Genomic DNA, 57,671 nt, shown 5'->3' on the forward strand with positions numbered 1-57,671 from the left:
ACTTGAAATTTCTACTAAGACCAAATCATCATTATCAAATTTCTCGTCATTTCGCCAAATAATCAAAGATCCCAAACGAATCCCTGAAACATGAATTGGTGCAATAGTTGTCAAACCATCTGGAAAATCCGACTGTGTCTCAACCGGAAAGATGGATAATTCATGCTCGACTGGCAAATTAGCCTCTGTATCGTAAATTAAATTAGCAGAACGAATATAATCATCTGGGAACATTTTAGTTTGGTAGAAGGCCTCTACACGGTCATTGTTTGTTTTGTACCGCATAAAGTAACCCAACAAACGTCCCTTGCTATTAACAATACAAGCATTACAGTCCATAATTTCTGCCAACTGTCTTGTAATGTCATTGTATGGCAACTCTTCTTGAAGCTGCTCTTCAGAGCGCTTCAAAATAGATGTAATTTTTCTTGTTTTTTCTAATAAATGTGCCATAAGCCACCTCGTATTTAGTCCGATTGATTATATCATAAATTGACAGAAATTTCAATAATTATCTGAAAATTGCCTATTGAATAATAATTCTTTACAATTTATCCAGCGAACGATTTTAGTTCCTTCAAAACCAACATATTTTTGAAAACAGCGCGAGGTCCTGATTTAAATTTATTGGGATTTCAACGCTTCTTTTTGTAAAAAAAGGAAGTTAGGAGCTTATCTCATCCTAACTTCCGGCCTATTATCTTATTCACTATATCTATAGCTTCTTCAAAAAATCTAATTTTTGCTTTCTTTTTTATGCTTCCAAATCAGCAGAGCAAAACCAGATACCAAAGCGAGAATTCCACTCATTACCGCCCAGACAGAAAGCCTGCTTCCTGTATTCGGCAATTTTGCAGAGCCTACAGAGTCCTGCATAGAATGATTCTCACTAGGATCAGATGACATTGCTGATGCCCTGCTAGCATCCGCTTTGCGAGTAGCATCCGCTTTGCGAGTAGCAACTCCTTTAACGATCGGCTCCTCTTTCGTTTTCACTAGCGGATCTGAACCAGATTCTTGCGTCTGCATTTCCTCACTTGGATTAGACTGGACTGGACCATTCAAGCGCTTCTCTGTCTGATCCAAAATATTTCGATAGTGATCATCGCGTTTTTGTTTCTCTTGAGCTTGGAGTTGAGCAGCTAAACTGTTATAAACTTTCTCTGCTTGGGCCTGAGCAGCTTTCAGCTCTGATAGAGTCTGCTGTTTAGCTTCTAGATCGCTAGTCTTATCAGCTAAATCCTTCTCAGCTGCTGCCAGATTGGCTTGAGCTTGTTCCAGATTCGTTTGAGCATCCTGCAGGTTAGCTAAATTCTTTTGGGCTTGATCCAAAGCGGTCTGAGCTTGAGCAACTGCCGCTTGGGTGGCATCACGCTTTGTTCTAGCCTCTTCCAAAGCCTGATTGGCCTGAGCCAATGCTTTTTCTTCTTGAGCTAGTCTATCTCTGGCTACAGCTTGGGCGGCCTGAGCAGCCGACAAGGTCTCTTGATATTTTGAGAGGGCAGCTGCCTTATCTGCCTGATCCGAATTCGCAAGATTCAGTGCCTCTTGAGCCTTAGATAATTTTTCTTGATTCTTTTCTAATTCCTGCTTAGCAGTAGCTAGGGCGGCTTGGGCAGTTGCAAGTTCTAGAGGCGCTTGCTTGGCTTCATCTAATTGTTTTTGCGCCGTTTGCACCGCAGTTATAGCTTGGTCATAAGCAGTTTGAGCAGCACTTTTTTCTGCTTGTGCTTGATCATGAGCGCTTTTAGCTTGATCATAGGCTGCCTGAGCTTGGGCTAAAGCTTGCGGATCACTAGAAGTAGAATTTCCACTAGCTGTTAAAGGTGTAGCATCAAAGTTATTTTTTGTCGCATATTTAACTTGATCTTCAGAAACCATGGTGAAATGGGCTACCGTGATATCGCTCTCCATAGAGAAATCAACACCTAAATAATTTTTCTGGCTTCCTGTATTAAGTCCAGAAATTGACTTGGCATGGACCCATTCATAGCCATTATACATAAATTCAACAAGAGAGAAGTAGATGTCGCGCTTCATATCTGCCACGCTCATCTGAGCTGTATTAGCCCGCCAGATATAGGCATTTTCATAGTATTGAAGCCCTTGTTGCTCTTGCTCTGAAGTGGTCGTGACCAATCCATATTCACGAGCCACCCGATTTATCCCCCAAGTATCATGGTGATAGCGATTCATCAAATCCCAGTTCCAATTGTCATTTCTGTATGCTTGGGAAACCTTGTCAGCAAACTCTAAAGATGATGGCGTTAGTAAGGTTTCACCTGTACCCATTTGAGCACGCAATTGGTTAATTAATTCTGAAGCAAACTGCGATAACTCTCTGCGAACCTCATAAGGAATATTATTGGTATCATACATTTTAGTGCTATCATTCGGATCTGCTATGTAGTTATTGTAAGATTTGGCCTTATCGTTAACTGCTGTCAACGTTGCTTCAATCTGACTGATTTGAGATTGCGGTGTATTTGGATCAGCCAACTGTTTCAATGCAGCAATATACTCCGGCGTCATGTAAAGCCTGTTTTTGTTGTTAGAAACAGAAGGTTTCAGACTGTCATTTTCAGTAGCCTGGGCTGCTTCCAAACTCGCCTGAGCTTGACTGAGCTTAGCTTGAGCTTCAGCTTCCTGAGAACTTGCTTTATCCAAGGCTTGTTTAGACTTTTCAGCATCAGAGTCTGCCTGAGCTTTATTTGAAACAGCCTGATCAATTTTTTCTTGACGCTGACTATCTGATTGCTCAGCCTTGTTCACTTCCTCCTGTGCTTTATTGACTGCAGCCTGACTATTGGCTACATCTGCTTTTGCTTGTTCAAGATTTGCAGAAACTTCTGCACTCGATCCCTCTTGACTCTTTTGAGTTCGTTCCAAATCAGCTTGAGCTTGACTAACCTTTTCGTCTGCTTTTTTCAGAGCTTCTTTAGCCTCTTGAGTTTTTTGAGCTTGAGAGTTTGCCTGATTCTGACTTTTATCCAGTTCAGTTTGACTTGCTTGAGCTACTTTTTCTGCTTCCTTCACGGCTTCCGTTTGATTAGCTACAGCCTCTCTAGCCGCTTCTTTAGTTGCAGAAGATGCTTGAGTCCCTTCTTCAGCAGTTTTAACTGCCTCTTTTGCCAGCTCAGCATTCGCTTTGGCAGTTTCTACGGATTTTTCCGCTTCCTTGACCGCTGCTTCCTCTTCTTTGACCTGCTCATTCTTTTGATCTAAGCTGTCTTTAGCAGCATCAACTTCAGCCTTATTAACTGCTGAAACAGCTTGGGTATTTGTCCCTTGATCAATCGTATCTTCTGGCGCCGGCTTGCCTCCTGTCACTTGATCTGCTTTGGCCTCTTTGGCAAAGAGCAAAGACAAAGCAAGGGCACCAACAGAAAATGCACTCAGCATTTTTTTAAACATAAAAACTCTCCTTTGTGTTTAAATCTTTTCATCATTAGTAAAATAATGATGGAATTATTCTACCATCTTTAGATTTGACAGAAAAGTAGGTACCCAGTTCATTTGGACTTCAAACAAGAGAATCGAAAATTTTGTCATTAAAATGTTACATAAAAAATATACGAAAACTTGATAAAAACAAACATAATTTCCACTCCCATTTTTTTAGATCTGCTTTTATGTCATTTATTTCATTTTTTTAACAATTTTAAAATTAGAACTATTTAACTTAAAAAGTTAATTTAGAAACCATCTGATACAGTAATTTAGCCTTATTCCATTTAAACAACAAAAAAAGAAGAACATTTCGTTCTTCTTTTCACTTTTATTAACTTAATTAGCGCCGGTATTGTTGCAAGAAACGAGTCATTTTTTCTTGCACTTGGGCCAATTCATCCACACGTGGCAAATATACAATTCGGAAATGATCAGGATCCTTCCAATTGAAGCCACGGCCATGAACTAGCAGAATTTTTTCTTGTTTTAAGAAATTTAAAACAAACTGCTCATCATCATCGATCTCATACATTTCGCGATCAATCTTAGGAAAAATGTATAGACCTGCCTTAGGCTTGACTGCAGAAAGACCCGGGATGTCATTGATAGCTTTATAAATGAAGTTACGCTGTTCGTAGATACGACCGCCTGGCAACAATAACTCATCTACAGACTGATGCCCTCCCAATGAAGTTTGAACCACCTGTTGGGAAAGAACATTGGAACAGAGACGCATATTGGATAACATATTCAATCCTTCAATATAGCCTTGAACATGCTTCTTAGGACCTGACAACGCCATCCAGCCAACCCGGAAGCCAGCAATGCGGTGAGATTTTGACAAACCATTCATGCTGACACAGAACAAATCGGGTGCTAGACTTGCAATAGCCGTATGCTTCTCACCATCCATAACCAAACGGTCATAGATCTCGTCTGCGAAGATAATCAAATCATTCTGACGGGCAACTTCAACAATGTCTTCTAACACTTCCTTCGGATACAGGGCTCCTGTTGGGTTATTGGGATTAATCACAACGATAGCTTTGGTGTTTGAAGTAATTTTTGATTTAATGTCATCAATATCTGGATACCAATCTGCTTCTTCATCACAAAGATAATGAACTGCATTTCCTCCAGCTAGGCTTACTGCCGCTGTCCACAATGGATAATCCGGCATAGGAACCAGAACTTCATCTCCATTGTCCAGCAAGCCCTGCATAGACATTACAATCAGCTCACTGACACCATTTCCTAGGTAAATGTCTTCAATTCCAACGTTAGGAATATTTTTGAGCTGGCAATATTGCATAATAGCCTTCCGAGCTGAGAACAATCCCTTAGAATCAGAATAGCCTTCACTACTACGAGCATTGATAATCAAGTCATGAATGACTTCATCTGGAGCAGTAAAGCCAAACTCAGCTGGATTCCCAGTATTTAAACGCAAAATCCGTTCACCATTCGCTCTCATGCGCATAGCTTCTTCAAGGACTGGTCCACGAATATCATATGCTACATGCTCTAGTTTGACAGATTTATTGTATTCTTTCATTTTGAACTCCTCGTTTCAATCAATCGTCTTATTATAACTCAATTTTTCTCAAAAATCCAAAAAATATCACAAAAATAATGAAAGAAAAATTGATTAGGAACTTCCTGTAAAGGGAGCTCTTCACCCTTCATTAAGCTATTTGAGCCTTGATTTCTTTTCATTTTTTAACGAGAATTTCTCCCCTTCTTACCGAAAATTGCTTTACTTCTTTCATGAAAAGGTTTACAATATAAATATAAGAGAATTTTCAGCAAGGATTAGAACTCTTAAAACAATCTTCATATTTTATGAAATAGAATTCAAGTCGAAAGCTAGGCTTTCTTTATCTATCTCTTTCGACAGGTTCCTAAACTGCTGAAACTTTCTTAGCATCTTTATGGAGGTAGGCTTATGTTACAAAAATATGAAAATATTCTAGTCGCAATTGACGGTTCCCGTGAAGCAGAATTGGCATTTGAAAAAGGGGTTAATGTTGCCCTTAGAAACAAATCTCGCTTAACCATTGCTCATGTTATTGATACTCGCGCTCTTCAAAGTGTATCAACATTTGATGCTGAAGTATATGAAGAACTGCAGGAAGATGCAAAGAAATTAGTCACTGGCTATGAAAAGAAAGCTCGTGAGGCTGGTGTTGGTGATGTTGTTACTGTAGTTGAACTGGGAAATCCTAAAACTTTACTAGCAACAGAAATTCCAGATGAACAAAAGGTTGACTTAATCATGGTTGGAGCAACAGGTCTCAATGCTTTTGAGCGTTTATTGGTCGGTTCTTCATCTGAGTATATCCTACGCCATGCTAAAGTTGACTTGCTCGTTGTCCGTGATAGCGAAAAAACCTTATAGACATTTTGTTTTAGATATAAAAAAACTGAGATAATCTCAGTTTTTTTCTTTGGAGCCACAATTTTTCTCGTAGGCTTTTATCTGTCTTTCTAATTCTTCTTTAATGGCTGGTTCTGGCGCATATTTTTCTTCCCAATCATCCGGCTTTAAAATTTTATGAGTTACCGGATCAAAATGGGCTTTTCCGTCAGGGAAAATTTTACCCATATTGGCTTGATGGACAATTGTGAAAAGGCGTTCTGGATCTACCCCCATTAAAACAAAGCTTCCATAAGTAAAGTAAAGTGTGTCAATCAAGGCATCTACTTGACCAACTAAAGAAATTTCTGCCGGACTCTTTCCCTTAACCTTGGTGGCAGCCTTATCTAAGGCTTCATGCATATGAACAACAGCTTCTTCAAACTCTTCTTCTGACCTACTTGAAGCACGCAAAAATTCCACTAGTTCCTCTAGTTTAAAGGCCGCCCGGTGTCTAGCTCCTTCAGGCGTCCATGCGATCGGTTCTTCCTGAGTCTTCTTATCCATGACTCCATGAAATTCTTTAACCTTATTAAAATGATGGTCACTACTAGTAAAGACTTTCTCACTTGCTAAAATACCAAAATGCTCCAAGGCTTTATGAATCCCGTCTTGACTATTGCTGGTCGTTGTATGCTTGGCAACTTCTTTAACCTTACTAGTTCCATTTCCCATTGCAATTGACATGCCTACTCCCGACAACATTTCAAGATCATTGTCTGAATCGCCGAAAGCCATCACTTGGTTAATATCAAAGCCATATTCTTTTCCTACACGCGCAATACCCTGCAACTTTGAGGTATCCCCATTGATGATGTCTGCCGCATAGGGACTAGAACGAGTAAACTTCAAATCTGGGAAATATTCCTCCATAGCCTGAGTTTCTTCAGGTGTAGCCAACATCACCACTTGATAAATGGGCTCTCGCGAAATATCCAACAAATCTTTTTTCTGTTGTGGAAGAGCTTTACTAACAACCCTATTAAAACCATGACTAATATAACGAGTAAAACCTTTAGGCACAAAGCGACTGCTCCACTGAGAAAATTTGCTCATGCCAAAGCGCATAATATGACTGCCAACTATATCTGTTTCTGTTCCAAGAGCAATTTCCTTTTTATGCTTTTTGGCATAATCAATGATTTCTCGAAGACTTGACTTATCAATAGGGGTCGCAGAAATAATCTTTTCCTTTGAAAATATATACTGGCCATTATAGGTAACTGCAAAATCCAAATCCAAATCTTTCATGAAAGATTGGACGAAAAAGGGACCTCTTCCTGTGGCCAAACCGACAAAAATACCTTGTTCTTTCAGACTCTGAATAGCCTGCTCTGTTGATTTGAGGACAGTTCGGCTGTCATTGACCAGAGTACCATCAATATCGAAAAAAACAGCTTTTACTTCCATACTTCTTATTCTTTCCTTTTATGATAAAATAAATTATAACACAATTTGGAAAGAAGCTCATCTATGAACAAAAAAATATTGGTATTGCATACTGGTGGCACCATTTCTATGCAGGCTGATGGAACTGGTAAAGTCGTAACAAACGACGAAAATCCTATGAATCATGTTACCGTCCCCTTGGAAGGCATCCAAGTTACAGCTCTCGATTTTTTCAATATCCCTAGCCCCCATATGACACCAGAACATATGCTTCAACTCTATAAAAAAATCAAAACCTCTTCTAAGGATTTTGATGGAGTCGTCATTACCCACGGGACCGATACCCTTGAAGAAACAGCATATTTCCTAGACACTATGGAAATCCCTGACATTCCAGTCGTCCTCACAGGTGCCATGCGTAGTTCAAATGAGCTCGGTAGCGATGGAGTCTATAATTACCTTTCAGCTTTACGTGTAGCTGCTGACCAGAAGGCTCACGGCAAGGGCGTCTTAGTCGTTATGAATGACGAAGTTCACGCAGCCAAATACGTCACTAAGACTCATACCACAAATGTCAGCACCTTCCAAACTCCAACCCACGGCCCCCTTGGACTTATTATGAAACAAGAGGTTCTATATTTTAAAACAGCTGAGCCACGTGTTCGTTTTGACTTAGACAAGATCACCGGCTTTGTCCCTATTATCCCTGCCTACGCTGGCATGAAGACTGAATTACTAGATAGGCTTGATTATAGTCAGCTAGATGGTTTGGTTATTGAGGCTTTTGGAGCAGGTAACCTGCCTCAGGAAGTCGCTGAAAAATTAACCTGTTTCATTAAGCAAGGAATCCCTGTTGCCTTGGTTTCTCGCTGCTTTAACGGTATTGCTGAACCTGTCTATGCCTATCCTGGTGGTGGGGTACAACTTCACGAATCTGGTGTCTATTTCATCAAAGAACTAAATGCGCCTAAGGCCCGTCTTAAACTCCTTATTGCTCTCAATGCAGGACTTTCAGGCCAAGAACTAAAAGAGTATCTAGAAGGATAAATAAAAACCAGCCGAGATTAAATCTCGACTGGTTTAATATTTTTCATCAGAATTATGAAAGGAGGGGTAATGAAAAATAGATGTTCTACCTACTTACTACCGTATGTAGAAAAAATCTTTTCTGAATCTTTGAAAACTTTTTTATAATCTACGTGAATATTTACTGTCATGATCAATACCTCTTTTCTTTTGATTGACTTTATTATAGGCAGTAAAACTTAAGTCATTCTTATAAAAAGCTTTCAAAAAGCTTAATCCAAATAATCTTGCTTATCCAAATGAAGAGCCACTAGATGCCAGTTAGGATCCCTCCGCCAGTCTTTATTCTGCACAATTTGGCTAGCTACCTTTCTAGCTTCTTCCAAGATAGGGTAGTCCTCTACGATATCGGCCACTTGAAATTCTGGAATACCAGACTGACGGGTTCCAAAAATCTCTCCTGAACCACGCATTTTTAAATCTTCCTCAGCAAGTACAAAGCCATCTGTTGTCTCCGTCATGATTTTCATACGTTTCTTTCCAGATTCAGTCTTAGGATTCGCGACAAGAATCGCATAGGATTGCTTATCACCACGCCCCACTCTTCCTCGCAATTGATGCAGCTGACTGAGCCCAAAACGATCAGCATCCATGATAACCATAATCGTTGCATTGGGCACATTAACACCCACTTCAATGACCGTTGTAGACACTAAAATATCTACCTCTTTATTCTTGAAGGCCTGCATAATAGCCTCTTTTTCGTCACTCTTCATCTTACCATGAAGGAGAGAAACTCGGGCATCTACTCCAAAGTAGGCTTGCAGTTCTTCTTCTAAGTCAATAGCATTTTTTAGATCCAGAGCTTCTGATTCCTCAATCAAAGGAGAAATAAAGTAAACCTGAGCTCCCTTTACTAATTCTTTTTTTATCCAATCGAGTACGACCTCAAGTTGCTCATGCTTAACCCAACGGGTAATAATGGGCTTTCGTCCCGCCGGCATTTGATCAATAATGGACACATCCATATCCCCAAAAGCCGTAATGGCCAAAGTTCTGGGAATGGGAGTAGCAGTCATCATGAGAACATCAGGATTGTCTCCTTTTTCCCGCAAAATTCTACGTTGAGCAACCCCAAAGCGATGCTGTTCATCTACAATAACCAGACCTAGATGATGGTATTGAACACCATCTTGGATCAAAGCATGGGTCCCAATTACCATATCTACCTGACCGAGCTCTATAGCCAACAAAGTCTCTTTACGCTCAGCTGCTTTCATACTACCGGTTAATAAGGCTAGTTTTAAATCAGGAAAGAGATGACTGAGGCTTTCAAAGTGCTGCTCTGCCAAGATTTCTGTTGGAACCATTAAAGCCGACTGATAACCAGCCGTATGGACAGCATACATGGCCAATCCCGCAACTACTGTCTTTCCACTTCCAACATCTCCCTGTAAGAGTCGGTTCATGTGGGCAGGCGACTTCAAATCAGACAAAATTTCAGCCAAAGCTCTCTCCTGAGCTCCTGTCAGAGGAAAAGGTAGCTGACTTTTTTTCTCTTGTAGCTGCTCTTCCTGCCAATCCAGTACCAAACCGTTGCTGACATCCTTCGTTTCCATTTTAAGCACCTGAAGTTGCATTTGGAAATAGAACAATTCTTCGAATTTTACGCGACGTAGCGCCTGTTTGTATTCTGCTAAATCTTTCGGAAAATGCATGGCCCTCACTGCTTCTGCTCGAGACAGTAACTGGTAGCGTTCCAACAAGACCTGGGGTAAATTTTCTTCAATCAGTAAGTCCAAGCCTTGGTCAAAAGCTGTTTTAATTAATTTAATCAGACTTGTCTGGCTAATCCCTTGAGCCACCCGATAAACTGGCTGCAAGTCGTCTTTGACCTGAGCCAAGAGCTTCATCCCAGTCAAGCTAGCTTTAGCCTTATCCCACTTTCCAAAAACAGCAATATTTGCCCCCACTTCAACCTTATCCGCCAAATAAGGCTGGTTAAAGAAATTGACTGCTAGAATGACTTCTCCTTGCTTGATTGAAAAACGGAGACGATTGCGCTTAAAACCGTAATACTGAACATTTGCTGGTGTCGCAACTATACCAAAAATGACGGCCTTTTCTCCATCTTCTAGATCAAGCACCTGCTTGCTTTGAAAGTCTTCATAGCGAAAAGGAAAATACAGTAGTAAATCCTGTAAGGTCTCAATACCAAGCTTGGCAAACTTTTCTGCTGATTTCGGTCCTACTCCCGGCAGAACCGATAAGGGTTGGTGTAAATTCATAATTCCTCTTTCAGTTCTAGCATCAAATAGCTTTCTATAGCCAAATTCTTTCATCAAGGAGACTTAAACTAATTAATTCTTGTAAATTCTTGGTACCCGATCACTAATCAAACAAACCACTTCATAGTTAATCGTTCCTCGTTTCTCAGCAACATCAGTCGCTGAGATGCTTTCTGTTCCGCTCTTACCAATGAAAACAACTGGTGTGCCCAGAGGATATTTCTTCGGCAAGCGAACTGTAATCTGGTCCATGGATACTCGACCAACTATTGGACAACGTTGACCATCAATGAGAACGTCAAAACCTTGCATATCCCTAGTCCAGCCATCTGCATAACCCAGTGGAATTGTTCCAATGAATTGTCCTTCATCTGCTGTGTAGGTTGCTCCGTAACCAACATCAGCCCCTGCTTCTACTTCTTTGACATGAACCAATTCTGAAACCAAAGAAAGAGCTGGTTTTATATCATAAGGCAGTTCAAGGGCACTTCCACTAGGATTGAGACCATAGATAATATCTCCCAAACGAACAGCATTCATAACAGTGTCCGCATGCCAAAGAGAAGTAGCTGAGTTACTAGCATGAATAATCGGTGGAAGAGCATCTAATTCCGCTAAGATACCCTTAAAACAAGCTAACTGCTCTTCAAACTTACTAGCATCTGCCTCATCAGCTGTCGCAAAGTGAGTAAAAATCCCTTCTACTTGAACACCAGCTGACTGGAGACGATTGATAGCTATCTGAAGTGACTGGCTATCCCTAAAGCCAATCCGGCCCATACCAGAATCCACTTTCAGGTGAACAACTAAACCTTGCAAAGACAAGCCTGAAGCCTCCAACAAATCTAGCCATTCTAAGCTAGCCACTGTCAATGTAATCTTGTGTTCAATCGCCAGAGGGACTACCTCTATGGCTGAGACACCTAAAATTAAGATTTTTTTATCCAGGCCGCCTTCTCTTAATTCCAAAGCTTCGTCAATATTTGAGACACAAAATCCGTCTACAATATCATCAATATAACTTGAAACAACTACTGCACCATGGCCGTAGGCATTAGCTTTAACGACAGCCCATTTTTCAACATCTTGAGGCAAATGAGCTTTTAATTGCTGAATATTAAAGTGAATTGCTGACAGATCAACAAGTGCTTGACTTGGCCTATGTATACTAGTTTTCATCTTTTTCCTCCAAAATAACGCTAGCCATTACTAGGGTACCTGCATGGCTAATAGACACCCAAACCTTCCCAGAAAAAGGGGCTTTTGTAAAGACTGGAGCACCTCTTTCATCATTCAAGACTTCTAAATCTTGAAAACTAAGCTTGCCAATTCCTGTTCCCCATGCTTTAGAGAAAGCCTCTTTAGCTGACCAGCGACCGGCCAAATATTCTATCTTTCGCTTGCCAGAAAGTTCTTCAAAACGAAGCCATTCCTTGTCTGTCAAGACTTTTTTTGCAAAGCGAGCATGTTTTTCGTAGGCCCGCTGAATAGAAGATAACTCCTCTATATCAATTCCATGTCCTATAATCATCTTTGTTCTCAGAATGAGACAAAACTCAGTTGGATTTCCAACTGAGCTTGCTGCATTCCGACCAATTGGCAAGATCTTCTTTTGCCAAGCGGTCCCTTTCATTTCAATAATAGAGTTATTTTTCTAAATGGCTATAAATTTCTCGAATCAACTGTTCAGTCTTGTCCCATCCCAAGCAAGGATCTGTAATGGATTTTCCAAAGACCTCTGGCTGATCTTGTCGACCATCTTCCAAATATGATTCAATCATAAAGCCACGAACACTCTGCTTGATTTTTTCATTCCAGTCTCGATTTAAGAGAGTTTCGCGAACAATCCGCACTTGCTCTAAATATTGCTTGCCTGAATTGTCATGGTTCGTATCAACCATGATGAAAGGATTGGACAAACCTAACTTTTCATAAGCGGCAATCGCTTCAAGAAGATGTTCATAATGATAATTCGGCTCATTCTTACCATTGGCATGAATTGCGCCACGAAGAATGGCATGGGCCAGAGGATTACCTGATGTCTCCACTTCCTGAGAACGATATAGGAAGGTCTGTTTATTTTGTGCAGCGTAGATGGCATTAAACATCACAGCTAAATTACCTGAAGTCGGATTTTTCATTCCCGCAGGAGTAGACAAACCTGAAGCAACAAAACGGTGTTGTTGATCTTCAACCGAACGTGCACCTACAGCCATATAGGAAACCAAATCGTCGACTAGAGATACATTTTCAGGATAGAGCATTTCATCAGCTGTAGTCAGACCAGTCTCAGTGATAACACGATAGTGCAGATGGCGAACTGCCTTGATACCAGCCATTAAATCTGGTGCTCCTGCTGCATCAGGCTGATGAATCAAGCCTTTATAACCGTCACCATTTGTACGGGGTTTGGCTGTATAGACCCGCATAACAATGAAAACATGTTTTTTTACTTCTTCCTGAAGGGCAGCCAGACGTTTAGCATATTCTATGACTGCTTCTTCATTATCAGAGGAGCAAGGACCTATGACCAATAAAATCCGCTTGTCTTCTCCTTTGAGAATAGCAGCCAACTCCTGGTCGCGAACTTGCTTCGTTGCCAAAGCTTTTTCATCAAGCTGAGACAAGGTACGAACTTGCTCTACGTCAACAATAGGACCTCTTGTTGTAAATGTCATTCCAACTCCCCCTCAATCTTTTTTAACGACGGCCGTGGCAATTTTTAAACTTCTTACCTGAGCCACATGGGCATAGTTCATTCCGGCCAACCTTTGCCAAATCAACATCTGCTGGCAGATCGGATTCTTGCGCTGAGATGTTACGCGTTGCTGTTGTTACAATGTTATGCTCCGTACGAGGACGCTCTTGCTCGTGAATTTGTGCTTTCATCATGAGACGAGTCACATCAAACTCGATTGAACCAATCATATCGTTAAACATTCTGAAACTTTCAGATTGGTATTCAACAACAGGATTATTTTGAGCATAACCTCGGAGACCTACAGCATTACGAAGCTGATCCAATGCATCAATGTGATCTGTCCACTTGTTATCTACAACACGTAGAATCAATACTTTTTGGAATTCTCGAACAGCTTCTTCATCACGAAGTTTAGCAATTTGACTATTGTAGACTTCTAAAGCACGTTCATATAAGTTAGCCTTGATTTCCTCATCAGATAAACCTTGAAGATCGCTCAAAGAAATTGACTCTTCCGGAACCAAGTTATACTTAGCAAAGTACAAAATTGAATCCAATTTCTCTTCTTGAGGAGCTCTGCTATTTCCATCAACAAAACGATCAATAGTTCGTTTGATCATAGCGTGAATCTCTGGAGCCAAATCCCGATTAGCTGTGATAACATCATGACGTTCAGCGTAGATGATTTCACGCTGTTCACGCATCACATCGTCATACTGAAGGACTTGCTTACGAGTATCATAGTTATTTCCTTCAACCCGTTTTTGAGCCGCTTCAACTTGGCGCGTAAACATCTTAGACTTAATGACAGACTCTTCTTCGCTCAGTTTGAAACGATCCAAGACAGCCTTGATTCTCTCAGAACCGAAACGACGCATCAGCTCATCTTCAAGAGATAGATAGAATTGAGATTCACCTGGATCTCCCTGACGACCGGAACGTCCACGTAACTGATTATCAATACGACGGCTTTCATGGCGTTCTGTACCAATCACACAGAGACCGCCCAATTCACGAACACCTTCTCCCAGCTTAATATCGGTACCACGACCAGCCATATTGGTTGCAATTGTAACTGCACCGCGTTGGCCAGCATTCATAATGATTTGCGCTTCACGATAGTGGTTCTTAGCATTCAATACCTCATGAGGAATTCCTGCTGCAACTAGCTTTTTAGAAAGATAGTCACTGGTTTCAACTGCAACTGTACCGACCAGAACAGGCTGTCCTTTAAGATGGCGTTCTTTCACGTCTTCCACAACTGCCTTAAATTTAGATTCTAAACTAGGGTAAAGTAAATCCTCATGGTCAATACGAGCAATCGGGCGGTTAGTTGGAATTGGGATAACACGGATATTATAAGTTTCGCGGAATTCTTCTTCCTCAGTCTTAGCTGTACCAGTCATTCCAGACAGTTTTTTATACATACGGAAGAGGTTTTGGTAGGTAATAGAAGCAGATGTCTTAGTTTCATCTTGAACCGGAACACCTTCCTTAGCTTCAATAGCCTGGTGAAGTCCGTCAGAATAGCGACGTCCTTCCATGGTACGACCGGTGAACTGGTCAACGATTAGAATTTCTTGTTCTTCACTAACCACATAATCGATATCCAAAATCATGATATAGTTAGCACGCAAGGCATTATCAATGAAGTGAGTCAATGCCACATTTTCAATATCATAGAGGTTATCTAATTTGAAATAGCTTTCAGCTTTGTCAATTCCAGAGTCAGACAGGCCGATTGTTTTTGATGGCACGTCGATGATATAATCATCCTTGTTAAGACTCTTAACGAAGCTATCCGCCATGTGGTAAAGCTGATTAGTTTCAGATGAAACTGGTCCAGAAACAATCAGAGGGGTTCTAGCTTCATCGATCAGAATGGAATCCACCTCATCAACTAAGGCATAGTTAAGTGGACGCTGAACCATGTTTTCAGCACGAACCACCATGTTATCACGAAGGTAGTCAAAGCCAATTTCTGAGTTCGTTGAGTAGGTGATGTCACAAGCATAGGCTTCTCTCTTCTCAGCTGGAGATTTAGCTGCCAAGTTAATACCAACTGAAAGCCCTAACCAAGAGTACAGTTCACCCATTTCGGTCGCATCACGCTCTGTCAGGTATTCATTGACCGTTACAACGTGAACTCCTTCTCCTGCCAACGCATTCAAGTAAACAGGCATGGTCGCAGTAAGAGTTTTCCCTTCACCTGTACGCATCTCTGGTACGTCACCATGATGGAGAACAATCCCCCCCATAATCTGTACTGGATAAGGATAGAGACCAAGAACACGTTTCGCGCCCTCACGGACAACTGCGAAGGCTTCATAGAGCAAGTCATCTAAACTTTCACCATTCTGATAACGTTGTTTAAATTCATCTGTTTTAGCCTTTAGCTCCTCATCGGATAAGGCAGCCATCTGGTCACTATAAGCAATGACCTTATTTGCCATTTTCTCTAATTTTCTTAATTCACCTTTATCGTTTTCGATAATTGTTCTTAAAATATTTGCCATTTTTATCCTTACTTTATAATCTTTCTGATTTTAGAATGTTCTTTTCATTATAGCATTTTCTCCTATAACTTTCAAGAAACTTAAGCATTTTTATACCTAAATAAAGCCTTCTCTTTAATTCATTCCCACAATTTAACTCTACTTTTATTTCACGTACCAAAGTAAGCATTCAAGATAAATAATGATAAGTTTTTCCGGTCAGTTATAGCATTTTTTCCTTCCACACCCTCTATCGAAACAACTGTACTTTTTGTTAGAAAAAAGCCTCTTTCAACCAAGAGGCTTTTATATGATATAGAGGAGAGCAAGGTTTCAAACTGAAACCGATAATGTCTATCCCCCGCTACTAAATCAATTTTCAGATTGGTTGATAACCAATGTCTCAAATTTCATATCTGGCATGCATTCTTTTAAGTCAGACTGGATTCGCTTCAAGGCTTCCAAACGCATCTCAACGGAAGTATTAGCATTCCCTTGAATGATAAAAATTGCATCTTTGGTATCATCATCAAACTTGTAGAGGTCACTATCTCGAATATCTAACCAAGCTAAAATACCTTTGTCGTCGCGATAGACATAGTCTGTTTTAGCTACGTGTTTCTCCTTAGACAAAATTGGGAGAAAGGTATCTTCTTTTTGACTGACAGTGAACTCAATCTTTTCTCCAATTTTATTATAATCATGTCCGCCAATAGCTAACAGGGATTGCAAGGCTTCTACATTATAAATATCGATAATCGTATTGATAGAAGGAAGAGACCCGCGATGGAGGATATTTTTAATCAGAGCTGGAACAGTTGGAGGATTTTTCTTGACACTGCGACCTACACGTTGCAGGATATCTTCATAGCCTTGAATAATCGGTGATTGGAGAACCTGCTCCATGTCACAGTTTAGAGCCCACTCTTCTCTTTCTTTTTTCTTTTTTAGAAAGGTTGGCGATAATTCTGCATGCGGATTGACATTTTTAGCAATACCAATGACTACACTTTCAATACCTAAATCGCTTAGGCTTCGATCCAGGATAAATTTCATCATACATCCCTCCTTATTGCTATTATCTATTCCCCATCATTATACGACTTTCTTAAGCCTGTTTCAAGGCCAAAGAACACTCTCTCCTTGACTTGTATTTAAAAAAGAATTCGATTCTGACAAAAAAGACGGGAGCTTTTTTGCCCCAGTCTCTCTTTTTATTCTTCTTCGCCCTCTGCATCATCGTCAGAAAATTCATCATCTTCTTCATTGATGTCAACATCTTCGTCTAGATCATCCGGAGCAATCTCATTGATTTCAGCATCATAAGCGTCTGCTTCATTCTTCTCATCGTCTGGATTTTCATCGTCATAGTTGAGTGCAGGATCTGCTTCGTATGAATCCTCATCTTCTGGATCATCATCGCTGTAGTCGATGGCATCCTCATCACCATCCATAAAGGCATTAACGCGTTTTTTCTTCCGTGATTTCGGATTATCTTCTTCATCAGTCTCTTCAAGCGCTATAATTTCCTCGTCCACTTCATCAATTGCATACCAAGAACGAAGGCCCCATTTGTTGTCACCAAGCGGAATAAAGCTTCCGTCAACATTTAGCTCAGTATAGAACAATGGTAGAGCTTCTCGGATTTCGCTGTTTGATTTTTCTAAATAAGTTTGGATTTCATTGACAAGGTCATTAAAATACATCTCATGGTCACGACCACGCAATTCTAAAATCGCACGCGCTACCTCAATCATAGAAAGTTCACTTTTTTCTTGTCCAGCAAATACTTCTAATTCCAAAGTTGGTCTCCTTTTAAGCTGATAAAGGACATTCGCCCTCTTGTATTTTTTCGCTACTTTCTATTGTACGATATTTTTGAATTTTCGTCAAAAGAATTTTGCTCTTTTTCCCTTTTAGAAAAACGAAAAGTCACTAGTCAAACTAGGACTTTTCAAATCATTATTTCACTTTTGCAGTGCTTGTGATGACTTCAACAGCTTTCTTGATAGTGATATCATGTTTTAACATATCTTCTGAAAGAAGTTGACGAACACGATCTGCTTCCATGTTGTAGTCGTTTGCGAGTGAAGAAATTTCTGCTTCGATTTCTTCAGCGCTTGCTTCAAATCCTTCTGCTTTTGCAATAGCTTCAATCACTAAGTTTGTCTTAGTACGAGCTTCTGCATCAGCTTCGTGCTGTTTGTGAAGGTCTTCTTGAGTAGTACCAGTAATTTGGAAGTACATGTCAGGTGAAATTCCTTGGCGTTGCATGTTGCCGAGGAATTCGTTTACTGAACGATGAACTTCTTCATGAACCATTTCTTCTGGTAAGTCTACGATTTCTGCATTTTCAACCGCAAGATCGATTGCTGCTGACTCAACTGCATCTTTGTATGCAGCTTCTTTTCCTTCAGCTAATTCTTTACGGTATTTTTCTTTCAACTCATCAAGAGTTTCTACCTCTTCGTCGATGTCCTTTGCAAGTTCATCGTCAAGAGCTGGAACTTCTTTTTCTTTTACTTCATGGATTGTAGTTACAAACTTAGCTTCTTTACCTGCAAGATCTGCTGCTTGATAGTCTTCAGGGAAAGTTACAACCACATCAACTGTTTCGCCTGCTTTGTGACCAACCAATTGATCTTCAAATCCTGGAATAAATTGACCGCTACCAAGTCCAAGAGAGAAATTATCTCCTTTTCCGCCGTCAAATTCAACACCGTCAACTGAACCAACAAAATCAATGACCACTGTATCACCTTCAGCTGCTGGACCTTCTTTTAGGACCAACTCAGCCAAGTTGTTGCGTTCGCGTTCGATACGTGCATCAACGTCTTCGTCTGTTACTTCTTTTGAAACTTCTACAGATACTTCAAGGTCTTTGTAAGCACCTAATTTTACTTCTGGTTTTGTAACAACTTCAGCAGAAATAGTCCAATCTTGACCTTTTTCCATTGAAACGACATCGATTTTTGGTTGTGCTACAACCTCGATACCAGCTTCTTTCACAGCAGCTTCATAAGCATTTGGAAGTAAGTTGTTTAAAGCATCTTGGTAAAGCGCTTCTTCACCAAATTTTTGGTTGAAAACAGGACGTGGAAGATGACCTTTACGGAAACCTGGTACATTAATTGTTTTCTTTACTGAGTTAAACACACGGTCCAATTCTGGTTTGATTTGTTCTTGACTAATAGTGAAAGTCAAAACTCCACGATTTGTTTCTTTTTTTTCAAATGATACAGACATTCTGTCATTTCTCCTTAAAATTTATTGAATACACTCCATTATAGCATATTTAAAAAATTTTTCAAAATTATATAATATTTTTTTACTATTAGCCTTTTCTTATTTTATCTTCGCTATAAGCTGCTCTTGAACCGCCAATCAGCTTAGGACGGCTAGCTAAAGCTGTAACATGGGCAGCACCTACTGATTTAAGCTTTGGTCTGATAGGAATCTGAACATGCTTAACATGCATGCCAATAGCAGTATCTCCAATATCTAGACCAGCCTGAGCTACTATAAATTCCACCTCAACTGGATCCTTCATGTACTGGAAAGCTGCTAACTGACCACTGCCTCCTGCATGAAGAGTGGGGAGAACGTTAACAATTTCTAAATCTTTCTTTTTTGCCAAGCTTCTCTCAACCACTAAAGCCCGATTGAGATGCTCACATCCCTGAACTGCTAGAAAGATCCCCTTCTCTTCTAAGATATCCAGAACTGCTTTAACAATGACCTGACCTACTTCTAAACTGGAATTTCGGCCAATATGACCTCCGATAACCTCACTAGAGGATAGACCCAAAACAAAAATATCACCCTCATCCAAGGACGCTTTATCTAGAACATCTTGAAGAATCTGACGCGTTTCTTCTCCAATCTTATCTAAGTCCATGTCTCACCCCACTTATTTCACTGTAACCATCTTTTTCAAACTCTCTGGGAAGACTTTGTAAAGGACGTAACCGACTACCAAACCAAAAACATTCTGCATAAAATTACCCAACATCCCAGCTAGACCTGCTCCAACACCATTCATGATACTGTCAAAGAGGGCGTAGCCACCAACCATAGAAACTGCAGCCAAAACTAGACCAAGATAGCGACTCTTACCTTCCAGACCAGCAAAGAAGCCCTGCAGGCCGTGGCAAATCAAACTGAAGAACATCCACTGAGGATAGCCAGCAATCATATCAATCAAAAAGCCTGAAAGCCCTCCGACAATAGCTGCTTCCTTGTGTCCAAAGTAGAAGGCCGTAAAATAAATTCCTGCATCCAACAAGGTCAAAAATCCTGTAGGCGTAGGGATTTTCAAAAAATTCCCCAAAACGACAGACAGAGCTGTGATGAAAGCTAAAATAACTAATTTTTTAACTTGATTATTTCTCATATTGAACCACCCCATATTGATCTGAGCGCTGAATCGCTCCGTAAACAAAATCCTTAGAAAATTGAACCGCGGCAAAAGGATTCTTGCCTAAAAGCAACTGGCTAGCAATGCTGGAAGCAAATGTGCAGCCTGCTCCGGTATTGTTGCTAGCTAGCACTGGCGATTCTAATACCTCAAAATCTCGACCGTCATAATAAACATCCACCGCCCGCTCCTTACTCAAGCGATTGCCACCCTTTATCACCACATGCTTGGCTCCTAAATCATAAAGCTCCTTGGCTGCAGCCTGCATATCCTCCAGACTTTTGATTTCTTTTTGGGTCAATAGCTGAGCTTCTGCCAAATTAGGCGTGATGATGCTGACATAAGGGAAGAACCTGATGAGTTCTTCTCTCAATGCACTAACTTCCAGATCATGATTTTCTTTACAGACCAGAACAGGGTCTAGCACTACTGGTATATCTGCATGTTGCTTGACAAAATCCAATGCCTGCTCTGCTATTGCTAGATTGGGTAAAAGCCCTATTTTAATAGCAGAAAAAGGAACATCTTTGAGGCTGGATAGTTGCTGAGTAAAAACCTCCTCTTCAACCGGAAGGACCTCAAATCCTTGGTTGGTCATCGCAGTCAGGCAAGTCACAGCCACAAAACCATGCAAACCATTGACTGTATAGGTAGCTAAATCAGCATGTAGTCCGCCACCGCTAAATATATCATTACCCGATAGGGCTAAAATGAGTTTATTCTTCATAACGAATCTCCTTTAGATAAAACCGTTTGAACCTGCTATTGCCCTTCTGCCAGATGGCGATCTTCTCTTCTGAAATCTACTATTTTTTACGTAAATCCAGCGAAACAATAGCTTTATAAGGTGCTATGTGTTTATTTTAGCAGGAAAAAAATACCCCAGCAAGGACTAAAAACAGGAACTGTCTGGGGACAGATTTTTGAAAATAGAGTATAACAAACGGAGATGGCTGATGTTAGGAATCACTAATACGCAAGAAAATAACCCATCTGAATCAGACTGTCAGTGACGACACATCCAGAGCTAATTCAAATGGGTTATTGATTACATCTTGCTAAAGGTCATTATTTGCAGCTACTCATGTAGGCAATTAAACACTTTTTCTTAGGAACCCCAAATGGAGTTTTCATCCATAAAGCTATTGGTATTCTTGAGTAATTGTGTAAAGACAGCATACTTGAAGTCCTTGGTTGCCCGTTCATCGACACGAGACTTCTTCAGATCCTTGTCAACAGCTTCTGCAAAACCAGCTTTCAGTTCTTCATAAGTGTGATAGACTTTTCCGTTGACAGTCACTGGCTTAATACCTGAAGTTTGTGCTTTATCCACAACTTTTCTGAAGTAAGCTTTCTTGAAGGCTTCCATGGTTTCAAATTCGCCTCCAGAAATTTGCTTAATGATAAAGTTATCACTCAAGCCAGTCACCCCTTGCTCATTGGCTGTCTTACGGTGTTTATTGGAAGCATAGCTTACGAAACCTTTTTCATAGCCATAGTAACCCCAGATTCTGAAAGTATTATGCTTGAACATCAAGGCACCTGGCGCTCCAGTACTGTTTTGACCGCCACCATAGATACCTGTCATGAAGTCGATTGCAATGTAACTAGAGTCGTAGTCAGCAGGGTTATAAGTTCGATTGTCCACCGCACGATTAGACAGCAAGCCTTGGTCAACCAAGTCATCTACAGATGAAACTGACATGGCTGCTTTCTCCTCTGCTGTCAACTCTCTCACGACATCGTATTGAGTCCGAGCATCTACAACCTTCGGCTCAACCTTCTTGAACCATTTAGCTGCTGCTGCATTTCCTTTATTCACAACCGCTTGACCCTCAAGATAATCCAGCAGCATGAGGCTATCATTATAACCCTTCATGTAATGGTCAATATCTGCTCGGTTCTTGAAGAGACTTGGCGAGCTATTGAAAATGAGGCTGCCATCATTTGGACGGTCAAAGGCCATATTGAGACCTAGAGCACCCCAACCTGGCTGACCAGGAACAGGTGATTGGAGCATGCCTTGAGCATAGCCTTCTGGTCCGATACCTTGTCGTCTGCCATGTCCACCCAGGTAAATATAGCCGTCATTGACGTGGGTGAGTTCGTGCGTGAAGACAGATACACCGTATTCTGTCAAGAGGTCAAAGGCTTCGAAGTTCACACGAATTGAACCGGCAGCATGGGCGCCATAGCCATTTGACTTGTACCAGCCACCAGCTCTGCCCCCAACTAGGTTGAAGAACTCGCGGGATGGAGCATAAGGATTGCCCTTATTATCATTTCCGTTGACATCAATCCAGCCACGTCCTTCCACATCAAAACCATCCCATACAGCCGTTACATTTTGCTTGACCATTCTGGACTTGATATCATCTGAGAGCAGTTTGTACCAAGTGTCTATGTGATTTCGATGCTGGGTCGCTACTTCCTTGATGCGCGCATTAAATCGTTCATCAGACCATGACCGGCGCTTGTCTCTGTTGACAAAGGCCATCGTACTATAGTTTGACAGAATGGCTAAACGCGTATTCTTCAAGGTTAGCAGCGGAAGAATATAGTTGCTGAAATATTCAGAATTGAGGTTATCGAAGACGCGATACTTAGCAGACCTAATCTCCTCAACTTCTGACTGGCGTTCTTCAAACTGAATAAAGCCTCGGGTTGCATCCTTGAACCAAGAATCCATGTCCGCAAAGTCAGTCAGCAGGCGACGGTTGTAATCCAAGTAAGCAACCAAATCACTAGACTTGGACTCAGCCTTCAACTGACGTGCAAACATATTGACATTGTCTGCCCCTTTTAGTTGATTTTCTGTCGAACGTCCAATCTTAATCAAGCGATCCAACAATGGTACTTTTTCACCATAGAAGTCTGGTTTGAAGAGCACTAGCTCCTTGAGGTTGTAGTCGCCAAACTTGAGATCGTAATAACGGTTGAGGTAGGTCAGACCGAGCATGATAGCGGTCTTGTTCTCTTCGATTTTAGCTTTCAGAGCTTCGTTGGCTGCTGGATTGTCAGCATGGAATCTTGTCCATTCATTGGCCAGGAGCTTACTAATCATATCCTGCAAGTTGGCTTTCACTTCAGCCAGAGATTCATCCAAGAAGAGACGCTTCACTTTGTTGACCTTATCATTATCATTAGGCAGACCAACAGAACGATAGACTTCATCACTATACAGTTCGAAACTCTTCAAGCTCTCAGTCAACTGAGCCAGCAAGTCTTCTTTGACAGCCGTTGAGTGATTTGGAGTATAGACTGTACCAAGCTCTGCAATCTGATATTCCGGCAGAACTGTCTGTTCAAATCGTGCTTGATTTTGAAGATTGTAGATGGTCTTGCTTCCGTCTGCAAAATGGACTAAAATCTTGTCCGCATCTGTTCCGCCAGCAACAAACTGATTGCCTTTCAGGGCTTGAACTGCTAGAACTTTCTTAGTCAACAAGTCTCCTGCTTTACCAGCATCCACCAGCTTATTGGCTTCATGAATCAAGAACTCTTGATTGTAGAAAGGCATAAAACGTTCTAGGTTCTGATAAAGCTGTTCATTTTCTGCCTTGTAACCTGGCTTATCTTGATAAGTACTTGTTCTCAGGATAGCAGCATTTAGCTTCTCAGTTGTTACTTCATTGGCGCTGGTTTCTTCAAGAGCCGTAATCCGATAGCTCTTGACTTTTTGCTCGGCTTCAGCTTCTGTCAAGCGACGGAACTTGGCATCTTTTCCTGTCTTGGTTCCAGAGCTTTGCCCCTGAACACCAAAGAGGTTTTGGAGCTTTTGTCCCATCCAAGCATCGGTAATCTCATTATCTGAGCTAAAGAGCTCTTTACCGTTCACTACTGTGGCATAGCTGACGGTGTCATTGATAGTTCCATACGGCCAAATGGAAGCGGCGATACCAGCTGCATTTCTTGAGCCTGCATCCTCTAACTTACCTTTGGCAACGGACTGCATCAGCTTGCCCCAATTACCCCAGCCTGAGCCTGAATTGTCAGTGAAGTTTTGAGCAACCAACATACCTGCATTACGAGCACTGTGCACCCAAATATCCGCTTCAACGTAGGCGCGTTTCACCAAGGACATAGAGTTGCTGCCTGCAATACCACCTGTTACAGAGTTTCCGCCTTTAGACTTAATCTGGCCCTTAAAGGAGACATTTTCAACTCGAGATTGGCCTTCTATATTGTTAACCAGACCGGCTATATGGTCTCTTCCTTCCAAGTAGCCTTGGACATTGACGTTTTCGATTACTCCTTTATTCTTCAAACGAGCAGCAATTGTCGCAATAGTATCGCCCGCTTGCGAATCTGGATAAACCATATTGACTCGCTTAAAGTCAATATCCTTGACCGTTCCGCCAGTAATCGTATCAAATAGAGGATGCGCCAAGTCTAAAATTGCATGACGCTCGCCATTTTGACCACCAATCAGCTGACCTTTGAATTCTCCTGGCAAGTAAGACTTGCTGTTGGCAGGTTTGTCAATCAACTTGGCACTGATACTGCGACCCAAAATAAAGGTCCCAGAAGGATTTTCCTTGATACCGTCCAAGAGGTCTTGGAAGTCATAATAGACATTCCCTTCACGCTTCTTGGCCTTTTCCAGATAGAAATCAAAGCTGTTTTGAAGGCCAGTTGCGCTTCTTTGCAGCAAGTCTGGTAGCTGAGCCTTGATCTTGAAGACAGGCTGGTTATCAACGACCACTTCCTCGATAGAGGTAACCGGCAGGACCGTGTCCTTGAACTGGTCGGATGTAAAGTGCAAGTAATATTGATCCAGATTTGCTGGTTTTTCAGCCAAAGTAGGCATCAATTTTGTCTGGCCATTCTCAACCTTCATCAAGGCGACATTAGTGATGGACTTGAGTTCCACCTTCTTCAGGTCAAGCTGAACTGTCTCTCGAGCTAACTCTTTGCTTTCAGAGCCATTTCCTAAGTCATAAGACAGGGTCGTCTCGATATCATAAGGTGTATAGTAGTCCAAACCACTGAAGCTGGCAGTCAACTGACCGGTCGCCAAGTTTTGCTCTGCTATTAATTGACCATCCTTCTTCAGACGAACATGAGCACTAGTAAAGGCTTGATCCCTGTCCGTCAGCTGGTATTGAATTTGCGCTGATTTCTGCAATTCATCCTTCTTAACCGCTGAAACAGTCAGAGTTGGCGCTGTTTTAAGAGCCAATAAGTCGGCTAAAGCCTGCTTGAGTTGGTTGACACCTGCATCTACTTCATCTTGACTCGACGAAGTCTGATAAACCGACTCAGCCATATTCTTAATTGCTTGCAATTGCTGGTAGGATTGATTGGTGTAAACTGCAGGATCCACAGTCGCTGCTAAAGCTAGCTGCTTACTTAATTCTTCTTTATTAACGCGAGTCTTAGTGCCTCGAGTGACCACTGTATCAACTGCTTCATGCAAGATGCGCTCAGTTGTTTGTGGCTCCGATATCCGCTTGCCATCCAAGACTTCATAGCTGGTTACAATTTCTTTTTGGCCTGGAGTTCCTTCTACAGTTGTCTCTTCATCAAGATACTTGCTATCATCAGTTTTGTGAACGACCTTTGGTTCAATTGTTTCTAGCTTGACCTCTGTATGCAAACTAGGCAGCTCAGCTTGAACTGTTGATTCCCCGTTAACACCACCCGTGTATTCTGGAATCGCAGGCTCGACTGGGGCCGTATCTCCTGCTGTACCTATCGGCTCTGTATAAGCTGGTTGCTCCGGTTGAACTTCTGGTTCGCCATTCACAGAACCTGTGTATGCTGGAAGCGCAGGCTCTACTGGGGCTGTATCTCCCGCTGTTCCAACCGGTCTGGTATAGGCTGGTTTCTCTGGTTGAACTTCTGATTCGCCATTCACAGATCCTGTGTATGCTGGAAGAGCGGGCTCTACTGGGGCTGTATCTCCTGCTGTACCAACCGGTCCAGTATAAGCTGGTTTCTCCGGTTGAACTTCTGGTTCGCCATTTACTGACCCTGTGTATGCTAGAAGCGCAGGCTCTACTGGGGCTGTATCTCCTGCTGTTCCAACCGGTCCGGTATAGGCTGGTTTCTCTAGTTGAACTTCTGGTTCACCATTCACTGACCCTGTGTATGCTGGAAGTGCTGGCTCGAATGGGGCTGTATCTCCCGCTGTACCAACCGGCTCTGTATAGGTTGGTTTCTCTGGTTGAACTTCTGGTTCTCCCTTACTACTGCTGTTTTTTTCAGATTGATTCGGATTCGTTTTATTTTCTTCTTTTGATGTTTCCTTATTTGGATGTAATCCTTGAGAAGATGGGTTAGGAGTGGAATCAGAGATACTTCCAACCTGACTTGAAATATCTTGATCTGGTTTTTCCTCTTCCATAAGCTCTGTTTGCTTTTCTTGACCCCTAACATCCCGTCCAGATTTTGAATTTTCTGGTACTGCTAGTTGGTTTTTATGGTTAGATTCTTCAGTTAGAGAGGCCGACGCCGTCCCCTTCAAAGAATGCAAATCAGAAGCAGTAAAGTAACCGATATAGTCGTAACCTTCAATCGCTAAATCTGCTTCAGAAACACCTGAAGAAATCGAAACTTGACGGTTATAAGAAGCCAACTCTTTATTTTCTAGCGCAAAAACTTGAGGCGAAAGCAAAAGGCTCTGTCCGAACGCTCCAATCAAAAGCACTCCCACCAACTTGCCAGCCTTCTTACGAGAAAACACCAAGACAGCCAAAATAGCCGTCCCAGCTAGTATGCCAAGAAGCGGTTGCCCATTATTTCCTGTTTGAGGCAAAACTGTTGGTTTCCCTTGCTTACGATAAATCAGGTAATAATTCTCACCTGATTGCAAATCGGAAGGAAGCTCATGCTTAATCAGTTCCTTCTCCTGCTCAGTTAACTCTTGCTCTTCAACATAAGTGTAATGAGCCTGACCAGTCTTTCCAACTTCATCAGCAGCAACAGCTGGGCTAGTCAAAAAACTCCCAAAGATCAAGGCAGCAATTGCAACGGAGCCTACACCAACAGATAATTTTCTAATCGAAAATTTCTGAATTTTCTCCTGTACTTTTCTAAAATCCTTCACTTCATAACTCCCATTATTTGTTTGGATGTATAAATTTTCTCCCTAAGTCTTCATCGGCTAACTCCCTATTAGCCTTTAAAAGACAGCATTTATACACATAGTATTATCATAATTCTTTTAGATGTTTTTTACAATAGATTTTTCCTGAAAAAACTATTTATTTCTTCAAAAACTACTAAAAAATGGAGAATTTTTCAGCTTTTTTTGTAGAATCGCTAAAAATCGCTCCAAATAGTCATTTCACACCTATTCCATATGACATTTTAAAGAGACTTCCCAGATAGAAATAAAAATGTATCAGAGAAGAATCTTTTAGTCTCTTTTCTAGAAAGCTACTCCCAATCAAATAAAGCCAAGATACCATTATCTCAGCTTCATTCTTCATATCTAATTTCTTTCAAATAAAGGCCATTGGGACCGGCAGTTGGCCCTGCTAGATGACGGTCTTTCTCCGCTAAAATCCTCTGGATCTGCTCTATTGGCATACGCTTGTTGCCGATTTTGAGAAGTGTGCCAACCATATTTCGAATCTGCTTATAGAGAAAGCCATTGCCCGAAAAAGTAAAGACCAGAAAATTACGCTCTGCATCATAGCGGACCTTGGCCTCAGTAATGGTCCGAACCTTGTCTTCCACACTGGTCCCCGAAGCAGTAAAACCTGTAAAATCATGCGTCCCCTCTAACTGAGTAATCGCTTCTTCTAGCAGGCTCAGCTCCAGAGGATAAGGATAATGGGTGGCATAATAGCGCATCATAGGATTCTTGGGCCTACCGATGTCCACCAAAAATTCATAGGTCTTGCTGTGCTTATTGTAGCGAGCGTGAAAATCATCCGACACCCGCTCCACACTGATGAAATCAATATCTTCTGGCGTCTGTGTATCCAAGGCAAAACGCAATTTCTCTTCATCCCGCTCTTCTGGTAAATCAAAATGTAGAACTTGTCCCAGAGCATGAACACCACTGTCTGTTCGACCTGCACCATGAATGACCACAGGCTGGCCTTTGTTAATTCGAGTCAAGGTTTTTTCAATCTCTTCTTGGACACTTCTAGCATGAGGCTGCCTTTGGAAACCAGCAAAGTCATGTCCATCATAGGAAATAATCGCTTTATATCTAGTCATAAGACCTATTGTAGCAGGAAAAGCTAGTAGTAGCAAGAACATTTTCATTATGCCAGTATCAATAAAAAAATGATATACTAATTCTAAAAAAGGAGGGAAGAATGTTAGCAGATATCAGCTTTCAAGAAGAACATAGACGTTTCAGATACAAAGCCGCAGCACTTATCATAGAAGAAGGAGCCGTGGCTTTCATGACCAACCCTGACGAAAGCTACTTCTATCCACTCGGAGGTGCTGTTCAGTCGGGAGAATCCTCCCAGGAAGCCGTCAAAAGGGAAATCCAGGAAGAAACTGGTCAAGAATACGAGATTGATCGGTTAGTATTTATCCATGAAAACTTCTTCCAGCAGGAAACAGGACGATTGGCAGGACTAGACTGTCACGAAATTTGCTTTTATTACTTGATGAAACCAAAAGGACAGCAATTCCCTAGTCTTTCAGAAAATGAAACTGTCGAATGGATCCCTTTGGAAGAACTCCAAAACCACACGGCCTATCCTAATTTTCTACCTGAACTGCTCCCTCATATCCATCAAGGAATTCAACACATCATAACTGGAAAACCAGGCGAGTGAAGAAAAAGAACCTAAGCTAGCACCCCCCTTAGAGGGCCTATTCCCCATAATGTCATAAACAAAAAGACGAGGCCAAACTATTTTCTTTGACCTCGTCTTTATTCTTGCCCAAATAATTATTTAAGCCTAGGTTTACACTCGATTTTTAGAACGATAATAAATCATCCTTTCCTTTTCTTGCGTCCACCCAAACCGATCATAGCTAAAGCTGTTCCCAGAAGAGTTATAGGCCAAGCTGAAGTTGTTCCAGTTTGCGGAAGTTTATTGTCCTTAGCCACTGCTTGGGCAGATGGTTGAGATAATTTTTCAGCTATTGGCTGCTTAGTTTGAGTCGGTTTTAGGCCGTCTTCTTTTTTACTTACTTGGCTAAGCGCTGATGATCCCTTAACAGAAGGAGTAACCGACGGGGCTGGCTGAACCTGCCTTCCACCCATTTTTGGTGAATCTGCTTCTTTTGTTCCAATTTCCACAATTTCGGCTACAGCATCCTTAGAAACGAAACTCTCCACAAGCTTGCTACTACTGTCCTGGGCAGATATTTCAACTAAATTCGTTTTTTCACCTTTGATACCCACTTGCAAAATCTTGCGTTGCCCTTTTTCAAGGTTTGGATTTGCTACTTCTTTTGTCTCAAAGGCAATCTCTTCTGTTTGAATATCAAGATATGGTTTATATTCCACAAGAGCACGAACTTCTTCCTCATCAGCACTGCCATTGTAGGTGATTGGCTTGAGATTTTCGCGGGCAGTTTTTAGCTTGGCCGCTAGTTTATCTACCTCTTCTTGCTTCATTCGGCTTAATTCCCAATCAATCTCATCTTGAGCTACTTTTAGAGCTGCAACAGATTCTGGTGTATAGATGGTCAAATCGGTTGGGATTTTAGCAATTTCTTCTTGAATAGGGCCATAATTAGCCTTGAAATAGTCTTTATTATGATCAGCAAAAGCAGTCATTAATCGGAAGATCTCTTCTTCTTTGTATTCAGCTTGCGGTCTATCAGCCCAGATGGCAATCATGCTACCGACTGTTGGAAGATCTACTTCTGGGTACTTGGTAGAAGCTAGTTGATTAAATGATGTCTTTTCAGTATTATCAAGTGCTTTCTGTAAGAAACCACCGCCATCTTCTGGCTTTTGCCCCAAAATGTAGTACCAATCCCCATTGGTATTGAGGAATTTGTAGCCCTTACTTGCTAAATACTGTGGTGATGCCAGGTTATAGCCCCACCAGCCTTTAGACCAATAGGAGATTAAGACATCCTTATCAAACTCAACATCGTCTTTGTCTTCGTAGTAGAAGCCATCGTTGAAGGCCATTGGTTGCAAACCTCTCTCTTTTGCCATAGCAGCTAGAGAATTAGCATATTCTGCGAACTTACCATAGAGGTTGTAGTATTTGAGATAATACCAACCCTGAGCATTGGTAGCATCGTTGGCATATTCATCCGTTCCATAGTTGAAAATTTTAGCCTTACCTGCAAAGTAATCCATATACTTGCCAATCAAAGCTTTGGTAAAGGACTTGGCTTCTTCATTTTCCAAATCAAGGGTTGTTTTGGATAGTGTATCAAAGTAAGCCTGCGGATTTTGAATACCTAGTTTTTCCATAGCGACCAAAAGGGCATCCATATGGCCTGGGCTATTGAGTGCTGGAATAAGACCTATACCCCTTCCTTTGGCATAAGCAATCAGCTCATCCATCTCTTTTTGGCTGAGAGCATTTCCATTTGGATCATCGTAATAAGCCTTGGTACCAGCCAAGATCGCTTCTTTCACTTCATCACTTGTGTAGGTTTTACCGTTGGCTTCAACAGTCATATCATCCAACATAAAGCGCATACCGTCATTTCCAACTAGCAGATGCAAATCTGAATATCCCAATTCACTAGCCTTGTCAATGATTCTCTTCAGCTGATCCAATGAGAAATATTTCCGACCAGCGTCAATAGAAATCACCTTACTCTTAGCTAATTTTTCTCGTTCAGCTTGGGCATCCAGTACTTTTTGATAATCAGGGGTTGGCTGGAGATGTTCACGGGCTTCTTTTAAGCGAGCAACCGCAAGATCAATCTCTTCTTGCTTGCTCCGACTTAGATGCCTGTCTAATTCTTTCACAGCATTTTCAGCCTCCTTAAGACGAGCGATACTTTCCGGTGTATATTTAGAAGCCAAGTCACTTGGGACTGCTGCTAATTCTTTTTCTGCATCTTGATAATTGGCGGCAAAATACTCAGCATTTTGGTCGGCAAAGCGACGCATCAGCTTATAAAGACGAGATGGGGAAAAACGTGCTGAAGGCTCATCAGCCCATGCAGCCACCATACCACCAATAATTGGAATATCTGCTCCCTCAGACTTAGGAACGCTGGTAATCGGTGTAGAAGCAATTCCCTTCAATCCTTGGTCCAGATTATACCAACCTTGGCCGTCTGCATTCCGACCTAGAACATAATACCAAGCATCATTGGTATTTAGAATCTTATGCCCTTTTTCAGACAAAAGTTTAGAAGAAGCAACATCATAGCCTCCCCAGCCACCAGTCCAATAAGACACAATAATGTCCTTATCAAATTCACCAAAACTTTGATCAGAATTATAGTAAATACCATCATTAAAGGCCATCGGCTTCAGACCATTTCGCTTAACGATTTTAGCTAGATCATTGGCATAAGCGATGAATTTTTCATAGCCCTTTTCTGGGTAACCTTCTCCTGGATAATACTTATCCGCTTGTAAGACTTGCCACCCTTTAGCATTAGTCGCATCATTAGCATATTCATCTAAACCAATATTGAAAATATCCGTCTTACCAGCAAAATATGCAGCATATTTCTCAATCAAGGCTTTTGTGAAATCAACAGCAGGCTGATTATTTAGATCAACTGTTCGAGCAGATTCCTTGCCAAAGTAGTCAAAATTAGGTTTTTCAATTCCCAGCTCCTTCATGGCATTCAAGATCGCATCCATATGGCCCGGGCTATTGATTGTCGGAACAAGACCGATTCCTTGTTGTTTAGCATAGTCAATCAAGTCCGTCATTTCAGCTTGTGTTAAGTGATTGCCATTTGGATCATTATAATAATCGTTGGTCCCTTTTTCAATAGCTTTTTTAACATCTTCACTAGAATAGGTCTTACCGCCTACAGTTAACGACATATCATCCAATTGGAAACGCAGTCCATCATTTCCTAACAGTAAATGCATGTCTGTAAAACCATAACGCTTAGCCTTGTCTACAATTTCTTTCAATTGTTCTGGGCTAAAATATTTACGACCTGCATCAACTGAAATCATTTTCCTCATGGCAAGCTTTTCGTCAACACGGTCTGACTCTTGACCCTTTGGTGCATCAGTAGGTAGGCCTGCTTTCTCCTCAGAATCATTTCTTTTTTCTGCTTCTCCAGTAGCATCTTTTTCAGGGGTCTTATCTTGCTTAGGAATATCTGTATTAGATTCTGCTGGTGCAGAAGTTGATGGAGTTGCTTCACTATTGTTTACAGGATTTGCTCCGGACGTTTCCTCTGCTGTAGACTTATCTTGTGCGGGACTAGAGGTTGCCACTTCTTCTGTAGCTTTGGGTTCAGTAGAATCTGCTAGAGCGACAACATTTGACTGCGTAGTTGGAAGCTCTTCTGCCGAAACAACCTGTCCAGCCATAGTGATTCCAATTAGAACAGAAGCCGCTCCAACTGAAAATTTACGAATAGAAAAACGCTGTTCTCTATGAAAGACCATCATAAAATCTCCTTTTTGATAAATAGAAAAACCGATTATGTAAACGGTTTCTTTTTCTTCATTATAGGCTATTATCCCCTGTTCTGCAATGAGCCTTCAGCAAGATTCTATAATTTAATGATAAAGAGATTTAATTCAGATACCTATATTTTAAAGCAAGATTTCAAAAAATCTCAAATCCAAAAAAGAGAGAGTGAACTATAACTTCAGTCCACTCTCTGCCTTTCTTTTATTCCCCATCAAAAGCATCTTTAATATGGTCAAAGAAGCCTTTTTTCTTAGGATTTACACTGATATTTCCTGCAGCCGCAAAGTCCTTGAGCGCCGCTTTTTGCTTATCATTCAGTCCTGTTGGAGTCACAACGTTAACAGTCACATACTGATCCCCCATGCTTCCACCACGAAGACTCGGAGCTCCCTTGCCACGTAAGCGGAAGCGTTTGCCAGTCTGAGTGCCTTCTGGGATATTGAGCTCAACATCACCATGAACGGTTGGAACCTCCACACTGTCTCCAAGAGCAGCCTGAACAAAGTTTAGATTGAGCTTGTAGTAAATAGTAGATCCATCTCGCTCAAACTTATCACTTGGTTCGACATTGACGACTACATATAAGTCTCCATAAGGGCCACCATTGAAACCTGCTTCTCCTTGACCTGCTAAGCGAACTTGCTGGCCAGTTTCCACACCTGCTGGGATTTTAACATGGACACTGTGGGCTTGTTTTTCATGTCCTGTTCCATGACAGGTCGTACAAGGCTCCTTAATTTCTTTTCCGCGTCCATGACAGACATCACAGGTCACTTGACGACGCATCATGCCCAGAGGAGTTTGCGTATCTACATTGATGACACCTGAGCCATGACAGCGTCCACAAGTCACTGGACTTGTCCCTGGCTTAGCACCTGATCCGCTACATGTACGACAAGACGCCTCCCGGTTGTACTTAATTTCCTTTTCAGTACCAAAAATAGCCTCTTCAAACTTGAGATTAACGCGGTATTGGAGATCATCACCTTGACGAGGAGCATTTGGATTTCGCGAAGCACCGCCACCAAAGAAGCTTGAGAAGATATCTTCGAAACCACCAAAACCAGCTCCATCAAAGCCTCCAAAGCCACCTGCGCCACCGCCAAAACCGCCATTGGCTCCAGCAGCACCATACTGATCATAGGCCGCTCTTTTCTGCTCGTCACTTAAAGTCTCATAAGCTTCTTGGACCTCTTTGTACTTATCTTCTGCCCCAGGATCTTTATTAATATCCGGGTGATATTTTTTTGATAATTTCCGATAGGCTCTCTTGATTTCATCCTGTGAAGCATTCTTAGAGACACCTAGACGGTCATAATATTCCGTATTGTTCATATAAGATACCAAGACCGTAAAATTCGACTGAAAAATAGGAAATCAGGCGACGGAGCGATGCTCCTAGGCTGATTTCTCTTTTTTCCGAGAATTTAGGTCGGGTTCAGTTCCTTTCTTTTATATTGAGTCAGAATTTTTAGAACCCATGTTCCTTTCTATAAATTTTAAGAGATTTCTTAGAAGTTGTTTTTTATGCTCTGCTTCACTTCATCAAACTCTTTGTCCGATAGAGTAAAAACCAAATCCTCTTCTGAATATTCGTTCTGTTCTTTGAAATAGTTTTCGGCACTATCTACCAAACCTAAACTAAGAAGAACTATCCTTGCAAACTCTTGATGTGCAAAGCCAACAGCAGTAATGATATTTTTATCTTGCAGGACAGCTTTAGCTTTGAAATTTTCCCGCGGAAGAAATTCAAAATAGTCAAAGAAGTTTTGCCAAATACCGCCAGTAAATTTCGTGTCCTTCAATAAGCCTGCTTTCGCTAATAAAATTGGTGCTGATGAAATAGCTGCAATCAAAATTTCTTGCTGTTTTAAACTTCTTAGGAAAGAGATCAATTTTTCATCATGCAAAGCAGGGGCAATATTTATCATTCCTGGCAAAATGACACAAGAATAATCTTCTAACACCACTTCATCCAGTGTTCTAGTAGGCTGACAGGCTAATCCATCTTCCGATGTTATGATATTCCTATCTGATCCTACATAATCAATCTCAACACCAAAAGATAGAGCTAAAGTACTAGTTAGACTAACTACTTCATAAAGAGAAAAATTAGGATAAATGATACAAAGTACTTTTTTCATAAAGGTCACCCTCTATCTTACCGAAAAACAGAGGCTGGGTTGCAACCTCTGGATTTCTTCCTATACTTATGACATCAGACCGAGGTTAAGACAAAGACCTATCCACCTCATCTAATTTTCAAAACAACTTTTGACGCGGTAGCTGATTGGATTTTGGGTTCGTCTTTCAGACTCCCAAAAATCCTAATCATCCTCGCGGGGGTTCGACTACGAACTAAAAACTTTCAATTTTTAGTTCTGTCTTACCGCCTATTTCTCCGTAAACTCTCCGTCTACGACGTCATCGCCTGCGTTTCCTGTTGCTTGTGCGCCTTCTGCTCCTGCTTGAGCTTGTTGAGCTGCTGCAGCTTGTTCGTAGAGTTTAACAGCAAGTCCTTGAGCTTTTTCGTTCAAAGCTTCGAGTTTTGCTTTCATTTCGTCCAAGTTGTTGTCTTCTTGAGCTTTCTTAAGGTCATCAAGGGCAGTTTGAGCAGCGTCACGTTCTGCGTCGAAGCCTTTACCTTCAGTTTCCTTGATAGTCTTTTCAGTCGCAAAGATAGCTTGGTCAACTTCGTTACGAAGATCAACTTCTTCTTTACGTTTCTTATCTGCTTCAGCGTTAGCTTCTGCATCTTTCATCATGCGGTCGATTTCTTCGTCTGTCAAACCTGAGTTAGATTGGATGACAATTGTTTGTTCTTTTTGAGTTCCAAGATCTTTAGCCTTAACAGATACAATACCGTTCTTGTCGATATCGAATGTTACTTCGATTTGAGGAATTCCACGAGGTGCAGCTGGGATATCTGTCAATTGGAAACGTCCAAGAGTCTTGTTATCTGCTGCCATTGGGCGTTCACCTTGAAGAACGTGGATATCAACGGCCGGTTGGTTGTCTGCTGCTGTAGAGAAAACTTGTGATTTAGAAGTTGGAATAGTAGTGTTGCGGTCGATGAGTTTTGTGAATACGCCACCCATTGTTTCGATACCAAGTGACAATGGAGTCACGTCAAGAAGGACAACGTCTTTGACATCACCAGTGATCACACCACCTTGGATAGCCGCACCCATGGCAACTACTTCATCAGGGTTTACTGATTTATTTGGTTCTTTACCAGTTTCAGCCTTAACAGCTTCTACAACGGCTGGGATACGAGTTGATCCACCAACAAGGATGACTTCGTCGATTTCTGACAAGCTCAAGCCTGCATCAGAAAGAGCTTGACGAACTGGAGTTTTTGTACGTTCTACAAGATCACGAGTCAAATCATCAAATTTCGCACGAGTCAGAGTCATTTCCAAGTGAAGAGGACCTGCGGCTCCTGCTGTGATGAACGGCAAGCTGATTTGAGTTGAAGTCACACCTGAAAGGTCTTTCTTAGCTTTTTCAGCTGCATCTTTCAAACGTTGAAGAGCCATCTTGTCAGTTGACAAGTCGATGCCATTTTCCTTCTTAAATTCTGCAACCATGTGGTCGATAATCTTTTGGTCAAAGTCGTCACCACCGAGCTTGTTGTCTCCTGCAGTTGCCAATACATCGAAGACACCGTCACCCAATTCAAGGATAGATACGTCAAATGTACCTCCACCAAGGTCAAATACCAAGATTTTTTCTTCTTTGTCAGTCTTGTCCAAACCATAAGCAAGAGCTGCTGCAGTTGGTTCGTTGACGATACGTTCTACTTCAAGACCAGCGATTTTACCAGCGTCTTTAGTCGCTTGGCGTTGCGCATCGTTAAAGTAAGCTGGAACTGTGATGACTGCTTTAGTTACTTTTTCACCAAGATATTCTTCAGCGTAGCCTTTCAAGTATTGAAGAATCATAGCTGAGATTTCTTGTGGAGTGTATTCTTTGCCGTTGGCAGAAACTTTTTCAGAAGTCCCCATCTTAGATTTGATAGAGATAACAGTATCTGGGTTTGTTACTGCTTGACGTTTTGCAGCATCACCAACGATGATTTCACCGTTTTTAAATGATACTACAGATGGAGTCGTACGATTTCCTTCTGGGTTTGCGATGATTTTGCTTTCAGTTCCTTCAAGAACTGCAACTGCTGAGTTTGTTGTACCTAAGTCAATACCGATAATTTTAGACATGTGTTTTTCTCCTTAAATTTTACATTCTTTCTTTTTGATACTCTTCTTAGGTGGCGGCGCCGTCAGAGCTTGACTTCGTCAATCTCTTTGACTAAACTTTGAGCCTAAGGTCTCAAAGTTTGCGCAAATAACACCACGGCGAAGAGTATCGTCTTTTGTTCGCTTCGCTCACTATTGCAAAGCTGAACAATTTCTTCTTATCTTTCTTCATAGTTTATTGTCATTTCGGACGAGTTTTCAAAGTATATATGTTGCGACGCGAGAAGTCGAAATCGATATTATTTCGACGACGAGTTAGTAAGGAGGCTAGGCAAACGCCATAGCGATTGCCGTTTTCTGACGAGTTGCTTTAGCAACCGTCAGAATTGCCTAGTTATAGACCACTACCATTGCTGGTCGTAGGATGCGGTCATGGAGTTTGTAGCCTTTTTGGAAGACTTGGGCGATGGTATCTGCTGGGTGTTCGTCGTCAGCTGGAACAGTTTGAATAGCCATGTGATAGTTATGGTCAAATTCTCCATCGGCCGGAATTTCTTCGATGCCTTCTTCTTTGAGAGCATGAATCAAGCTTTCCTGTACCATTTCCAGTCCCCTTTTGACATCATCTGTCAATCCTTCAACAGCAAGAGCACGCTCAAGGTTGTCCAAAGAAGGTAAGATCGCTTTTGCTAGATCTTGACTACGATAGCGTTGCAAGAGCTGACGTTCTTCATTGGCACGGCGTTGAATGTTCTGCATTTCTGCATGGGCACGGAGATATTTATTTTCAAAATCATCTGCCCGCTCATTTGCTAGTTCTAATTCTGATTTTTCGGGGCTTGCAGATTTAGCTTGCTCAGCTGTTTCCACTGCTTCCTCTTTCACTTCTACATCTTCTGGATGTTTTTCTTGTTTATGTTTTGCCACAAGGCACCTCCTTTTTAGGAATGATTATACTGTAATTAGTGGACTTCATAGTGATTACTACTGAGGTAGCGATAGAAGTCCGTCAGTTTCATAGTCAAGACACGATTAATCACATTAACCTGGCTGACCACTCGCTGATAGTCGAGATTGACTGGTCCAATGACTGCTAAAATTCCAAATCCTCTGTAAGGAATCAGAAATTTGCTAGAAATAATGGTCAAATCAGACAAGCAACTTTCTCGGCTATCTGCCACGCGCACGCTTTGCATCTGATCCTCGGCTAGACTGTCTCTAATCTCAAAGGCCACCTTCTGTGAATCATCAAAGAATTGATAGGCCTTCAAATCTGAAAAATTCAACAAGCCAACCTTGCCGGACACAATAACATTCTCTTTGAAAATATCACCGAAGATATGCTCAAACAGATGAATAACATTATCTGTCGTAGTGAAATAGCGCTGGATAATCTGGGGAATTTCCGTCCGAATCTTGTAGTGAATATCCAAGACTGTCTGTCCCAAAAATCGCTCCTGAACCAAAGCTTTAAGCCTATCCAAGTCTTCTCTTAGGAAGTTGCGCGGAATCATAAACTGACTGGTGATAGTATTGGACTCATCTAGAGTGAAGACTGCTAGAGCCGTATGCTGACTGAGTACTACGATATCAAATGCTGTCAAACGTTGCCGACTGGGTTCGACATCCAAGGCAACAACTGTGCAACCACTCAGCTTAGTTAGAAGGTCCGCTGCCTGTTGAAGAATGTCCTCCAAGTTGAAAAACTCATGGTCAAAGGCTTTGATAACCTCATAAAGTTCATTCTCAGCTAGACGATCAAAAGATAGCGAATGCTTGACGAAGTACTGAAAACCAGCCACGCTAGGTTTACGACCACTAGATGTATGAGCCTTCTCCAATAGTCCCTGTTTTTCTAGAGCTGCCATATCGTTTCGGATAGTGGCGCTACTAGAATTGATGGAATCCTGTAAAGCTTTGGACCCTACTGGCTCGTGAGTCTTGGTAAAGATATCAATAATCAAATTTAAAATCTCATTTTGACGCTCCGTTACCACGACACCACCTCCATTCAAGATTTCCTTCTTTGTTAGCACTCGATCACCTTGAGTGCTAACTCATGATTCTATTATACACTCTTCCCGAACAAAGTCAAGATAAAAATTCAAAAAATTAGCACTCTTTTTTCAAGAGTGCTAAAAATCAGTCTAAAGACCTAGGTTAATCATCCAAGGCTTTCATGTTACTCATTAAGTAGAAAGAAAGTCCTGCAAAAAGAAGCAACCAAAGTAGCAGAGCCATAAATTCTCCGCTCCATAAATGGAAATGAGACCAATCTTTCATATAAATAGTAAAGAGGCCCATAAAGCTATAACGCAGAACCTTAAATAAATCCTCATTCATATTCGAAAACATAGGAATAAAAGCTACCAAAAGCATAGCTGGAACACTAAGGGATTGTGCCATGACCTGATTTTTACAAAACAGACCAACCATTAAGAAGAAGAAAATTAAGACTAGCAAGGTTAACAAGAGAACCAAACCATAACTGAATACCTGATTAGAAAGCTTAGCTCCTGCCAAAATCGGGGTAATGATGATATAAAAGATCCCAATAATCGCTGGCCAGATTAAGGCAGAGAGAATGTATTGACCAGCTGTCACACCAGCCAAGCGCAAACTTTGCAAATTATGTTTTTCCCTTTCCTCAGCTAAGATGATAATAATGGGTGTCCCAACAGACATGGCTAAAGAGAAGGGCAAAGAAATATTCATTAACAAGATAGCTAGTCTGTCTGCTCCCAGTTCTTTACCTGCTCCATTCAGAGAAAAAATAAATTTATAGAGAAAAACGAAGAAAACTGGCATGAGAACTTGTAATAGGATACTTTTATTTGCTAATGTCACTTGACCTCTCAGCCAAATCATACCTTTTAATTTATTAGACATTTAAGGTACCTCCTGTCAAAGTGATGAAAACATCTTCTAAAGTTGGTTCGCAAGAATGAATACTGATAACATTTGACAGATCCATGCCTCCTTGCAATTCCTCAAAGGCCACCGTCTTCGTTGTCAAATCTACATATTCTAAACGAACTTTCTTATCTGTATTGTACTTTTGGATAATCTCATGCGGGCTACCCACTTCGACCAACTTACCCTTATGCAATAAGGCCAAACGATCGCACAAAAGTGTAGCTTCCTGCATATCATGAGTTGTCAGAAAAATAGTTGTTCCCTGAGCTTTTAGTTCCAGTAGCAAGTCATGGATTGTTCGGGAAGTTGACGGATCCAAACCACTGGTCGGCTCATCTAAAAAGAGCAGTTTGGGCTGATTAATCAAGGCACGGACCAATAGCATCCGTTGTTTCATACCTGTAGATAGTTTTTCAGCCACCTTGTTGCGACTATCATAGAGCCCCACTTTTTGAAGAAGCTCATCGACTTTCTTCATATCCACACCAAAGATCATAGCATAGGCCTTAAGATTGTTGTAAAGCGACATTTTTTCATAAAAGCCACTAGCGTCACTGACAATCCCTATCTGCTCCAGGACTTCTACCTTTAAATCCTCAACCGTTTTAGACAGCACATGAGCTGTTCCAGCATCTGCCTCTAGCTGCCCAGTCAAGATATTAATGGTCGTTGTTTTTCCTGATCCAGATGGTCCTAGAAAACCAAAAATTTCTCCTTCTTGAATGGAAAAATCAATTCCTGCCAAGGCTTCTTGTTCCTTGAACTTCTTTTTTAAGCCTTGAACTTCAATAATCGTTTTTTTCATCATTATCCTCGCTTTCATAAAAACAATTGATAAAAAACTTATCAGTTTTTGAGCTCCTGCTTCCTTCTCCAGAAACTCAAGCCTATATGAACCAGTTGACCAAATAAAATAAGTAACAATACCGTATCTATTAATAAGATACATTTTACTAGCCAATCTACATCTGAACCTTTTTGAGCTACACTTAAAACTAAATAAGTAGCAAAAAACAAAGCTACAAGGGCTGGGAAAAACCGCCATATAAGCAAACGCTTAACCATTTCTAGCTTAGACCAGGCATCATTATAGATCTCAAGGTCACTTTCCGCATCAAGCTGAGAAGCTGGCTTGCGGAAATAGGAAAATTGATTAAAATTTGTAATATGCTCCCAACCACAATCTTTAAATAATTGATAATAGGAATCTCGCTCCGCCTTCTTTATAGGACGAAAATCTAATTGATAAGCCATTTCCTGAGGTGAAGTTTTTTCAAAAGTATAACGAACTGCAATTATAAAAGGGGAATAGTTTACTTTTTTCAACTTCCAGCCCTGGCCATGCATCTTTTTAAAATAGGACGCTTCTCTATCGTAGTCTGCAATGGTAAAGATCCTGTAGACGACTTTCTTTCCCATCAAACATCCTCCTTACTATTCCGGTAAAGGCGTTCAATCCGCTGAATTTCCAAGTTCAAAATCTTCTGCCCAAGATCTGTAATCTGGTAGAGTTTCCTCTTTTCTTCCTCGCGAACAAAGGCAATCAGACCATCCTTTTCCATTTTGGACAAGGTTCCATACATGGTTCCGGGACTGATAGATAGTTGCCCATCTGTCAATTCCTTGACTTTTTGAGTAATACTGTAGCCATGCCTTTCTTTCTGGAGACAAAAGAGAATATAGAATCCTGTCTCTGTCATCGGTACATAGACTCGCCTGAGTTTTTCTGTTAATCCACTCATCTTTTTCTCTCCCCTTTCACCTCGATATATCGAAGCTTGATATACACATTATATCGCAGTCCGATATAGTTGTCAAGAGTTTATATAGGAATCTTGCTTAAATTATTCTTTTAGCTCAAATAGATCCTCTATCTTCAAATCAAAGACTCGTACAATTTTTAGAGCCATTTCAAGAGAAGGATTGTAACGATTATTTTCTAGATGCAAAATCGTCTCTCGCCTGACACCGATACGCTCTGCCAACTCTTGCTGGGTCATGCCACGAGCCTCACGAGTAGACTTCAAACTTGTAATAAGATTGCTCACTTTCCCCATCATGCCCCTCTACTTTCCAAATAGATGAATACAAAATTGAAAAGCAAGACCAGCACCCCTGCTACTATAAAAAAGATACCTCCTGGAATCAACAGCCCCTTCACGATCGTCAAAAGCAAGGCTAGGGTTAACAGAAAGATGATACTGCTAGCAAATGCTGTCATAGCAGCCTTAGATAAATTTGCATAAAAACGCTCATCTGCTTGCTCATCTGCTTTTCTTAAGATAAAATAACCAAGAAAAATCAGCTGCACTAGAAGACCTATCCCCATCACGGTTTCCTTTAAAAGACCCGCAGATGGTGTACTGAGCCAGATGCCTAGAGTATAGATGGACGAAGCAGATAAAACGAGGATACCATTTAATTTTTCTTTAATAGAGAAGATCTGCCTTTCCCTAACTTCATTTTGTTTGCTCTTTAAAATTCCCCAAGTAGCAAAAAACAGACCAATCCCTGTACCACCAATCAATATTAACTTTTCCAGCAAGCTAAATCGAACAACCCCAGATAAAACCGCCCAATCTCCGCATAAGACCAGAATCCACAAAGGTAGTAACAAGACTAACTTTTGACCTTTTTTCATGACAAAACCTCCTGTAGTGTTATAAATATATCACACTTTATGTTATAAATATATCACATTGGTCATCATAATGCAAATTTCTCGATAAAAAAAGCCAGGAACACCTGACTTACTTGATTTATTTTTCTGCTGCCTTTAGTAATGCGATGTACTCTTCCAGAACTAGATTGTGCTTTTGCATATACTGGGCGTTCTCTACACCGACATAGCGGTAATGCCAGTGTTCAAAATCAACTCCAGTAATATTACTCTTGCCTTCGGGGTAGCGAAGGACAAAGCCATATTGTGGGGCCAGCTGAGCTATCTTAGCAGCTGGTTCATCCTCCAGCCCTTCAGGAACACTCATATCAATAGCCAAGCCTGTTTGATGTTCACTAGCTCCTGGAATCTGAATCTGTTTCTGGACAGCACTGACTGCTTCTTCATGCGACAGACCCTTAGCCTCCTCTGCTGCAACATTCTCATTATAGAGCTCTTCTTGCTCTGCACGACTCCGATAACCAGAAATTAGTATTTCTCCTGGAGCTACGGTCTGAGCCGCAGCAAGGAACTGCCGAGTATTCTCAGCAATACGACTATCCACCCGGATTTCCCCAACCTGAGTCAAAGATGGCGTCTTTTCCTCCTGTAGATGATCACGGTTAACCAAGACTAAATTCCAATCCGCTGAGGACACCTTGGGTAAATCAGAATCAGAGCTTGTTAATCTTGAAGACTTAGAGCTGCTTGGCTTAGTAGAGCTACTCACTTGACTCGAAACCTGAACATAGCTGAGAAGATTCTTCAATAAGGAGGGGCGGAAATAAATAACCGTTCCACCTATGACTAAGGTCAAGATAAGTAATAGTAAGATCGTCAAGCCAACCTTCTTAGCCTTGGATTTCCTTTTTACTCTTAGATGTTTAGCGTGTTTCAACTTATTACTCCATTACTTTAGCGCCCACTTCACGATAAGACATATCACCAATCCGGTCAATCGTAAACTTACCATCTTCGTAGTCTACTACAGTTACACTGCCGTTGTGCAGGCCTAAACCTCGAGGCGTTGCGTGGTCAATCAACCAAGCGAAGGTTCCAATCGTCATACCATGACTGACAATCAGAGCATTTCCTCCTCCTAGCGACTCAACTTCTTTGGCGATACTCTCAAAACCATCTAAAATACGGCCACTGAGTTTAGGCCAAGATTCTGCCCAGCCCGCTGTGTCCACTTCTACCAATCCTTCTGCTAATTCGGGGTAGCTAAGTTGATGAACATGTTCGACATGAAAGACACGGGGCATAACACCCATAAAGAGTTCACCGTCATAAGCCCCATCAAAGCTACCAAAACACCATTCACGAATGCGTTTGTCTGTACGGTAAGGAATCTTATCTCTCAAGCCCAGCTCTTCTAAAATGATTCCCATGGTTTGAATAGTACGACCACTATCGCTAGAATAAGCCCGCTTAAAGTCTATACCAGCAGCTTTTAGACCCAATCCTAACTCTCGAATTCCTCGTTCACCTTCAGTTGTCAGAGGAGTATCCGACCATCCTTGCGCTCGACCAATCGCATTAAACATGGTTTTACCGTGACGGACGATATACAATCTTGTTTTTGACATTTACTTGCCTCCCTTATTCTTCCTTTATTATACCACTTTTAGGAAAAAATCAAGACCATTGCTGTCAGCGACTATTTAAAACCTCTGCACCAGCTTGACGATAGGACACATCTCCCAAACTTTCAATGGATAGTTTTCCATTGGCATATTCAACAACTGTCACACTTCCATTTTCAACTCCAGGGTTTTTCTCAATCTCTTCGTCAATTAAATAAGCAAGAGTACCGATTGTCATGCTATGGCTGACTACCAAAGCATTCCCACCACCGGAAGCCTCTACATCTTTTGCAATAGCTTCAAAGCCGTCTAAAATTCTGCCACTGAGCTTATCCCATGGTTCCGCCCAACCTGCAGTATCTACTTCAACTAAGCCATTCGCTAAGTCCGGTAGGCTAAGTTCCTTGTAGTTATCTGTTTTCAAAACACGAGGAATGACACCGTGAAAGAGTTCTCCACCATAAGCACCATCAAAACTACCAAAACACCACTCTCGGATTCTTTTATCAAAGGTATAAGGGATTTGCCCAGTCAAGCCAAGTTCTTCCAACACAATCCCCATAGTCTGAATGGTTCGCCCCGAGTCACTTGAGTAAGCTTTTACAAAGGAAAGGCCTGATTTTTTTAATCCAATCCCCAACGCTCGAATACCACGTTCCCCTTCAGCTGTCAGAGGAGTATCTGACCAACCTTGGGCTCTGCCAATGGTATTAAACATTGTCTTCCCATGCCGAATGATAAATAATCTCGTTTTTGTCATCTCTTCTCCTTGTTCAATCGAAAAGGCCTGTCTGCACAGACCTGATTTTCTTATTAATTTTTAAAACTGTGAATCGGCGCTGGAATCTGTCCACCACGCGCGATAAATGCTGCTGACGAAGCTTGGTTGACCTTCATGACCGGAGCTGTTCCCAAGAGCCCGCCAAATTCAATCATATCGCCTTCCTTGCCCTTTGGAATAATCCGCACAGCTGTCGTCTTTTGATTAATGACGCCAATCGCTGCTTCATCCGCAATCATGGCTGCAATGGTTTCAGCCGGCGTCGCCTCAGGGATAGCAATCATATCCAAACCTACTGAGCAGATGGCTGTCATAGCTTCTAACTTTTCTAGATTGAGCGAACCGTTTTGCACAGCCGCAATCATGCCCTCATCTTCTGAAACAGGGATGAAAGCACCAGACAGACCACCCACTTGATTGCAGGCCATGACACCACCTTTTTTGACTTGGTCATTGAGTAGAGCAAGCGCTGCTGTCGTGCCATGGGTGCCGACTGTTTCTAAGCCCATTTCTTCCAAAACACGGGCTACTGAGTCTCCGACTGCTGGCGTTGGAGCCAAACTCAAGTCAACAATCCCAAACTTAACGCCCAGACGTTCGCTAGCCATCTGACCAACCAACTGACCAATACGAGTGATTTTGAAGGCCGTTTTCTTGACTGTTTCAGCCACCACGTCAAAGCTTTCACCACGAACCTTTTCCAAGGCTCGTTTGACAACACCAGGCCCAGAAACACCGACATTGATGACCACATCTGCTTCACCGACACCATGGAAGGCACCAGCCATGAAAGGATTGTCCTCTACTGCATTGGCAAAAACAACTAGCTTGGCCGCACCCATGTCAGACAGTTGGGCTGTTTCCTTAATAATGCGTCCCATATCTGCAACCGCCGTCATGTTGATACCGGTCTTGGTTGAGCCGATATTGACAGAAGAACAGACCTTGTCCGTCTCCGCTAAAGCTCGTGGAATAGAATTAATGAGAATTTCATCACCTTTTTGATAGCCCTTTTGGACTAAGGCAGAGAAACCGCCTATAAAGTCTACGCCGATTTCCTTAGCCGCTCGATCCAGAGCCTTAGCTAAAGGAATATAATCTTTAGCATCCGTGGCCGCCCCAATCAGCGAAATCGGAGTCACTGAGACCCGCTTGTTGACGATAGGAATCCCGAGCTCTGCAGCAATTTCGTCCCCAACAGCCACCAAATTTTTAGCCTTGGTCGTGATTTTTTGGTAAATCTTCTCAGCAGCCAGATCAATGTCTGTATCGATGCAGTCCAAGAGTGAAATACCCATGGTGATAGTCCGAATGTCGAAATTCTGCTCCTCAATCATGGCAATGGTTTCTGTTACTTGTCTGATATCCATCCTTCACCCCTTAGATATTGTACATAGCGTCAAATATTGCTGCGCTTTGAATATTGATTTTGACGTTAAGAGTCTGGCCAAAGCTCTCAAATTCACTACGAAGAGCTGCAAAATCTTGTTTTTCTTCACTTGAAACAACAGCCATCATCGTAAAAAATTCATCCAAAACAGTCTGTGAAATATCATCTATATTCAATCCCAACTCTGCAATCTTAGTTGAGACTCCCGCAACAATCCCTGATCTATCTTTCCCAACAACCGTAATAATTGCTTTCATTGTCGACTCCAATCCTTTTTTTGTTTGTATTATTGTAGCATAAAAGATGTGATTTTGCATGGAATTGTAGAAATTCCTCAGACGAGCTTATACTTGCTTTCTTCTCACTCTTCTATTTTAGGCAAGAATCCATAATTCATCCATATGAAATAAGCCCGTCATTTCTTGTTCGACAAGGCTCATAGATGGAATTGCAAGACAAGATTCTCAGATTTGTCTATTGAAAGCATATTTTTTATCTATGCTTTTTCTTGAAAACGATTACAAAAATTGATATAGTAAGATTAAAGAACACATTACAAAGGAGGTCTCTTATGAAAGACACCTATAAGAAACGCTTATATACTCAGGTTCTTAGCCTGTCAGTCGCAGCCCTTCTAGCTGTTCTAGCCCAAGGAAACGTAGCTGCCGATACGCTAAATCCGACTGAAGCGCCACAAGAAGCAAGTCCTGTAAGTAGTCTTGTCGAAAATCCTACTCCAGTCAGTGCCGAGAAAACAGAAGATCATTCTGATCAACCTCAGGCAGATACTGCTGATAAGGAAAATCAGCCTGTAGCTGAATCGGATAAGACTACAAGCGAAACGGCTACTAGCCCATCCACAGGAGCAGAAAGCAAAAAGGAAACTAGCTCTGAAAACACTACTGCACCTGATAAGTCTGAAAGTCGTGCAGCAAGTAGCGAAGACTCAAAAGTTCAGCTTGCAGACAGTAAGGTTTATATGTCTGAAAAAGCAAACATTGAGGAAACCGTTCAAGAACAAGGTGCCAAAGCCAACAAAATTAGTTGGACACTCGATAACAAGCCAATTAGCGAGTGGAAAACTTGGAAGATGGAAGACGGCACATTCTCTGGAGATCCCTTTGTAACCATAGAAGAAAAAGTCGAAGGAAATGACCTCAAGCTATCTCTGAAATTTAACGAACTATTTAGCCAAGATCTGAGTTTACGGACACCCAACAATATTCGCAGAACCTACCGCAACTTTATGGGAAATCATGAATTAGTCGGGGTCAGCGAAGATTTGGGACTTACTATTCGCAAAAACATTATCCTAAGACCATATGAAGACTTCCATACCCACGATGAAATGCTGGCCTCTATCGAAAAAAGTCGACAAGAAGCTAAAGATGATCGTTTGGTTCAAATCGAAACGATTGGTAAGAGCGCGCAAGGACGAGATGTCAAACTGGGCATCATTAGCTCTGATCAAAAGAGTATCGATGACTACCTCAATACAACCAATCCAAAAGCCCTCACAAAACCTGCCGAAATGCTGGCTGCCTTAAAGAACGGAACACTGGATTATAAGCTCCCGATCCTGATCAACAATACCCACGCTGATGAACAGCCCGCCATCGACATCATCACTGGACTTTTCAATACCTTTGCTACTAAAGATCTTATTTCTTTCCAGACAACTGATGCCAATGGCCTTGCCAAAAATGTGACTCTTAGTGTCAAGGAACTCCTCAAGAAATTTATTTTCTTATTTGACTTCACAGAAAATCCCGACGGAGATGTTGCCAATACTCGTGCACTAGCTAATGGAATTGACCCCAACCGTGACACAAGTTATCAAGCCAACCCTGAAACTCGAACTGTCGCTGGCCTCATCAATAAATGGAATCCTATTGCTCTTTATGACATCCATGGATTCGTTAAAGAATTTTTGATCGAACCAGCAACACCACCTCATGATCCTAACTTCGAATATGACCTCTTGTCAGAAAATATGCTGGAAAACGCCCACCTCATGGGACGTGCCGGCGTTGCTAATTCTAAGTATGACAGCTATATTATCCCTAAACTAGACTGGGGTGATGGCTGGGACGATTCCTTCTCCGGCTATACTGGAGTTTACGCTATGTACCATGGTATCTTAGGGCATACAATCGAAATTCCTGAAGGAAATCAAGAGTCCTATAAAGCTGGATACCACGCAGTATTGGGGGGTATTTCTTACTTATCTCAAAACCCAGATAAATTGATGGAAATGCGCCTCAACTTCTATCTCAGAGGTATCAATAAGGTAGAAGATCCTAAAGCAGAGAATGAATTAGTAGGACCTGATGGTAAGGTTGTTGGACGGATCAAGAATGGTCAAAAGAAATTCTTCCCTGACTATTATGTCATTCCAATGGGACTTGATAAAAACAACGACTCCCAACAAGCCTTTAATATGATTGAATACTTCAAGAGAAATGGTGTCACTCTTAAAGAATTGAAGGAAGATGTAGGCAACTATAAGAAAGGGGACCTAGTTGTTGATATGGCACAAGCTAAACGAGGCTATGCCAACCATATCCTTTATAAAGGTTCTAATGAATCCGCTTGGTCAGCTATGTATGCCGAACTTTTGGTGAATTTCCCAGACATGCGTGGCTTTAAAGCAGAAGCTGTCTTCAAGGATAAACTCTTTGACGGAAAATTAGGAGACGTAACAGCTCTTCGTGCTACTCGTACAAGCGAAATTAACCACTCAGCTCCTTACTATGTGATTGCAAATACATCTGACAGTGCCGTAAAAGCAGTTAACCAAGCCATTCGCCAAGGAAAGAAAGTCTATCTAACAGACGATGGATATATCGTTGACACACCGACATTCGAAAACCTGCTTGGAGATTATGCCATCTACGGGGATGCACTCTATAAGGTTCCTAATGGCCCAAGCTTGAAAGCCTTAAAAGTCTATTCACCTCCTCATCAATTTTATTGGGCAGGCGTTGATTCGCCTACACATACAGCTCTAGCACTAAAAAATCTAGGCTTTGATCTTGTCGACACACCAGAGGAAGCTGATGTTGTTGTTTTAGAAAGCAATAATTTTGACAAATCTCTGGTCGGTCTCAAGCCAACCATCGTCGTTGGTGGTTCTGCTATGCAAAGACTCGAAAAACTGGGTCTTATCGACGGATTTGACGCTGAAAAATTCTCTGGTGGCAGTGATTTTGAAGGCCTCATGAAAGCAATTATAGATGATCAAGACCCACTGACTAGTGGCTATAATAAGAACGACCTCTTCTATTCTAACTCAGGAAACTGGATTGCTAAGGCTCCAGCTAACTTCAAAACTTTGGCAACAATCGCTGGCAGTGATTACTATATAGCTGGATGGTGGCCAGGCAACGAAAAACTGGCTAACAAAATTGTAGCTATCTCTGGGAAATACAACGAAAATCCACTATTTGTATACGCTGGAAATCCTACCAACCGCTTGCATACAATTCACTTCTACCGTTGGATATCCAATGCAGTCTTTGGTAGTCAGTTGGCAAACTTGACAGATTATATCTTGCCAAGTCCAACTCCAAATCCAATTCCTCAACCTCAGCCATTAACGCCTCCTACTTACCAGGCTCCAAGCAAGACCTACCAAGCTCCAAATCAAACAAGGCTTGAGTTTAAACCTGCAACTAAAGTTGATCCTGTTCAAGAGATTCCTTTGACCTATAGCAGAGACTCTCTTCCAAAAACTGGAACACAGGAAATGACTGAAGGCTTCAAGCTAGCAAGTATTTTAATCGCTTGCTCTGCTGGACTCTTCCTTTTGAAGAAAAAGGAAGACTAATACTTAAAAACACACCTCCCAATTGATGCGGGAGGTGTATTTTTAGTTATAAGCTTTGTTATTTTTCCACATAGGTATGAAGTGGATAGGTCGGATAGGCCAAGTCACGCGCCAACTCTGAAGTCACATAACCTGCCGGTGCATCTAACACAGAAGGGATTCGATTGACGATAGTGGCACAGGTCAAGGCTACAGTATCAGGCTTGCTGACTGAGAAGACTAGATTTGGCTCACCAGTAATTTCCCAATCACACATATCTCCGTCATTTTCACGATAAACCTTTCCAATACACTCTACTTCTAACTCAATTCCCTGATGGGTATGAATGGTTGTCACAGCTGACATACCCGTTACTTGCCCCGCTGGAACTGTGCGTCCCAGCGTTTCAGAATAAACATCTTCATCCAAAATGTAAGGAACACTCTTTTGTGAAATATCCTGAATGGTCCAGTTCATCTTAGAGCAAATAGCTTCAGCAGCATTCCACATATAGGACGGAAGACTCTCAGCACTAGCAATTTCCTTTTCAAATCGCTCTGAATCGTAACCAGCACCATGCGCTTCTGCCAAAGCCAGACCATAATCTTCCACATTATAGCTGACAATCCCTTTCACCTTTTGAATGCGATTAAGGCCAGACATAGCCAAGCAAGGCATATTAATCCAGTAAATATCCTGCATGCCAGATCCCATTACAGTGACACCATATTCTTTGGCCAGCTTGTCCAAGCGGTTTGTTTCGGATGGCGACGTCGTCCAAGGGTAGATAGCTTCCTCACAGGTCGTGATGATATTAACTCCATGCTTGATGGCTGTTTCAAAAAAATCATACATTTCCGGCATATAGGAAGCAATGGTGACAATGGCAATGTCTGCGTCACACTCTCCAAAGACACGTTCAGCATTATCAGAAATCAGGACACCAGTCTTATAGCCTAGCTCTGCAAAATCACCAACATCCTGTCCTACTACAGCAGGATTGTTATCAATAGCTCCGACAATTTCTACACCGTGATCCAGCAGGTACTTGAAAATCACTTTAGACATCTTGCCGCAGCCATACTGGACAGCACGAATTCTTGTATTTCTCATGGCAAACCCTCCATTAATTGTTATTATTTTCACAATTATAGTATAATATCTCTAGTAACTAGAGAGTCAATAGAGGGTTTTAAAAAATGAAAAAAATTTTGCGTATCGGAGAGTTTTCCCAAATAAATCAGATTTCCATCCAAACTCTACGATTCTATGACCAAATCGGTCTTTTAAAACCCTATAAAGTCGATCCAGAAAACAACTATCGCTACTATCACATCAATCAATCTTCTCTGGTTGACTCCATTCAGTACCTGCGTCAACTGAATTTTTCTCTAGAAGACATCAAAGAAATTCTATCTGACAAGGACCATTTTCAACTGCACCAGCTTATCGAAGAGCGCTATCAGCGCCTTCTAGAGGAAAAAGAGAATATAGAAAAACAAATCCAAGAAATCGAAATCTTTCGGTCTGGTGCCCGTATCTATGGCGAAAAACAGAGCGAGCAAGAACTGGAAATCCAAACTTTTCCTGAACGGCAGCTGCTTATTTTTGAAATTGCTCAAAATATTTATCAAATGAAAAGTGAAGAATACGAACTTGCTCTCCGCTGCTTCAAGCAAGAAATCCTGCGTTACAGTCCTTTTTTCACTCATTTCAGCCGTGTTGGCTCCATTATGAAACAAGAAGATTTCCAAAAAGAAAGATGGATTTCCAAGCAACTCTGTCTCTTCCATCATACTCCCAATGAACTCCCTCACTTAAATCGAATGTTGCTACCGGCAGGAAATTATGCTGTTGCTTACTGCTCTTCCTTTGTAGATGAACTTAAAGCTCTGCCGCATTTTCACCAAGCTCTGACCCAAGCTGGATATACTCCTGTGGGCGATTATATCTGCGAGGTCATTCATGAACAGCCACAACTCCAGGAGCAGCACCGCGATATGTTCATCCGGATGCAAGTTAAGATAGAGAATTAAAAAGCAAGCCGATGGATGTATCGGAATTCTTGCCAGATACTGCAGCATGCTCAGCCAAAAACTAATCATTTCATAAACCGTAATTATATCAAAAAAGGACGGGAAAACACCCATCCTTTTTATGTGCAAATAACCATTGCTTAGCACCTTAGTCTTCTTGTTTCTTTCTTCCAGCTAGAAGACCCATTCCCAGAAAAGCTAAACCAGCCAGAGGCAGAAACTTGTCTTCTTGAGTGCCAGTCTTAGGCAGGGCTGAGTCGGGAGCTGGCTGCAATCTTGGCGACGGAATAACTTTCTCTTCCTCACCTTGATTGAGAGCTTGAGGCTGGGTCCTTGTCAAAGGCTGTTTAGCACTTTCAGCCACCACCTTGCTGCCAACTTCTACTAGTTCGTCAACTGCTAGAGAAAGCACTTCCTGACCGAGGACAGTTCTCTGACCCTTCAAGACTTCTACAAAGACTCGCTTTTGACCCTTTTGGCCGGCTACAAGTATCCGCCGCTGCCCTTGTTCCAGTTCTGGATTTTCCTGTTCTCGGGTCTGATATGCAATCTCTTCCATTACGATTTCTAAGAAAGGCTTTTCTTCCACTAGGTCCTTTATCCCTTCTTCTGGAGTGACCTGATGACTTGGTTTCACAGCCAGAGCAGCAAGAGCTGTCTTCAGATCCTGTTCTGCTCTATCTAAATCTGCCTGCTCCGCTTTTTCATCTGCCAAGAGAGACTGGGCTCGAGCCAAGGCTGACTGGTAAGCCTGAACTGTCTCATCTGTGTAGAGGCTTGGATCTAGACTAGCCGTACTGTCTACCACTTTCTGCAGAGAAGCCTTATTAACTGCTGGGGCATGAAGATTGGTCACAAAGAAATTGCGAGCTTCCAAATCCCCATCCCAGAGTCCCAGACCGACGTAGGAATCATTATAATAAGGCTCAACCGCATCAAATTGGTGGTTCAGGTATTCTACACCGTCCACAGATACACTGACACCATTTTTAGTTTTCACTAGCTTAATATGGTGGAACTGGCCGTCATTAAGACGCTTGCCATTCATGCTATTTTCTGCAATCGTCTCCCCCATAAAGCGGTAAAGTCTAATCTTATCATTATCGCCAAATTGAATAGAATAGGCATTGCGAGGGTCAACATTTTCAGACGCATAGAAAATATTAATCAAGCCTTTTTGATACTTGAGCTCCACATCCAAGTTATACTCAGGGAAAGGAATCTTCTGACCTCCCATATAATAATCATTGGCGCTGGTATTCTGATTATAGAGGCTTTCACCATCGACATACCACTTACCGGAAACAGCTTTTAGATCTGGAACATTTGTCTTAAAGTCATTACGGCTGATATTGATGGTGAAGACCTTGGAAAGGCTTGGATTTTCCTTAGAGGTCGCCGTTACCTTGACCACACCCCTTTGCAGAGCAGTCACTCGTAACTTGTTGCCATCTTTCGTGACAGAGACCAGGTCTGGCTGATCCACACTCCAGCTGACCGCTTGAGAGACACTTGCTGGCATGATATATGCTTTCAAATCCAAAGTATCGCCGACATAAATATTATTTGTTACAGGAGAAGCCTGCACTAGTTCCAGTGGTTTGGTCACTGCCTGCTTGTCTTTCCAGATGCCCTTCAGCGGATAAAGAGCAATGTCAGCCTTAGCAGCACCACCTTCTACAAACACACTAGCGGCAAGACTATTTGGTGCAGGGAAAATCTGATTGGCACCCGCTACAGTATACCCTTTTGCAAAGACTTCTAGGCTGGAGCGATCCACATAGAGATGCAGATCTATGCTGCCATCCGCATTGCGCTTGACAGACTGACTATCCACCTGAGCAAATTTATTACTGAGAAGAATGCCGGACTGGCTGCGGTCAATAGAGAGAGTTTCCTTTTCTAAATCATAGGTAACTCTAGTCACTTCTCCATCTCCAACCCGCAGGTTAAAACCGACTTTCTTGGTCGTTTCACTCGGACGGAAAGTAGAGACAATTTCATACTGATCATCGGAAAAATCTTTCAACAGCCCATTCTTCTCACTAACTTCCACGTCTTTATACAACACAGCCTTGTCTTCCTGACGCAGAGACTGATAAGCTGTAATTGGCGTCTGAGTCAGCCGATAGCTGCCGTCTTGCTTGATAAGGCCTAGTTTGAGGTTAAGATTGAAGGTGCCGTTGAACTTCTGACCGACGGTATCGGCTACCAGATTACAGTAATCTTCCCAGGTATTCATCCAGTTAGACGCGATAATGTCAGGTAGGGTTGGATTAGCCTTGCTACCAAAGTCCTGAACGTAGTAAGTCATGGCCGCATAAGAGTCTTTACCAAAGTTCATGACCTGATCAGCCTGAGCAAACTCAGCATCTGGGACGAAGGTCCACTTGCCCTCCACCTGTCTAAAATCACCGACCTTATAGGAGCGCCCGCCACGAGACAGGACCCATTTTAGGCTACCATCGTCTGCCAGCAGAGGATAGAGATCTGGGCACTCCGTATGGAGATCTGCATAAGTTGACTCCACCTTCCAATTACGCAGATTATCAGACGAATAAATTCTCAGTGGTCCGCCTGCAACGACCATAAACCATTTACCCTCCCAACGGAAGACCTTGGGATCACGAAAATCCTGTGATTGCAGTGGATCATCCGTCCAGTCAGCTGCAATTTGATCAAGCTTCGTCCAAGTCCGGCCCTCATCCTTACTGTAGGCTAACTTGATGCGCTGACCATTTCCGTCGGCAGTAATCAGTGCGACTAAACCGCCCTGGTCATTGTCAAACAAACCAGAGGAATTGGTGGTATCTGCTACTATTGATCCTGAGAACATAGCCCCATTAGCATCCGGATAAAAGGCAATCGGCTGTTCTTCCCAATGAATCAAATCCTTGCTGGTCGCATGGCCCCAGTGCATAGGTCCCCACTTTGTATCGTCGTAAAACTGATAGAAGAAATGATAGACTCCCTTATAATAAACCAGCCCGTTGGGATCATTGGCCCAACCGTCCTTGACCGAATAATGATACTGACCGCGATAGAGTTCATTGTAGTAAATCTCATCTGCCTGCCGACGATGGACATTGAGCCGATAAGTCAGGCTGACCTCCTGCCCATCCGCATCCGTCACAGTGCTGGTCACAGTCAGATAGTTTGCCCCCACTGCCAGCGGGATATTCTTCAAATCACTATAGACCCTACCTGCAGCATCGGTCACGCTTACCTTGGCATCAGGATTTTTTGCTACGACGGTCAAGTCTACAGTCTCAGCATCATGCTTGACATACTGGATAGTGATAGGAGCAGTAAACTGACCTTTCTGCTCCACTTTCCCAACCGAAGAAGTCACACTTATATCCTCCAACTCAGGATTAGACTGAGGAGTGATTTCTTTATAAAAGGTATTTTGAAAAAGCAGCTCACTGTTCCAGTTAAGTAAGCCAAAATAGCCTTCTGACAGATAAGTATTCTGCCCCTTATCATCTCTCTGAAGCGTGTAATCTCCTGAGCTGGCCACTAGGATATCATTGACATAGTAGGATACCCAAGAGCCGATAGAAACGACCTTGAGTCGATATTTATTATCATCCGTTGGCTCGATATGCTTTTCATTGATAAACTGATAGTCCCGACCGCCTTGCCAACGCCAAAACTTCACATTGTTGCTACCACCATCAATATTAACTGCATAGCTGCTCTTGTCATCCGGATTATTATTACTGCGGAAAATGAGGGCTGCCGCCCCTTCCTTACTGAGGAAAGTTACATCCGTTGAGTAAACAAAATTCTTGCCCTGACTTTGAGAGTAAAGGAAACTATCACCTTTGCCTCTGGCATCACTATAAAGACCTTGTTCCCGGACTTCCCAAACTCCATTTTTGTCTCCCTTGGCTTCTGCCAAATTAGTATTGAAGCCTGACTGCTTATCTACAGTCTCTACGGCAGGGATTTTTTCCGAAGCAACTTCCTTCGCCGCTGGCTGTTCGTCTTCTTCCTGTTTGGTCTCTTTAGCATTTGCTGTGGCTGGATTTTCCTTATCAGTCTTTTGATTGGCTGACTCTACTGCTGCATCCTGACCACTCGCTTCCGTCGCAGCAGTCTCTCCAGCTACAGAGCTTTCTGTCTTATCGGCATTACTTGTAGGAGCAGCTGTTTGCCCGCTTTCAGGCTCCGAGACAGCTGATGAATCAGCCTGCAAGACCTGAGCAGGGGCTGGATTAACCTTGCCCTCATCTGCATAAACCACTCCACCGCCATCTAACAAGAAAGCTCCAAAAGCCAGCAGGGCACACCCAAAAACCCAACGCTTGCCGCTTTTTCTCATAAACCAATTTTTACACACTTTTTCCTGATGATTTTTCATGACGCACCTCAATATTCTAAAAATAAAGTCAGACTCCTCACAACCAAATTACTTCTACATAACGCACTCCTTTCACCTTTTCTTGTTCAAAATGAATACGTTGTTTAGCACCTAACTCCTTTATAAAAAAGAAGCAATTTCAATAATCTAAATATAACAAATCTTTGTAAGCGCTTCATCTAACGTTTGTCACAAAAACAAAATGACAGATGTCATATTTTAGAAATGACGAAAAAACAAAAAGCCTCCAAAACGGAAAGCTTTTGTTTGTTTTAAATTTATTCTGAATAGGATGCTACCAGCTCGTTCTTTAGATATTCTGCCAAATGCTGATGTGCAAAAATCTCTGCTTTTTCTTCTGCTGTCGGATTATAGTTGGTATTGGTGTTCACATCATAGACATAGATCTGACCCGCCTCCGACTCTACCCACTCAATAGCCGCCACATCAATACCAGCCTGAGCTAGAAATGTCTCGTAAGCCTGTCTTTGACTAGCAGGTAGCGGATCTGTGATTTGAAACTTATCCGATGTTTCCAACTGAGCAGGCCGTTGTCCAATCTGACACCCATCTGCCGGACAAAGCTGAAAACCATCTGATGAATCAATCGACACTGTATAAAGAAACTTCTGGTTAATAAACTCCGAACGACGAATACGACCATCCGCTGGCTTGATATAAGCCTGAAGCAGGGTAATCCCATCCACAGAAGGCTCAAAAGCAGGACCGTTTACATAAGCTTCTAACTCTGCCTCACTATTGAAGAGCTGCACTCCCAAACCTTTCCCAGCCCGATTATGCTTGGTAATCAGGGGATAAATATTAAGTTTTCTAGCTGCCTCAAGAATATTCTCCTGTCCCAAAACGGCTACCGTCTCTGGAGAAGCAATCCCAGCTTCAGAAAGCTTCAAATATTGCTTAATTTTGCTAATTTCTAGATTGATAGCTCCAGTACCATTGACGACCTTACGGCCATGAGCTTCCAGCCAAGCCAGAACCTGCTCTGTAAATTCTGGTGCGTAGCGATGACCTCGAGTATGAGAAGAGGCTGACATCCTATTATAGAAAATTCCTGTTGGGGGCGGACTCTGCAGATCTAAGATCCCACTTGACAAATCCCACAGCTCAAAAGGGACATTTTTCTCCTCTAGCCACTTGACCAAGTGCTGCGTCCACTCCAAATTTTCATGAATAACGTATACTTTTGCTTGACTCATAAGTCTTCTCTCCTTTAAGAA

43 protein-coding genes (2 of these 43 running past the window's edge) are annotated in these 57,671 nt (G+C 41.9%); 5 read left to right on the forward strand and 38 right to left on the reverse strand.

Annotation, left to right across the window (positions count from 1 at the left end):
- From codY to HMPREF0847_RS08730, 3 genes are all read right to left on the reverse strand, one after another.
- Positions 1-453 carry the 5' portion of a GTP-sensing pleiotropic transcriptional regulator CodY gene (gene codY, locus HMPREF0847_RS08720; RefSeq protein ID WP_008808441.1) on the reverse strand. Its footprint begins 336 nt before the window's first position, so 453 of the gene's 789 nt are visible here — the first part of the coding sequence; its start codon is at positions 451-453; the stop codon falls past the left edge of the window.
- Positions 454-735: 282 nt separating this feature from the next.
- Positions 736-3,414, reverse strand: a complete 2,679-nt coding sequence (locus HMPREF0847_RS08725; protein ID WP_008808440.1) for an SEC10/PgrA surface exclusion domain-containing protein — start codon at positions 3,412-3,414, stop codon at positions 736-738.
- Positions 3,415-3,790: 376 nt separating this feature from the next.
- The gene (locus HMPREF0847_RS08730; protein WP_008808439.1) at positions 3,791-5,005 is read right to left on the reverse strand and encodes a pyridoxal phosphate-dependent aminotransferase; all 1,215 of its coding nucleotides are present in this window, start codon (positions 5,003-5,005) and stop codon (positions 3,791-3,793) included.
- A 390-nt stretch (positions 5,006-5,395) separates the two neighbouring features.
- Between HMPREF0847_RS08730 and HMPREF0847_RS08735 the strand changes: the two genes are divergently transcribed.
- A complete protein-coding gene (locus HMPREF0847_RS08735) occupies positions 5,396-5,848 on the forward strand; it encodes a universal stress protein (RefSeq protein ID WP_008808438.1) in 453 nt (150 codons plus the stop codon).
- A 36-nt stretch (positions 5,849-5,884) separates the two neighbouring features.
- Here the strand turns inward: HMPREF0847_RS08735 and HMPREF0847_RS08740 are convergent, their stop codons facing one another.
- The gene (locus HMPREF0847_RS08740; RefSeq protein WP_008808437.1) at positions 5,885-7,276 is read right to left on the reverse strand and encodes a Cof-type HAD-IIB family hydrolase; all 1,392 of its coding nucleotides are present in this window, start codon (positions 7,274-7,276) and stop codon (positions 5,885-5,887) included.
- Positions 7,277-7,339: 63 nt separating this feature from the next.
- Here HMPREF0847_RS08740 and HMPREF0847_RS08745 point away from each other — a divergent pair, with 63 nt between their 5' ends.
- The gene (locus HMPREF0847_RS08745; RefSeq protein ID WP_008808436.1) at positions 7,340-8,302 is read left to right on the forward strand and encodes an asparaginase; all 963 of its coding nucleotides are present in this window, start codon (positions 7,340-7,342) and stop codon (positions 8,300-8,302) included.
- A 251-nt stretch (positions 8,303-8,553) separates the two neighbouring features.
- Here the strand turns inward: HMPREF0847_RS08745 and recG are convergent, their stop codons facing one another.
- From recG to truA, 13 genes are all read right to left on the reverse strand, one after another.
- Positions 8,554-10,569 (reverse strand): ATP-dependent DNA helicase RecG, encoded by a 2,016-nt coding sequence (gene recG, locus HMPREF0847_RS08750; RefSeq protein ID WP_008808434.1) that lies wholly within the window; start codon positions 10,567-10,569, stop codon positions 8,554-8,556.
- 72 nt (positions 10,570-10,641) lie between these two features.
- Complete coding sequence (gene alr, locus HMPREF0847_RS08755; RefSeq protein ID WP_008808433.1) at positions 10,642-11,748, reverse strand: alanine racemase; 1,107 nt, start codon at positions 11,746-11,748, stop codon at positions 10,642-10,644.
- The gene (gene acpS / locus HMPREF0847_RS08760; RefSeq protein ID WP_037622638.1) at positions 11,738-12,100 is read right to left on the reverse strand and encodes a holo-ACP synthase; all 363 of its coding nucleotides are present in this window, start codon (positions 12,098-12,100) and stop codon (positions 11,738-11,740) included. Before acpS ends, alr begins: the two co-directional genes overlap by 11 nt.
- Positions 12,101-12,215: 115 nt before the next feature.
- Positions 12,216-13,247, reverse strand: a complete 1,032-nt coding sequence (locus tag HMPREF0847_RS08765; protein WP_008808431.1) for a 3-deoxy-7-phosphoheptulonate synthase — start codon at positions 13,245-13,247, stop codon at positions 12,216-12,218.
- 22 nt (positions 13,248-13,269) lie between these two features.
- Positions 13,270-15,786: a preprotein translocase subunit SecA gene (secA, locus tag HMPREF0847_RS08770; RefSeq protein ID WP_008808430.1), complete on the reverse strand. Its 2,517-nt coding sequence runs from the start codon at positions 15,784-15,786 to the stop codon at positions 13,270-13,272.
- 351 nt (positions 15,787-16,137) lie between these two features.
- Positions 16,138-16,821, reverse strand: a complete 684-nt coding sequence (locus tag HMPREF0847_RS08775) for a B3/B4 domain-containing protein (RefSeq protein WP_008808429.1) — start codon at positions 16,819-16,821, stop codon at positions 16,138-16,140.
- 158 nt (positions 16,822-16,979) lie between these two features.
- Positions 16,980-17,567 (reverse strand): DNA-directed RNA polymerase subunit delta, encoded by a 588-nt coding sequence (gene rpoE / locus HMPREF0847_RS08780; protein WP_008808428.1) that lies wholly within the window; start codon positions 17,565-17,567, stop codon positions 16,980-16,982.
- A gap of 160 nt (positions 17,568-17,727) precedes the next feature.
- Positions 17,728-19,011 carry a trigger factor gene (gene tig, locus HMPREF0847_RS08785; RefSeq protein ID WP_008808427.1) on the reverse strand — a complete coding sequence of 428 codons (1,284 nt, stop codon included), beginning with the start codon at positions 19,009-19,011 and terminating at the stop codon, positions 17,728-17,730.
- A gap of 88 nt (positions 19,012-19,099) precedes the next feature.
- The gene (locus tag HMPREF0847_RS08790) at positions 19,100-19,663 is read right to left on the reverse strand and encodes a TIGR01440 family protein (RefSeq protein ID WP_008808426.1); all 564 of its coding nucleotides are present in this window, start codon (positions 19,661-19,663) and stop codon (positions 19,100-19,102) included.
- Between the two features lie 12 nt (positions 19,664-19,675).
- Positions 19,676-20,158 (reverse strand): ECF transporter S component, encoded by a 483-nt coding sequence (locus tag HMPREF0847_RS08795; protein WP_008808425.1) that lies wholly within the window; start codon positions 20,156-20,158, stop codon positions 19,676-19,678.
- The gene (locus tag HMPREF0847_RS08800; protein WP_008808424.1) at positions 20,148-20,909 is read right to left on the reverse strand and encodes a bifunctional hydroxymethylpyrimidine kinase/phosphomethylpyrimidine kinase; all 762 of its coding nucleotides are present in this window, start codon (positions 20,907-20,909) and stop codon (positions 20,148-20,150) included. Before HMPREF0847_RS08800 ends, HMPREF0847_RS08795 begins: the two co-directional genes overlap by 11 nt.
- A gap of 381 nt (positions 20,910-21,290) precedes the next feature.
- Entirely contained in the window at positions 21,291-27,233 is a 5,943-nt protein-coding gene (locus tag HMPREF0847_RS08805) for a ZmpA/ZmpB/ZmpC family metallo-endopeptidase (RefSeq protein ID WP_008808423.1), read from the reverse strand.
- Between the two features lie 374 nt (positions 27,234-27,607).
- A complete protein-coding gene (truA, locus tag HMPREF0847_RS08810; protein WP_008808422.1) occupies positions 27,608-28,357 on the reverse strand; it encodes a tRNA pseudouridine(38-40) synthase TruA in 750 nt (249 codons plus the stop codon).
- Between the two features lie 101 nt (positions 28,358-28,458).
- Between truA and HMPREF0847_RS08815 the strand changes: the two genes are divergently transcribed.
- Positions 28,459-28,932, forward strand: a complete 474-nt coding sequence (locus tag HMPREF0847_RS08815; RefSeq protein WP_008808421.1) for an NUDIX hydrolase — start codon at positions 28,459-28,461, stop codon at positions 28,930-28,932.
- Positions 28,933-29,093: 161 nt separating this feature from the next.
- Here the strand turns inward: HMPREF0847_RS08815 and strH are convergent, their stop codons facing one another.
- From strH to HMPREF0847_RS08900, 17 genes are all read right to left on the reverse strand, one after another.
- A complete protein-coding gene (gene strH / locus HMPREF0847_RS08820) occupies positions 29,094-32,666 on the reverse strand; it encodes an LPXTG-anchored beta-N-acetylhexosaminidase StrH (RefSeq protein WP_020992791.1) in 3,573 nt (1,190 codons plus the stop codon).
- A gap of 229 nt (positions 32,667-32,895) precedes the next feature.
- Entirely contained in the window at positions 32,896-34,029 is a 1,134-nt protein-coding gene (dnaJ, locus tag HMPREF0847_RS08825; protein ID WP_008808419.1) for a molecular chaperone DnaJ, read from the reverse strand.
- A gap of 176 nt (positions 34,030-34,205) precedes the next feature.
- Positions 34,206-34,838, reverse strand: coding sequence for a DJ-1/PfpI family protein (locus HMPREF0847_RS08830; protein WP_008808418.1), 633 nt, complete (start codon positions 34,836-34,838; stop codon positions 34,206-34,208).
- 249 nt (positions 34,839-35,087) lie between these two features.
- The gene (dnaK, locus tag HMPREF0847_RS08835; RefSeq protein WP_008808417.1) at positions 35,088-36,911 is read right to left on the reverse strand and encodes a molecular chaperone DnaK; all 1,824 of its coding nucleotides are present in this window, start codon (positions 36,909-36,911) and stop codon (positions 35,088-35,090) included.
- A gap of 369 nt (positions 36,912-37,280) precedes the next feature.
- Positions 37,281-37,817, reverse strand: coding sequence for a nucleotide exchange factor GrpE (gene grpE, locus HMPREF0847_RS08840; protein WP_008808416.1), 537 nt, complete (start codon positions 37,815-37,817; stop codon positions 37,281-37,283).
- Between the two features lie 35 nt (positions 37,818-37,852).
- Positions 37,853-38,887 carry a heat-inducible transcriptional repressor HrcA gene (gene hrcA, locus HMPREF0847_RS08845; RefSeq protein WP_008808415.1) on the reverse strand — a complete coding sequence of 345 codons (1,035 nt, stop codon included), beginning with the start codon at positions 38,885-38,887 and terminating at the stop codon, positions 37,853-37,855.
- Positions 38,888-39,050: 163 nt separating this feature from the next.
- Positions 39,051-39,779, reverse strand: coding sequence for an ABC transporter permease (locus tag HMPREF0847_RS08850; RefSeq protein WP_008808414.1), 729 nt, complete (start codon positions 39,777-39,779; stop codon positions 39,051-39,053).
- Positions 39,772-40,629, reverse strand: coding sequence for an ABC transporter ATP-binding protein (locus HMPREF0847_RS08855; protein WP_037622575.1), 858 nt, complete (start codon positions 40,627-40,629; stop codon positions 39,772-39,774). The genes HMPREF0847_RS08850 and HMPREF0847_RS08855 overlap by 8 nt, the downstream gene beginning before the upstream one ends.
- Before the next feature lie 23 nt (positions 40,630-40,652).
- Positions 40,653-41,225, reverse strand: coding sequence for a DUF2812 domain-containing protein (locus HMPREF0847_RS08860; protein WP_008808412.1), 573 nt, complete (start codon positions 41,223-41,225; stop codon positions 40,653-40,655).
- Positions 41,225-41,548, reverse strand: coding sequence for a PadR family transcriptional regulator (locus tag HMPREF0847_RS08865; RefSeq protein WP_008808411.1), 324 nt, complete (start codon positions 41,546-41,548; stop codon positions 41,225-41,227). The genes HMPREF0847_RS08860 and HMPREF0847_RS08865 overlap by 1 nt, the downstream gene beginning before the upstream one ends.
- A 102-nt stretch (positions 41,549-41,650) precedes the next feature.
- The gene (locus HMPREF0847_RS08870; RefSeq protein WP_020992793.1) at positions 41,651-41,863 is read right to left on the reverse strand and encodes a helix-turn-helix transcriptional regulator; all 213 of its coding nucleotides are present in this window, start codon (positions 41,861-41,863) and stop codon (positions 41,651-41,653) included.
- A complete protein-coding gene (locus tag HMPREF0847_RS08875; protein ID WP_008808409.1) occupies positions 41,863-42,447 on the reverse strand; it encodes a DUF3796 domain-containing protein in 585 nt (194 codons plus the stop codon). The genes HMPREF0847_RS08870 and HMPREF0847_RS08875 overlap by 1 nt, the downstream gene beginning before the upstream one ends.
- A gap of 118 nt (positions 42,448-42,565) precedes the next feature.
- Entirely contained in the window at positions 42,566-43,363 is a 798-nt protein-coding gene (locus HMPREF0847_RS08880) for a M15 family metallopeptidase (RefSeq protein WP_020992794.1), read from the reverse strand.
- 4 nt (positions 43,364-43,367) lie between these two features.
- The gene (locus HMPREF0847_RS08885; protein WP_008808407.1) at positions 43,368-44,054 is read right to left on the reverse strand and encodes a histidine phosphatase family protein; all 687 of its coding nucleotides are present in this window, start codon (positions 44,052-44,054) and stop codon (positions 43,368-43,370) included.
- Positions 44,055-44,118: 64 nt separating this feature from the next.
- Positions 44,119-44,811, reverse strand: a complete 693-nt coding sequence (locus tag HMPREF0847_RS08890; RefSeq protein WP_008808406.1) for a histidine phosphatase family protein — start codon at positions 44,809-44,811, stop codon at positions 44,119-44,121.
- Positions 44,812-44,864: 53 nt separating this feature from the next.
- Positions 44,865-46,202 (reverse strand): PFL family protein, encoded by a 1,338-nt coding sequence (locus HMPREF0847_RS08895; protein ID WP_008808405.1) that lies wholly within the window; start codon positions 46,200-46,202, stop codon positions 44,865-44,867.
- Between the two features lie 10 nt (positions 46,203-46,212).
- Positions 46,213-46,479: an ACT domain-containing protein gene (locus HMPREF0847_RS08900; protein ID WP_011999901.1), complete on the reverse strand. Its 267-nt coding sequence runs from the start codon at positions 46,477-46,479 to the stop codon at positions 46,213-46,215.
- Positions 46,480-46,793: 314 nt separating this feature from the next.
- Here HMPREF0847_RS08900 and HMPREF0847_RS08905 point away from each other — a divergent pair, with 314 nt between their 5' ends.
- The gene (locus HMPREF0847_RS08905; RefSeq protein ID WP_008808403.1) at positions 46,794-50,051 is read left to right on the forward strand and encodes an LPXTG-anchored zinc carboxypeptidase; all 3,258 of its coding nucleotides are present in this window, start codon (positions 46,794-46,796) and stop codon (positions 50,049-50,051) included.
- Between the two features lie 58 nt (positions 50,052-50,109).
- On the opposite strand, the gene HMPREF0847_RS08910 is transcribed toward HMPREF0847_RS08905, so the two are convergent.
- The gene (locus HMPREF0847_RS08910) at positions 50,110-51,144 is read right to left on the reverse strand and encodes an NAD(P)H-dependent amine dehydrogenase family protein (RefSeq protein ID WP_008808402.1); all 1,035 of its coding nucleotides are present in this window, start codon (positions 51,142-51,144) and stop codon (positions 50,110-50,112) included.
- A gap of 86 nt (positions 51,145-51,230) precedes the next feature.
- Here HMPREF0847_RS08910 and HMPREF0847_RS08915 point away from each other — a divergent pair, with 86 nt between their 5' ends.
- The gene (locus tag HMPREF0847_RS08915; protein ID WP_008808401.1) at positions 51,231-52,067 is read left to right on the forward strand and encodes a MerR family transcriptional regulator; all 837 of its coding nucleotides are present in this window, start codon (positions 51,231-51,233) and stop codon (positions 52,065-52,067) included.
- A 148-nt stretch (positions 52,068-52,215) separates the two neighbouring features.
- Here HMPREF0847_RS08915 and HMPREF0847_RS08920 read toward each other — a convergent pair whose 3' ends face one another.
- From HMPREF0847_RS08920 to HMPREF0847_RS08930, 3 genes are all read right to left on the reverse strand, one after another.
- Positions 52,216-56,433 (reverse strand): GH32 C-terminal domain-containing protein, encoded by a 4,218-nt coding sequence (locus HMPREF0847_RS08920; RefSeq protein WP_020992795.1) that lies wholly within the window; start codon positions 56,431-56,433, stop codon positions 52,216-52,218.
- Positions 56,434-56,711: 278 nt separating this feature from the next.
- On the reverse strand, positions 56,712-57,650 hold the full coding sequence (locus HMPREF0847_RS08925; RefSeq protein WP_008808399.1) for an ATP-grasp domain-containing protein: 939 nt from the start codon (positions 57,648-57,650) through the stop codon (positions 56,712-56,714).
- A gap of 14 nt (positions 57,651-57,664) precedes the next feature.
- Positions 57,665-57,671: the 3' portion of a dicarboxylate/amino acid:cation symporter gene (locus tag HMPREF0847_RS08930; protein ID WP_008808398.1), read on the reverse strand. It continues 1,244 nt past the right edge of the window; the window shows 7 of its 1,251 coding nt (coding positions 1,245-1,251); its start codon lies beyond the right edge, outside the window; its stop codon occupies positions 57,665-57,667.

Origin of the sequence: Streptococcus sp. 2_1_36FAA (assembly GCF_000161955.2) — a bacterium.
Taxonomy (GTDB): Bacteria; Bacillota; Bacilli; order Lactobacillales; family Streptococcaceae; genus Streptococcus; species Streptococcus gordonii.

Excerpts from the sequence above, each read along its gene's own strand:
- HMPREF0847_RS08725 (WP_008808440.1), bottom strand. The coding sequence starts at position 3,414 with ATGTTTAAAAAAATGCTGAGTGCATTTTCTGTTGGTGCCCTTGCTTTG.
- HMPREF0847_RS08730 (WP_008808439.1), bottom strand. The coding sequence starts at position 5,005 with ATGAAAGAATACAATAAATCTGTCAAACTAGAGCATGTAGCATATGAT.
- HMPREF0847_RS08735 (WP_008808438.1), top strand. The coding sequence starts at position 5,396 with ATGTTACAAAAATATGAAAATATTCTAGTCGCAATTGACGGTTCCCGT.
- HMPREF0847_RS08740 (WP_008808437.1), bottom strand. The coding sequence starts at position 7,276 with ATGGAAGTAAAAGCTGTTTTTTTCGATATTGATGGTACTCTGGTCAAT.
- HMPREF0847_RS08745 (WP_008808436.1), top strand. The coding sequence starts at position 7,340 with ATGAACAAAAAAATATTGGTATTGCATACTGGTGGCACCATTTCTATG.
- recG (WP_008808434.1), bottom strand. The coding sequence starts at position 10,569 with ATGAATTTACACCAACCCTTATCGGTTCTGCCGGGAGTAGGACCGAAA.
- alr (WP_008808433.1), bottom strand. The coding sequence starts at position 11,748 with ATGAAAACTAGTATACATAGGCCAAGTCAAGCACTTGTTGATCTGTCA.
- acpS (WP_037622638.1), bottom strand. The coding sequence starts at position 12,100 with ATGATTATAGGACATGGAATTGATATAGAGGAGTTATCTTCTATTCAG.
- HMPREF0847_RS08765 (WP_008808431.1), bottom strand. The coding sequence starts at position 13,247 with ATGACATTTACAACAAGAGGTCCTATTGTTGACGTAGAGCAAGTTCGT.
- secA (WP_008808430.1), bottom strand. The coding sequence starts at position 15,786 with ATGGCAAATATTTTAAGAACAATTATCGAAAACGATAAAGGTGAATTA.
- HMPREF0847_RS08775 (WP_008808429.1), bottom strand. The coding sequence starts at position 16,821 with ATGAAATTTATCCTGGATCGAAGCCTAAGCGATTTAGGTATTGAAAGT.
- tig (WP_008808427.1), bottom strand. The coding sequence starts at position 19,011 with ATGTCTGTATCATTTGAAAAAAAAGAAACAAATCGTGGAGTTTTGACT.
- HMPREF0847_RS08790 (WP_008808426.1), bottom strand. The coding sequence starts at position 19,663 with ATGGACTTAGATAAGATTGGAGAAGAAACGCGTCAGATTCTTCAAGAT.
- HMPREF0847_RS08795 (WP_008808425.1), bottom strand. The coding sequence starts at position 20,158 with ATGAGAAATAATCAAGTTAAAAAATTAGTTATTTTAGCTTTCATCACA.
- HMPREF0847_RS08800 (WP_008808424.1), bottom strand. The coding sequence starts at position 20,909 with ATGAAGAATAAACTCATTTTAGCCCTATCGGGTAATGATATATTTAGC.
- truA (WP_008808422.1), bottom strand. The coding sequence starts at position 28,357 with ATGACTAGATATAAAGCGATTATTTCCTATGATGGACATGACTTTGCT.
- HMPREF0847_RS08815 (WP_008808421.1), top strand. The coding sequence starts at position 28,459 with ATGTTAGCAGATATCAGCTTTCAAGAAGAACATAGACGTTTCAGATAC.
- strH (WP_020992791.1), bottom strand. The coding sequence starts at position 32,666 with ATGGTCTTTCATAGAGAACAGCGTTTTTCTATTCGTAAATTTTCAGTT.
- dnaJ (WP_008808419.1), bottom strand. The coding sequence starts at position 34,029 with ATGAACAATACGGAATATTATGACCGTCTAGGTGTCTCTAAGAATGCT.
- HMPREF0847_RS08830 (WP_008808418.1), bottom strand. The coding sequence starts at position 34,838 with ATGAAAAAAGTACTTTGTATCATTTATCCTAATTTTTCTCTTTATGAA.
- dnaK (WP_008808417.1), bottom strand. The coding sequence starts at position 36,911 with ATGTCTAAAATTATCGGTATTGACTTAGGTACAACAAACTCAGCAGTT.
- HMPREF0847_RS08850 (WP_008808414.1), bottom strand. The coding sequence starts at position 39,779 with ATGTCTAATAAATTAAAAGGTATGATTTGGCTGAGAGGTCAAGTGACA.
- HMPREF0847_RS08855 (WP_037622575.1), bottom strand. The coding sequence starts at position 40,629 with ATGAAAGCGAGGATAATGATGAAAAAAACGATTATTGAAGTTCAAGGC.
- HMPREF0847_RS08860 (WP_008808412.1), bottom strand. The coding sequence starts at position 41,225 with ATGGGAAAGAAAGTCGTCTACAGGATCTTTACCATTGCAGACTACGAT.
- HMPREF0847_RS08865 (WP_008808411.1), bottom strand. The coding sequence starts at position 41,548 with ATGAGTGGATTAACAGAAAAACTCAGGCGAGTCTATGTACCGATGACA.
- HMPREF0847_RS08870 (WP_020992793.1), bottom strand. The coding sequence starts at position 41,863 with ATGGGGAAAGTGAGCAATCTTATTACAAGTTTGAAGTCTACTCGTGAG.
- HMPREF0847_RS08875 (WP_008808409.1), bottom strand. The coding sequence starts at position 42,447 with ATGAAAAAAGGTCAAAAGTTAGTCTTGTTACTACCTTTGTGGATTCTG.
- HMPREF0847_RS08885 (WP_008808407.1), bottom strand. The coding sequence starts at position 44,054 with ATGTCAAAAACAAGATTGTATATCGTCCGTCACGGTAAAACCATGTTT.
- HMPREF0847_RS08890 (WP_008808406.1), bottom strand. The coding sequence starts at position 44,811 with ATGACAAAAACGAGATTATTTATCATTCGGCATGGGAAGACAATGTTT.
- HMPREF0847_RS08895 (WP_008808405.1), bottom strand. The coding sequence starts at position 46,202 with ATGGATATCAGACAAGTAACAGAAACCATTGCCATGATTGAGGAGCAG.
- HMPREF0847_RS08900 (WP_011999901.1), bottom strand. The coding sequence starts at position 46,479 with ATGAAAGCAATTATTACGGTTGTTGGGAAAGATAGATCAGGGATTGTT.
- HMPREF0847_RS08905 (WP_008808403.1), top strand. The coding sequence starts at position 46,794 with ATGAAAGACACCTATAAGAAACGCTTATATACTCAGGTTCTTAGCCTG.
- HMPREF0847_RS08910 (WP_008808402.1), bottom strand. The coding sequence starts at position 51,144 with ATGAGAAATACAAGAATTCGTGCTGTCCAGTATGGCTGCGGCAAGATG.
- HMPREF0847_RS08915 (WP_008808401.1), top strand. The coding sequence starts at position 51,231 with ATGAAAAAAATTTTGCGTATCGGAGAGTTTTCCCAAATAAATCAGATT.
- HMPREF0847_RS08920 (WP_020992795.1), bottom strand. The coding sequence starts at position 56,433 with ATGAAAAATCATCAGGAAAAAGTGTGTAAAAATTGGTTTATGAGAAAA.
- HMPREF0847_RS08925 (WP_008808399.1), bottom strand. The coding sequence starts at position 57,650 with ATGAGTCAAGCAAAAGTATACGTTATTCATGAAAATTTGGAGTGGACG.